This is a genomic window from Micromonospora sp. RV43 (assembly GCF_001029515.1).
Taxonomy (GTDB): Bacteria; Actinomycetota; Actinomycetes; order Mycobacteriales; family Micromonosporaceae; genus Micromonospora; species Micromonospora aurantiaca.
On the sequence record NZ_LEKG01000037.1, the window covers coordinates 1 to 45,503 of the forward strand.

The 45,503-nt window shown below is 73.1% G+C and carries 41 protein-coding genes; 13 read left to right on the forward strand and 28 right to left on the reverse strand.

The window, feature by feature from the left end:
• The first annotated feature begins 34 nt into the window (after positions 1-34).
• Together ABD52_RS12015 and ABD52_RS12020 are read left to right on the forward strand one after the other, a co-directional pair.
• Positions 35-1,336, forward strand: a complete 1,302-nt coding sequence (locus tag ABD52_RS12015; protein WP_235437446.1) for a hypothetical protein — start codon at positions 35-37, stop codon at positions 1,334-1,336.
• Positions 1,337-1,370: 34 nt separating this feature from the next.
• Positions 1,371-2,255: a hypothetical protein gene (locus ABD52_RS12020; protein WP_047891847.1), complete on the forward strand. Its 885-nt coding sequence runs from the start codon at positions 1,371-1,373 to the stop codon at positions 2,253-2,255.
• A gap of 24 nt (positions 2,256-2,279) precedes the next feature.
• Here the strand turns inward: ABD52_RS12020 and ABD52_RS12025 are convergent, their stop codons facing one another.
• From ABD52_RS12025 to ABD52_RS12065, 9 genes are all read right to left on the reverse strand, one after another.
• Positions 2,280-3,455, reverse strand: coding sequence for a cellulose binding domain-containing protein (locus tag ABD52_RS12025; protein ID WP_047891848.1), 1,176 nt, complete (start codon positions 3,453-3,455; stop codon positions 2,280-2,282).
• A gap of 87 nt (positions 3,456-3,542) precedes the next feature.
• Positions 3,543-4,115 (reverse strand): GNAT family N-acetyltransferase, encoded by a 573-nt coding sequence (locus ABD52_RS12030; protein ID WP_013284524.1) that lies wholly within the window; start codon positions 4,113-4,115, stop codon positions 3,543-3,545.
• A gap of 49 nt (positions 4,116-4,164) precedes the next feature.
• Positions 4,165-4,590: an alternative ribosome rescue aminoacyl-tRNA hydrolase ArfB gene (arfB, locus tag ABD52_RS12035; RefSeq protein WP_013284523.1), complete on the reverse strand. Its 426-nt coding sequence runs from the start codon at positions 4,588-4,590 to the stop codon at positions 4,165-4,167.
• 9 nt (positions 4,591-4,599) lie between these two features.
• Complete coding sequence (locus ABD52_RS12040; protein WP_013284522.1) at positions 4,600-4,896, reverse strand: hypothetical protein; 297 nt, start codon at positions 4,894-4,896, stop codon at positions 4,600-4,602.
• A 174-nt stretch (positions 4,897-5,070) separates the two neighbouring features.
• Complete coding sequence (locus ABD52_RS12045; RefSeq protein WP_047891849.1) at positions 5,071-5,931, reverse strand: S1C family serine protease; 861 nt, start codon at positions 5,929-5,931, stop codon at positions 5,071-5,073.
• Between the two features lie 39 nt (positions 5,932-5,970).
• Entirely contained in the window at positions 5,971-6,930 is a 960-nt protein-coding gene (locus tag ABD52_RS12050; RefSeq protein ID WP_013284520.1) for a VWA domain-containing protein, read from the reverse strand.
• Entirely contained in the window at positions 6,927-7,943 is a 1,017-nt protein-coding gene (locus ABD52_RS12055; protein WP_047891850.1) for a DUF58 domain-containing protein, read from the reverse strand. Before ABD52_RS12055 ends, ABD52_RS12050 begins: the two co-directional genes overlap by 4 nt.
• Positions 7,940-8,989 (reverse strand): MoxR family ATPase, encoded by a 1,050-nt coding sequence (locus tag ABD52_RS12060; RefSeq protein WP_013284518.1) that lies wholly within the window; start codon positions 8,987-8,989, stop codon positions 7,940-7,942. The genes ABD52_RS12055 and ABD52_RS12060 overlap by 4 nt, the downstream gene beginning before the upstream one ends.
• 192 nt (positions 8,990-9,181) lie before the next feature.
• A complete protein-coding gene (locus ABD52_RS12065) occupies positions 9,182-9,703 on the reverse strand; it encodes a hypothetical protein (RefSeq protein ID WP_013284517.1) in 522 nt (173 codons plus the stop codon).
• 289 nt (positions 9,704-9,992) lie between these two features.
• Between ABD52_RS12065 and ABD52_RS12070 the strand changes: the two genes are divergently transcribed.
• Positions 9,993-10,976, forward strand: coding sequence for an endonuclease/exonuclease/phosphatase family protein (locus tag ABD52_RS12070; RefSeq protein WP_047891864.1), 984 nt, complete (start codon positions 9,993-9,995; stop codon positions 10,974-10,976).
• Position 10,977: 1 nt separating this feature from the next.
• On the opposite strand, the gene cimA is transcribed toward ABD52_RS12070, so the two are convergent.
• The gene (gene cimA / locus ABD52_RS12075; RefSeq protein WP_013284515.1) at positions 10,978-12,576 is read right to left on the reverse strand and encodes a citramalate synthase; all 1,599 of its coding nucleotides are present in this window, start codon (positions 12,574-12,576) and stop codon (positions 10,978-10,980) included.
• Positions 12,577-12,891: 315 nt separating this feature from the next.
• Between cimA and ABD52_RS12080 the strand changes: the two genes are divergently transcribed.
• The 4 genes from ABD52_RS12080 (at position 12,892) to ABD52_RS12095 (ending at position 15,435) form a co-directional block, all read left to right on the forward strand.
• Entirely contained in the window at positions 12,892-13,452 is a 561-nt protein-coding gene (locus ABD52_RS12080) for a peroxiredoxin (protein ID WP_013474324.1), read from the forward strand.
• Between the two features lie 2 nt (positions 13,453-13,454).
• Positions 13,455-13,985 (forward strand): carboxymuconolactone decarboxylase family protein, encoded by a 531-nt coding sequence (locus ABD52_RS12085; protein ID WP_013284513.1) that lies wholly within the window; start codon positions 13,455-13,457, stop codon positions 13,983-13,985.
• Between the two features lie 193 nt (positions 13,986-14,178).
• Positions 14,179-14,643 (forward strand): hypothetical protein, encoded by a 465-nt coding sequence (locus ABD52_RS12090; protein WP_013284512.1) that lies wholly within the window; start codon positions 14,179-14,181, stop codon positions 14,641-14,643.
• A 51-nt stretch (positions 14,644-14,694) separates the two neighbouring features.
• Positions 14,695-15,435 (forward strand): tyrosine-protein phosphatase, encoded by a 741-nt coding sequence (locus tag ABD52_RS12095; protein ID WP_047891851.1) that lies wholly within the window; start codon positions 14,695-14,697, stop codon positions 15,433-15,435.
• A gap of 52 nt (positions 15,436-15,487) precedes the next feature.
• Here the strand turns inward: ABD52_RS12095 and ABD52_RS12100 are convergent, their stop codons facing one another.
• The gene (locus tag ABD52_RS12100) at positions 15,488-16,582 is read right to left on the reverse strand and encodes a branched-chain amino acid aminotransferase (RefSeq protein WP_047891852.1); all 1,095 of its coding nucleotides are present in this window, start codon (positions 16,580-16,582) and stop codon (positions 15,488-15,490) included.
• 188 nt (positions 16,583-16,770) lie between these two features.
• Complete coding sequence (locus ABD52_RS12105; protein WP_013284509.1) at positions 16,771-17,802, reverse strand: 3-isopropylmalate dehydrogenase; 1,032 nt, start codon at positions 17,800-17,802, stop codon at positions 16,771-16,773.
• 218 nt (positions 17,803-18,020) lie between these two features.
• Between ABD52_RS12105 and ABD52_RS12110 the strand changes: the two genes are divergently transcribed.
• The gene (locus ABD52_RS12110; protein ID WP_047891853.1) at positions 18,021-18,893 is read left to right on the forward strand and encodes an FAD:protein FMN transferase; all 873 of its coding nucleotides are present in this window, start codon (positions 18,021-18,023) and stop codon (positions 18,891-18,893) included.
• A gap of 324 nt (positions 18,894-19,217) precedes the next feature.
• Complete coding sequence (locus ABD52_RS12115) at positions 19,218-19,571, forward strand: hypothetical protein (RefSeq protein ID WP_030270079.1); 354 nt, start codon at positions 19,218-19,220, stop codon at positions 19,569-19,571.
• Between the two features lie 60 nt (positions 19,572-19,631).
• Here the strand turns inward: ABD52_RS12115 and serA are convergent, their stop codons facing one another.
• From serA to ABD52_RS12140, 6 genes are all read right to left on the reverse strand, one after another.
• Positions 19,632-21,230 carry a phosphoglycerate dehydrogenase gene (serA, locus tag ABD52_RS12120; protein WP_013284506.1) on the reverse strand — a complete coding sequence of 533 codons (1,599 nt, stop codon included), beginning with the start codon at positions 21,228-21,230 and terminating at the stop codon, positions 19,632-19,634.
• A gap of 318 nt (positions 21,231-21,548) precedes the next feature.
• A complete protein-coding gene (ilvC, locus tag ABD52_RS12125) occupies positions 21,549-22,562 on the reverse strand; it encodes a ketol-acid reductoisomerase (RefSeq protein ID WP_047891854.1) in 1,014 nt (337 codons plus the stop codon).
• 58 nt (positions 22,563-22,620) lie between these two features.
• Positions 22,621-23,136, reverse strand: coding sequence for an acetolactate synthase small subunit (gene ilvN, locus ABD52_RS12130; protein WP_013284504.1), 516 nt, complete (start codon positions 23,134-23,136; stop codon positions 22,621-22,623).
• On the reverse strand, positions 23,133-23,255 hold the full coding sequence (locus ABD52_RS41405) for a hypothetical protein (protein ID WP_013284503.1): 123 nt from the start codon (positions 23,253-23,255) through the stop codon (positions 23,133-23,135). Before ABD52_RS41405 ends, ilvN begins: the two co-directional genes overlap by 4 nt.
• A gap of 2 nt (positions 23,256-23,257) precedes the next feature.
• Positions 23,258-25,153 (reverse strand): acetolactate synthase large subunit, encoded by a 1,896-nt coding sequence (locus ABD52_RS12135; RefSeq protein WP_047891855.1) that lies wholly within the window; start codon positions 25,151-25,153, stop codon positions 23,258-23,260.
• Between the two features lie 180 nt (positions 25,154-25,333).
• Positions 25,334-27,769, reverse strand: coding sequence for a bifunctional diguanylate cyclase/phosphodiesterase (locus ABD52_RS12140; protein ID WP_047891856.1), 2,436 nt, complete (start codon positions 27,767-27,769; stop codon positions 25,334-25,336).
• Positions 27,770-27,879: 110 nt separating this feature from the next.
• Between ABD52_RS12140 and ilvD the strand changes: the two genes are divergently transcribed.
• Together ilvD and ABD52_RS12150 are read left to right on the forward strand one after the other, a co-directional pair.
• A complete protein-coding gene (gene ilvD, locus ABD52_RS12145) occupies positions 27,880-29,727 on the forward strand; it encodes a dihydroxy-acid dehydratase (protein WP_082171278.1) in 1,848 nt (615 codons plus the stop codon).
• An 82-nt stretch (positions 29,728-29,809) separates the two neighbouring features.
• Positions 29,810-30,532: a hypothetical protein gene (locus tag ABD52_RS12150; RefSeq protein WP_235437445.1), complete on the forward strand. Its 723-nt coding sequence runs from the start codon at positions 29,810-29,812 to the stop codon at positions 30,530-30,532.
• A 77-nt stretch (positions 30,533-30,609) separates the two neighbouring features.
• Here the strand turns inward: ABD52_RS12150 and ABD52_RS40175 are convergent, their stop codons facing one another.
• The 3 genes from ABD52_RS40175 to ABD52_RS12160 all read right to left on the reverse strand — a co-directional run bounded on the left by ABD52_RS40175 (position 30,610) and on the right by ABD52_RS12160 (position 33,187).
• Complete coding sequence (locus ABD52_RS40175) at positions 30,610-30,783, reverse strand: hypothetical protein (protein WP_170215129.1); 174 nt, start codon at positions 30,781-30,783, stop codon at positions 30,610-30,612.
• A 91-nt stretch (positions 30,784-30,874) separates the two neighbouring features.
• The gene (locus ABD52_RS12155) at positions 30,875-32,269 is read right to left on the reverse strand and encodes a hypothetical protein (protein ID WP_047891858.1); all 1,395 of its coding nucleotides are present in this window, start codon (positions 32,267-32,269) and stop codon (positions 30,875-30,877) included.
• Between the two features lie 219 nt (positions 32,270-32,488).
• Positions 32,489-33,187: a TetR/AcrR family transcriptional regulator C-terminal domain-containing protein gene (locus ABD52_RS12160; RefSeq protein WP_082171279.1), complete on the reverse strand. Its 699-nt coding sequence runs from the start codon at positions 33,185-33,187 to the stop codon at positions 32,489-32,491.
• Between the two features lie 86 nt (positions 33,188-33,273).
• On the opposite strand from ABD52_RS12160, the gene ABD52_RS12165 reads away from it, so the two are divergent.
• Positions 33,274-33,948: a DUF4386 domain-containing protein gene (locus ABD52_RS12165; RefSeq protein WP_047891860.1), complete on the forward strand. Its 675-nt coding sequence runs from the start codon at positions 33,274-33,276 to the stop codon at positions 33,946-33,948.
• Here the strand turns inward: ABD52_RS12165 and ABD52_RS12170 are convergent.
• From ABD52_RS12170 to ABD52_RS12195, 6 genes are all read right to left on the reverse strand, one after another.
• Complete coding sequence (locus ABD52_RS12170) at positions 33,945-35,636, reverse strand: SulP family inorganic anion transporter (protein WP_047891861.1); 1,692 nt, start codon at positions 35,634-35,636, stop codon at positions 33,945-33,947. The genes ABD52_RS12165 and ABD52_RS12170 overlap by 4 nt on opposite strands.
• On the reverse strand, positions 35,633-35,971 hold the full coding sequence (locus tag ABD52_RS12175; RefSeq protein ID WP_013284484.1) for a helix-turn-helix transcriptional regulator: 339 nt from the start codon (positions 35,969-35,971) through the stop codon (positions 35,633-35,635). The genes ABD52_RS12170 and ABD52_RS12175 overlap by 4 nt, the downstream gene beginning before the upstream one ends.
• A 78-nt stretch (positions 35,972-36,049) precedes the next feature.
• The gene (locus ABD52_RS12180) at positions 36,050-38,497 is read right to left on the reverse strand and encodes a glycoside hydrolase family 2 protein (RefSeq protein ID WP_047891862.1); all 2,448 of its coding nucleotides are present in this window, start codon (positions 38,495-38,497) and stop codon (positions 36,050-36,052) included.
• The gene (locus ABD52_RS12185) at positions 38,494-39,354 is read right to left on the reverse strand and encodes a carbohydrate ABC transporter permease (RefSeq protein ID WP_013474313.1); all 861 of its coding nucleotides are present in this window, start codon (positions 39,352-39,354) and stop codon (positions 38,494-38,496) included. Before ABD52_RS12185 ends, ABD52_RS12180 begins: the two co-directional genes overlap by 4 nt.
• A complete protein-coding gene (locus ABD52_RS12190) occupies positions 39,351-40,364 on the reverse strand; it encodes a carbohydrate ABC transporter permease (protein ID WP_013284481.1) in 1,014 nt (337 codons plus the stop codon). The genes ABD52_RS12185 and ABD52_RS12190 overlap by 4 nt, the downstream gene beginning before the upstream one ends.
• 70 nt (positions 40,365-40,434) lie before the next feature.
• Positions 40,435-41,718: an ABC transporter substrate-binding protein gene (locus ABD52_RS12195; protein ID WP_013284480.1), complete on the reverse strand. Its 1,284-nt coding sequence runs from the start codon at positions 41,716-41,718 to the stop codon at positions 40,435-40,437.
• A gap of 350 nt (positions 41,719-42,068) precedes the next feature.
• Here ABD52_RS12195 and ABD52_RS12200 point away from each other — a divergent pair, with 350 nt between their 5' ends.
• Complete coding sequence (locus tag ABD52_RS12200; RefSeq protein WP_013284479.1) at positions 42,069-43,094, forward strand: LacI family DNA-binding transcriptional regulator; 1,026 nt, start codon at positions 42,069-42,071, stop codon at positions 43,092-43,094.
• An 11-nt stretch (positions 43,095-43,105) separates the two neighbouring features.
• Here the strand turns inward: ABD52_RS12200 and ABD52_RS12205 are convergent, their stop codons facing one another.
• Complete coding sequence (locus tag ABD52_RS12205) at positions 43,106-45,430, reverse strand: EAL domain-containing protein (protein WP_047891863.1); 2,325 nt, start codon at positions 45,428-45,430, stop codon at positions 43,106-43,108.
• Positions 45,431-45,503: the final 73 nt, after the last annotated feature.

A 45,503-nucleotide genomic window follows, 5' to 3' on the forward strand; every position in this document is an offset into this window, starting at 1 on the left:
CACCGAGCGGCCCGGACCGGGGACCGACAGCGCGGTGTGCAGCGTGGTGGTGGGCGCGGCGGGCACCCCGGCGCCGGGTTACCGGATCGAGGTCCGCAACGCCGGCACGGCACCCGTCGACACCATGGTCCGGCAGGAACTGCCGAACGGGTCGCGGGCCACCACGGTGACCGGCGGTGGGCGGACCAGCCGTCCGGCCGGGATGAGCGCCGGTGAGGTGACCTGGCGGCTGCGGCTGCCGGCGAAGAGCACCACCACGCTGCACACCGCGCTGTCGGTCCCCGGTCCGGGCCGCTCGGTGACGGCACCCACCTGCGTCTACGGCTCGGACGGCACGCGCCCGTTCGACTGCGCCACGGCGACCTGGGTGGGCGCCGCGACGGCCCCGGCGGCGCAGGTCACCGCCGCCCCGGCCTGGCGGCGGCCGCCGGTGCTGCTCGCCGCGTTCACGGCGCTGCTGGTGGTCACCGCCGGTGTGGTGTGGTGGGCGGTGTGGCGCCGCCGCCGGCGCACCGCGGCGGGAAGCGCCGCACCCGGCGGCATGGCCCGCGGCGGGACGGGCGCCCCCGGAGGCGGGGCGACGCCCACCGGTACGCCCGCGGGCGGCACCATGCACACCGGCGCCCCCGGAAGCGGTATGCCCGGCGGAGCCGGACCGGGCCAGAGCGGACCGGGCCACGGCACGCCGGTACAAGGCGGACCGGGCCAAGGCGGGCCGGTCCCAAGCGCGACCGGTGGGCCGGCCGAGCGCGGCACGGTCTACCCGCGTACGGCCGTGCCGTCGCCCGCGAGCCGCCGCCGAAGGCCGCCGGTCTGGCTCGTGGTCGGCGTGGCGGCGGCCGTGCTGGCCGGTGTGGTGGGCACGGCGGCCTGGTCGGCCACGCAGCGGGTGGCCGCGATGGACACCACGAAGCAGCCGACGAGCGGCGCGTGGGTGGGCAGCAGCGTCACCGGCGCGCTGGGCCAGCCGCTGCGCGAGACCGCGTTCGAGTTCACCGTCTACCGGCTGAGCTGCGGCGCCGACGTCCTGCCACCGGCGCCCGGCGGCGGCCGGCCGTGCCTGGCCACGGTCGGGGTGCGCAACCTCACGACCGAGGACCAGACCTGGCACGGGCAGTTGCAGCGGGCGTACCTGCCCAGCGGCAACTGGGTGGCAGCCGACGAGGACGCGACCCGGGTGGCGAACCTCGGCCGGGACGTCTTCTCCCAGCCGGTGGCCGCCGGGCGGCGGGTGCTGCTGCCGCTGGTGTTCACCATGCGCGGCGACGAGCCGCCGAAACGGCTGGAGCTGCGCAGCGGCGTCTTCTCGGCGGGCGTGCGGGTGGACGTGGCGTGATCCGGGCACGGGCGGCGGTCGTACCCTGGGGTGTGTGACCGCCGCCCTCGCCCCCGCGCTCGACCTGGCCGACTGGCAGGCGCGCCGGCACGCCCACGAGGCGCGGGTGGACGCCTGGCTGACGCCGCACCTGGCCCGCCGCCGCACCGGGGTGAAGCACCCGGTCGAGGACTTCCTGTTCACGTACTACTCGCACCGCCCGGCGCAGTTGCGCCGCTGGCACCCGGGTGCGGGCGTGGTGCTGCGCGACGCCGACCCGGCCGGTTTCGGCCCGGACTACACGGCGGCCTCCGCCGGGCTCACTCTCGACACCGATCGGGTACACGCGCGGCGCGCCGAGTCGATCGCCTGGATCCGTACGCTGCTCGCCGCCACCGCCGGACGCCCCGCGCAGTTCGGGTGCTTCGGCATGCACGAGTGGGCGATGGTCTACCGGCAGACCCAGGATCAGGTACGGCACAACGCCTGGCCGCTGCGGCTGAGCCCGGCGGCCACGGCGGCTGTGGTCGAGGAGCGCGGCGTGCGGTGCAGCCACTTCGACGCGTTCCGGTTCTTCACCGCTCCGGCCCGGCCGCTGAACGTGCTCCAGCCGACCCGGGAGGGTCAGCACGCGCTGGAGCAGCCGGGCTGCCTGCACGCCAACATGGATCTCTACAAGTGGGCGTACAAGCTGTCGCCGCTGGTGCCGTCCGAGCTGGTGGCGGACTGCTTCGCGCTGGCCCGGGAGATCCGGGCGCTGGACATGCGGGCCAGCCCGTACGACCTGGCCGACCTGGGCTACCCGCCGGTGCGGGTGGAGACGCCGGAGGGCCGGGCCGAGTACGCCACCGCCCAGCGCGGGTTCGCCGAGCGGGCCGCCGGGCTGCGCGCCCGGCTGCTGGCCGCGCTGGACCGGGCCGTGCCGGCCGACCACCGCTGAGCGCGGGGCCGGCCGGCGCGGGGATCAGTTCGCGGCGCAGGTCACTGCCGGTGCCGGGCTCGGGACGGCACCGTCGGCCAGGAAACCGAACGTGGTCTGGGCGGCAGGGGCCAGGGCGCCGTTCCAGCTCGCGTTCCGGGCGGTCACTGTGGTTCCGCTCTGTGTCACGTCCGCGCTCCACGCCTGGCTGATCCGCTGGCCGGCGGAGAGCGGGAAGCGCACGGTCCAGCCGGCGATCGGCGCGGCGCCGCCGTTGCGGACCGTCACCTCCCCCTGGAAGCCGCCCGGCCACTGACCGGCGACCCGCCAGGTGGCGGTGCAGCCGCCGGCCGTGGGTGTCGGGCTGGCCGTGGGCGACGGGCTGGCCGTGGGCGACGGGCTGGCCGTGGGCGACGGGCTGGCCGTGGGCGACGGGCTGGTCGTGGGCGACGGCGTGGGGCTGACGGTCGGGGACGTGGTCGGGCCGGGCGTGGTGCGGCCCAGCGCGGCGACCAGCGCCGGGTACCACCTGTCGGACATCTTCTGGTCGCCTGCGGCGTTCGGGTGCACGCCGTCGTGCGTGTCGGTGGCGGTGCTGAACCCGGTCCACTGGTCGACCACCACGATCGGCGACGCGGCTGTGGTCTTCCCGGCCGCCCAGCCGTCGATCAGCGAGTTGAGCGCCACCGTCCGCTGGCCGCACTCGGGACAGCTCGCCGGGTTCATCGGGATGATCTTCGCGACCAGCACGGTCATGGCCGGGTTGGCGGCCCGCATCTGGTCCACCAGCTTCGAGTACGCGGCCAGGATCGTGGCGGGCGCGATGTTGCTCCACACGTCGTTGGTGCCGAAGTGCATGAGCACGACGTCCGGGCGGGTGGCGGACAGCCAGCCGGGCAGCAGGTTCTGGTTGGCCACGTTCGTCGCGAGGTAGCCGCCGTGCCCCTCGTTGTCGCCGTCGTACGGCACACCGCAGCCCTGCGGCCCGAGCGTGCCGACGAAGTCGACGTCGGTGTGGCCGGTGGACTGGAGGCGGTTCCAGAGCAGCGCCCGCCAGCAGCCGGGCGACCCGGTGATGGAGTCGCCCAGCGGCATGACGCGGACCGGGGTGGCCGCCGCGGCGGCCGGGGGTGTGGTGGCGGTGAGGGCGAGGCCGAGGGCGAGGACCGGTAGCAGCGCGGCGAGCGCGGTCAGCGCGGCGCGCAGGGGGTTACGGGACATGCGGAAGGGACTCCTGTCACTGTGACGTGGTGGTCGGTGACGGCCCTGAAGCTCCCGTACGCATTGAAGCGCTTCGACGCCTCCGACTCAACCCTCCGGGTGCCCCCGATGCCGGTTCCACTCCGGGGCGAGGATCGACATGACAGTGGCGTCCACCCAGTCGTCGCCGTCGCGCAGCACCTGCCGCAGCGTCCCCTCGGCGACGAAGCCCACCTTCTCGTAGGCGCGCCGGGCACGCGGGTTGAACGCGAACACCTCCAGGCCGATGCGGTGCAGGCCAAGTTGCTCGAAGCCGTACCCGACGATCAGCCGGACCGCCTCGGTGCCGAGGCCGCGGTCGCGGCCGCCGGGGCCGATCAGCGTGCGGAAGTTGCAGCTCGCGTTGGCCCGGTCCCACTCGTTGAGGACCACCTCGCCGACGCAGGTGCCGCTCGCCCGGTCCACCACCGCGAGGTCGAGCCGGTCGTCCTGGCTGTTGCGGGTGCCGTACCAGGCCCGCAGGCGGGACGGCTCGAACGCCTCGCCGGCCGGGCTGCCGGTCAGCCGGGCCACCTCCGGGTCGGCCAGGATCTCGGCGAGCGCCGGCAGGTCGTCGTCGTGGAACGGGCGCAGCACCACCCGCTCGCCGGTGAGCGTGGGCTTGACGGAGAAGTCGATCACGTGGCGGAATTCTCCGGGCGGCGCGCTCGGCGGCTCAACAGGTTTTCGGTCAGTCGCCGTCCACCCGGCGGTCGCGTTTGCGCTGCGACTGACGCTTCTTCTCGGCCAGGCGACGCTCCTTGGCGCCACGGGAGGGGCGGGTCGGCCGGCGCGTCTTCGGCGGCGGGGCGACGGCCTCGCGCAGCAGCGCGGCCATCCGCTCGCGGGCCGCCTCCCGGTTGGCCAGCTGGGCGCGGTGCTCGCTGGCGGTGACCGTCAGCACGCCACCGACCAGGCGGCCGGCGAGCCGGGCCAGCGCCCGTTCCCGCAGCGTCTCCGGCACGCTCGGCGAGCCGCCCAGGTCGAAGCTCAGCTCCACCCGGGAGTCGGTGGTGTTGACTCCCTGGCCGCCGGGCCCGGACGAGCGGGAGAACCGTTCCCGCAGCTCGGCGGCGGGCACCGTGAGCCGATCGGTGACCCGCAGTCCGTCGTCCACTCCCCGAGGCTAGCGCCCCGCGCGGTGACTCGGGGTGGGGGTGGCGCTCGGCGTGGGACCGGCCCGTTCCTCGCCGCCGCCGGACGCCGCGTACGCGGCCGCGCCGACGAGCAGCAGGGCGATCACCGCGAGCTTGACGACGACGCCCCGGATCGCGAGCCAGGCGTTGCGCCGGGCACCGGGGACGCTGGTCCGGATCGTCTGATAGTCGGTCCAGCCACGTTTCGCACGCGCGTAGGACGCGCCGACACCGGCGCCGATGATCAGGCCCACCACGAGGAGGGCCGCAATGACAGCTTGCTCCACCTCCGCCAGTATTCATACTCAGCGTAATATTTCTATGGCCCAATGATCCCACGCCGGATATCCGACACTTCGCACCGATCTTGCGACGCTTGTGCAGGTCAGCGCCGGGAGGGGCGGCAGGGCAACCCCGCGCGGGCGGCAGGCCGGGCCCGCGCGGGTGGCCGCGCAGACGACTCAGCCGCCCCGGCCGATGATGGTGTCGGCGGTCTGCTGGACCTGGTCGATCGGGATGGCGAAGCCGATACCGATGGAGCCGTTGCCGTCGATGGTGGCGATCGCCGTGTTCACGCCGACCACCTCACCGCGCGCGTTCACCAGCGGACCGCCGGAGTTGCCCGGGTTGATGGAGGCGTCGGTCTGCACCGCCGTGTGCCGGCCGTTGCCGATCCGTACCTGCCGGTTGAGCGCGCTGACGATGCCCGCGGTGACCGTCCCGGCGAGCCCGAGCGGCGACCCGACCGCGAGCACCGGCTCCCCCACTCTCGTCGAGTTCGCCTTTGCCAGCGGCAACGGCGGCAACCCGGCCGATGCGGGCACCTTCAGCACGGCCAGGTCGCTGGCCGGTTCCCGGCCCACCACCTCGGCCGGGAAGCGCCGCCCGTCCGACGTCTCCACAGTCACCGCGCCGGAACCGCCCCGGGCCAGGATGTGGTCGTTGGTGACGATGTGCTGCTCGTTGTCGATGGCGAACCCGGAGCCGGACGCGGACGCGCCGGAGCGGCCCCCGACCATCACCGACACCACCCCGGGCACCGTCTTGCCGGCGGCGGTGATCAGCTCCGCCGGCACCGGCGCGGCGGACGCCGCTGCCGGTCCCGGCGCGCCCCGGTCGGCCGCCCAGGTGCCGGCCGCCGCGCCGGAGACGGTGGAGAGCGCCACCACCGCCGCCACGCTCAGCAGCCGGTGCCGCAGGCTACGCCGCCCGGCCTCCGGCCCGCCCCCGGGTACGTCCCGGTAGCGGCGCCCGTCCGGGTCCAGCTCCGGCGAGACGAACCACGGTCCGCGTGGCTCGCCGAGTCCGGTCTGCACTGCCATGCCTGGCTCCTCACATGTCGTGCGGTAGTGGTGTGCGGGTCAGGGCAGCCGGGAGAACCACCGCAGCGAGCCGGCCGCGGCGCCCATCGCCAGGACCAGCCCGAGGCCGATGAAGCGGGCCGAGATGTCCTGCCGCTCGGTGCGGTAGCCGACCGAGGTGCCGATGTCCTCGTAGACGTCCTTCAGCTCGGCGGTGGTGGACGCCTCGTGGAAGCCCCCGCCGGTCTGCTCGGCGACCGCCCGCAGCGTCTGGCCGTCCACCGGCACCTGGATCGCCCGGCCACCCCTGTCGACCGAGCCGCCGGGCGTGCCGAAGGAGATGGTGTGCACCGGCACCTTCGCGGCGACCGCCTGGTCGGCGGCCTCCATCGGGTCCATGCCGGAGGTGTTCGCGCCGTCGGAGAGGATGATGATCCGGGCCGGCGGCGGATCCTTGGCGGCGGTGGCGTCCAGGCTCTTGACCGCGCCGAGCGAGGTGCTGATCGCCTCGCCGATGGCGGTGCCCTGCACGCCGGTGATGCCCTCGGCCAGCCGCCCGATCCCGTCGTGCAGCGCCTCCCGGTCGGTGCTCGGCGGCACCAGCACCGCCGCGCTGCCGGCGAACGCGACGAGGCCGACGTTGAACTCGTCCGGCAGCCCGTCGACGAACCGCCGGCCCGCCTCCTTGGCCGCGGTCAGCCGGTCCGGGTCCACGTCACCGGCGAGCATCGAGGTGGAGACGTCCACCGCGACCATCACCGTGGCCCGCTCCCGGGGCACCCGCACCTCCGCCTCGGGCCGGGCGAACCCGACCACGAGCAGCGCCAGCATGGCGAGGAACAGGCCGGCCGGGACGTGCCGCCGCCAGGCCGGCCGGCGCGGGGCGACCCGGTCGAGCAGGCGCAGGTTGGTGAAGCGCACCGCGTACCGGCTCTGCCGCCGTTGCAGCACCAGGTAGCCGGCGACCAGCGCGACGACGGCGAGCAGCAGCCAGAGGCGGGCGGGTGACTGCCAGGTCATGCGACACCTCCGCGGGCCGCGGCCGGCACGGTGGCCAGCCGGCGCTGCTCGTGCACGTACCGGACGACGTCCGCGCACCAGTCCCGGTCGGTGCGCAGCGCCAGGTGGGTCGCGCCGGCCCGGCGCAGCGTGCGGCGTACCTGGTCGCGCTGCTCGGCGGCGGCACGCGCGTACCGCTCGCGCAGGCCCGGGTCACCGGTCCACACCTCGCGGTGCCGGCCGCTCTCCGGGTCGACGAGCGTGACCAGGCCGACGTCCGGCAGTTCCAGCTCGCGCGGGTCGGTCACCTCGACGGCGAGCACCTGGTGCCGTACCGCGAGGCGGCGCAGCGCGGCGGCCCACGGCGGCGGCGCCGCGTCCGGGTCGTCGGGCAGCTCGTCGAGGAAGTCGGAGACGATCACCACGAGCCCGCGCCGGGTGGCGACGCGCTGAAGGCCGTCCAGCCCGTCGGCCAGGCCCGGCGCCGCGTCCGTCCGGCCCGCGCCGGCCGCGCCCGCGCCGCCGGAGTCCGGCAGGTCGCCGGTACGCGGAGCGCCGAGCAGCGCGCGGAGCAGCCCGAGCAGATGGGTACGCCCGCTGCGGGCCGGGAACCGGCGCAACCCGCGTGGGCTGAGCACCTGGGCGCCGAGCCGGTTGCCGACTCCGGCGGTGAGGAAGCCGATCGCCGCCACTGCGGCCACCGCCAGTTCCCGTTTGTCCAGCGTGGACGTCCCGTACTCCATGCTGGGGCTGGCGTCGACGAGCAGCCAGGTGGTCAGTTCCCGGTCCGCGTCGACCTCCCGGACGTGCGGGACGGTGGTCCGGGCGGTGACCGCCCAGTCCATCCGGCGTACCTCGTCCTCGCCGGGGCGGTACTCGCGGCTGCCTGCCGCCTCGCTGCCCGGTCCGGGGAGCAGGCCGCGGTACCGGCCGTGCAGCAGCCCGTCGAGCCGCCGGGTCACCGTCAGCTCCAGCCGGCGCAGCCGCTGGTCCGGGGCGAGATCGGCGAGCCCGGGTCCGGCCTCGCCGGTCATGCCGCCGCCAGGTCGTTCACCGTCTCGGTGGGCCCGTTCACCAGCCGGGGCGGCGGCACCGCCTCGATCACGCGGCGCACCACGTCCTCGCCGGAGATCCCGTCGGCGATCGCGTCGAAGGAGAGCACGAGCCGGTGCGCCAGCACGTCCACCGCGAGTTCCCGGATGTCCTCGGGGAGCACGTAGTCCCGGCCGTGGATGAGCGCCTGGGCGCGGGCGGCGGCCACCAGGCCGAGCGTGGCCCGGGGGCTGGCCCCGTACGCCAGCAGGGGCGCGACGTCGGGCAGGCCGAAGCGCTCCGGGTCGCGGGTGGCGAGGATGAGGCGGACCACGTACTCGGCGAGCGCGTGGTGGACGAAGACGTCGGTGGCGCGGCGCTGGAGTTCGCGCAGCCGGACCGGGTCGAGCACGGTACGCGCGGTGGGCCGGTCGGTGCTCATCCGGTAGAGGATGGCCAGCTCGTCGGCGTCGCTCGGGTAGTCGACCACCACCTTCATCAGGAAGCGGTCGCGCTGCGCCTCCGGGAGCTGGTAGACACCCTCGGACTCGATCGGGTTCTGGGTGGCCAGGACCAGGAACGGGTCCGGCACCGGCCAGCTCCGGCCGGCGATGGAGACCTGCCGCTCGGCCATCGCCTCGAGCAGCGCCGACTGCACCTTGGCCGGGGCCCGGTTGATCTCGTCGGCGAGCACCAGGTTCGCCATGATCGGCCCCAGCTCCACGTCGAACTGTTCGGTGGAGGCGCGGTAGATGCGCGTGCCGACGATGTCGGAGGGGACCAGGTCGGGGGTGAACTGGATCCGGGAGAACGTGCCACCGACCACTGTGGCGAGTGTCTGCGCCGCCAGCGTCTTGGCCACCCCCGGTACGCCCTCCAGCAGGCAGTGCCCGTCGGCGATCAGGGCGGTGAGCAGGCGGTCGACGAGCCGATCCTGCCCGACGATCACGCGTTTGACCTCGACGAGGGTCTGTTCCAGCTCGACGCCGCTCGCGTCGGCGTCGACCGGGCTGAGCACGCTGGCCGGGGTGTCCGAGATGTCCGTCACGGTGCTTGCTTCCCGGGCCGGACCGGCGACAAACGTCGGATTATCGGCCCCTGGGCGGTGGTCGGCGGGCCGGACCGGCAGCTTCTCCCCAGCCGGGCGGGAACGACACGAAGCGGCGCGGCACCGGCCGGAGGGGCACGGAACACGACACCGGCCCCCGCCGGAGCGGGGGCCGGTGCGGGGCCGGACGGATCAGTTGGCGATGACCAGGTGGAACGGCCGGTCCGAGGCGCTGCCGGAGGAGCTGCGCGTCTGCACGAAGACGGCGTTCGGGGTGAGCGTGCGGGGCGCGACCGACACCTCACCGGCCGGCGGCACGTTCGCCGTGTCGTTCGTGCCGATGGTCGCCACGTACGCCTTGGCGGACACGTTGTAGTCCAGCAGCACCTGGTACTGCCCCGGCGACACCCCGATGCCCGGGGTGAACCGGAACGAGGACACCACGTTGCCGGAGTGCTGCAACAGCGTGCCGTTGGCCGCCACGACGGCCCAGGCGACCTGGCCGGCGGCCGGCGGGGCCAGGGTGGCCCGCATCGCGGTCCGGGCGGCCTGCCGCTCGACGGCGGTCACCGGCGGCTGCGCCGTGGAGTGCCGCGGGCCGGGCTGCGGCTTCGCCTCCGGCTGGGCGGCAGCGGCGATCCCGCCACCGGCCAGGCTGAGCGACAGCGCGGCAAGCGCCACCACCGTCGCCTTCCGCTTGAAGAATGTGGCCATGAGTTCTCCCTTTGTAGACCGTGGTGATACGGCGACTGCGCGCGTCAAATTGCGGATCATCGGGTATCCGCTCGGGAGCGCACCGCTCGTGAGCTGGCCTTACTACAGAGAGTCGCGACGTCTCAACCAGGTGGAACCTAGCACCGGAAAATGTGGGCGGTCAATAGCGTTATTGCGTGTCCGACCGATCGGCAAAGATGGCCGCAAAATTGCGAGGAACAATTCACGAAATTGTTTCGGAGGGCATCGCGCCGACCCGGCTCCGGGTAGCCTCACCGTCGTGATCACCATGCCGCGACCAGCCCGGGCCGGCACCCGGGGCGGCCGCCTGGCCACCGCCGCATGCTGGCTCGCCGTCGCACCGGTCGCCGCGTGGGCGCTGGTACGCCTGACCGGGCTGGAACACGGTCCGCTGGTGCAGGCGGTCGCGTTCACGCCGTACGCCGCCGCCGTGGCCCCGGTCGTGGCGGTGGCGGCACTCGCCCTGCGGCGCCGCACCCCGGCGGTGGTCGCGGTCCTGGCCGCGCTGGCGCTGATCGGCGCGGTGGCGCCCCGTGCGGTCCCCGGCGACCGGCCCGCCGCCGACGGGCCGACGCTGCGGCTGCTCACCGCCAACCTGCGCCTCGGCTCGGCCGACCCGGCGGCGCTCGTGGACCTGGTCCGGACTCGGCGGGTCGACGTCCTCACGGTGCAGGAGCTCACCCCGCCGCTGGCTGCCGAGCTGGACCGGCTCGGCCTGGCCGAGCTGTTGCCGCACCGGTCGCTGACCCCCGAGGTCGGCTCGACCGGCTCCGGCGTGTACGCCCGGCACCCGCTGCGCGACACCGGTCACCGGCGCAACAAGGGCTTCTTCTTCACCCAGGCGTACGCCACGGTGACGCTGCCCGGGGCGCCACCGGTGCGGGTGGAGTCGGCGCACCCGGCCGCGCCGTACGCCCCGCACGTGGTGCCGGACTGGTGGACCGACCAGCGCGCCCAGCCGCCTGCCACCCCGGACGGCGGGCTGAGCGTGCTGGCCGGCGATTTCAACGCCACGCTCGACCACGCGGCGCTGCGGGACCTGATCGCCACCGGCTACACCGACGCGGCGGACGCGGCCGGGGCGGGGTTCGGCGGCACCTGGGGCCCGTACGACGGCGACCCGATCCCGCCGGTCACCATCGACCACGTACTCGTCGACAGGCGCATCGCGGTGCGCGCCGCCCGCACCTACCCGGTGCCGGGCAGCGACCACCGCGCGCTGCTGGCCGAGCTGCGTCTGCCGGCCGGGTGAGTCAGGCCGCGCTCCCGCCCGGCACCCGGGCCCGGTCCAGGCCGTAGGTGAGCGCGTCGACCAGGGCGTGCCAGCTCGCCTCGACCACGTTCGGGTGCACGCCCACTGTGGTCCAGTCGCGGCCGGCGCCGGCCGTCTCCACGAGTACGCGCGTGACAGCGCCGGTGCCGTGGCTGCCCTCCAGGATGCGCACCTTGTAGTCGGCCAGCTCGAACTCGCGCAGCTCCGGGTAGTGCCGGGCCAGGCCGACCCGCAGCGCCTCGTCCAGCGCGTTGACCGGGCCGTTGCCCTCGGCGGTGGCGATCACCCGCTCGCCGCGTACCCGGATCTTCACCGTCGCCTCGGAGACCACCGCGCCGTCCTCGCGGTGCTCGACGATCACCCGGTACGACTCCAGCGCGAACGGCCGGGCCGGCGCGGCATCCGGCAGCTCGGAGCGGACCAGCAGCTCGAACGAGGCGTCGGCGGCCTCGAACGACCAGCCGTCGGCCTCCAGCTCCTTGACCCGCCCGGTGACCCGGGACAGGGCGTCCGGATGGCCGGCCAGGTCCAGACCGAGCTCGCGGCTCTTGAGCTCGATGCTGGCCCGGCCGGCCATCTCGGTCACCAGGATCCGCATGTCGTTGCCCACCACAGCGGGTTCCACGTGGTTGTAGAGCAACGGGTCGACCTTGATCGCGCTCGCGTGCAGCCCCGCCTTGTGAGCGAAGGCGGCGGCCCCGACGTAGGCCTGGTGGGTGTCGGGGGCGATGTTGGCGATCTCGGAGATGGCGTGCGAGACCCGCACCATCTGTTCCAGGCAGCCCTCCGGTAGGACGGGCATGCCCAGCTTGAGCTGGAGGTTCGCGACGATCGCGAAGATGTCGGCGTTGCCGGGGCGCTCGCCGTACCCGTTGGCGGTGCCCTGCACGTGCCGGACGCCCGCCTCGACAGCGGCGATGGTGTTGGCGACAGCGCAGGCGGTGTCGTTCTGCGCGTGCATGCCGAGCCGTTCCGGCGCGATGCCGGTCCGCGCCACCAGTTGCTCGACCACGGCGGTGACCTGGGAGGGCAGCATGCCTCCGTTGGTGTCGCAGAGCACGAACCGCTCGGCGCCGGCGGCCAGCGCGGTCTCCGCCACGGCGGCGGTGTAGCCCGGGTCGAACCGGAACCCGTCGAAGCAGTGCTCCCCGTCGACGAAGACGCGCCGCCCCTGCGCCACCAGGTACGACACGGTGTCGCGGATCATGGCGAGGTTCTCCTCGGCGGTGGTGCGCAGCGCGCGCTCCACGTGCCGCAGGTCCGCCTTGGCGACCAGGGCCACGGCCGGGGTCCGGGCGTCGAGCAGGCCGCGCACCTGCGGGTCGTCCTCGACCGCGAGGCCGGCCTTGCGGGTGGCCCCGAAGGCGACCAGGATCGCGTGCCGCAGCTCCAGCTCGGTGCGGGCGCGGCGGAAGAACTCGGTGTCCTTCGGCACCGCGCCCGGCCAGCCGCCCTCGATGAAGCCGACTCCGAGGTCGTCCAGCAGGCGGGCCACCGCCAGCTTGTCGACCACCGAGTACGTGAGCCCTTCGCGCTGCGCGCCGTCGCGCAGCGTCGTGTCGTACACCTGGAACGTCATCGGAGTCCTCTTCTCGTGCCCTGGGGAGCAAACAAAAAGACCCCCCGCGGATGCGGGAGGTCTGCGCGCTCGGCGGGGGAAGGGCCGGCGCGCTAGCTGCTAATGATCAGGACGAAGCTGGTCACGACCCGTACTCTGCCACCCCGGCCCCGGCTTTGGGAGGCGAAACCCATATTCCGGGACGATCGCGCGTGCGGTGATCGTCTTCACACCCGGCCACCGCCCGCCACGAGCACAAACGGGACTACGGAAGAATCTTGAACTGATCCAGTTACTGGCCCGGCCACCCCGCCCGGCCACGTTCAAGGAGGACCCGTGCTCACTGTCGGTGACCACTTCCCCGAGTACGAACTCACCGCCTGCGTGTCGCTCGACGCCGACAAGGCGTTCGAGACGATCAACCACAAGTCCCACGAGGGCCAGTGGCGCGTCGTGTTCTTCTGGCCGAAGGACTTCACCTTCGTCTGCCCCACCGAGATCGCCGAGTTCGGTCGCCTCAACGGCGAGTTCGCCGACCGCGACGCCCAGGTGCTCGGCGTCTCCGTCGACAACGAGTTCGTCCACTACGCCTGGCGCAAGGACCACCCGGACCTGCGCGAGCTGCCCTTCCCGATGCTCAGCGACATCAAGCGTGAGCTGACCTCCGCCTGCGGCGTGCTCGGCGCCGACGGTGTCGCGCAGCGGGCCACCTTCATCGTGGACCCGAACAACGAGATCCAGTTCGTCATGGTGACCGCCGGTTCGGTCGGCCGCAACGTCTCCGAGGTGCTGCGGGTGCTCGACGCCCTTCAGACCGACGAGCTGTGCCCGTGCAACTGGAACTCCGGCGGCGCGACGCTCGACGCCAAGGCGCTCCTCGCCGGCGCCGGGGCCTGACCATGGGCCTGGACGCGATCAAGGCGGGCCTGCCCGAGTACGCCAAGGACATCCGGCTCAACCTCGGCTCCACCATCACCACCTCGACGCTGAAGCCGGAGCAGGCGTGGGGCACCGCCCTGGCCTGCGCGGTGGCGGCCCGCAACCCGGTGGTGCTGCGGGAGATCGCCGCCGAGGCGGCCGGTCACCTCACGCCCGAGGCGGTCGAGGCGGCCAAGGGCGCGGCGGCGGTCATGGCGATGAACAACGTCTACTACCGGGCCAAGCACCTGATCGGCGACGAGCAGTACGCGTCGCTGCCGGCCCGGCTGCGAATGCAGATCATCGCCCGCCCCGGTGTGGAGAAGACCGACTTCGAGCTGTGGTGCCTCGCCGTCTCGGCGATCACCGGCTGCGGCGTCTGCCTGGAGTCGCACGAGAAGACGCTGCGCGCGGCCGGGTTCAGCCGTGAGCAGGTGCACGAGGGGCTGCGGATCGCCGCCGTCGTACACGCCGCCGCGGTGACCCTGGACGCGGAGGCCGCACTGGCCTGATCGACCGGCCCGCACGTGCCCGACCGGCACCGCACGGGCCGACGACCCGAGGGGCCGGCGTCACCACCGTGGCGCCGGCCCCTCGGCGTCGGCGGGCCGGCCGCCGGCGGGTTGGTGCCCGGACAGGGTGGGTAACCCTCCCGACTGACGACGGCGCCGCGACGGCCGCGGCCCTGGGGACGGGAGGCGGCACATGGACGGACTGGACCCGCGCGCCACGCACGGCGGCACCGAGCCGATCCTCGACGACGGCCGGGGCACGGTCGCCGGGGGCGCCCCGGCGGGCGCCTTCGACCCGTGGCGCTACCGCGACGAGGCGGGTGTGGCGAGCGCCGACCTGACCGGCTACAAGGTCGAGGCCACCGACGGCGCCATCGGCAAGATCGACCGGGCGAGCCACGAGGTGGACGACAGCTACCTGGTCGTGGACACCGGGCCGTGGATCTTCGGCAAGAAGGTGATGCTCCCGGCCGGGACCGTGAACCACGTCGACCACGACGCCCGCACCGTGCACGTCGACCGGGAGAAGGACCAGATCAAGGCCGCCCCGGAGTACGACGAGTCCAGCCACGCCGAACCGGGCTACCGGGACCGGCTGGGCGGCTACTACGGCGAGAACCACTCGGCGCTGCCGCCGGACGTGCCGCCGCGCGCCTGACATCCCGGCGACGGCCGGCGGGGACGGACGAACGCCCCGCCGGCCGTTACCGTGTCGGATGTGGACGCCCCGCAGAGCCCCTTCCCCGCCCTGTTCAACTTCCGCGACGTCGGCGGATACGCCGCTCGGGACGGGCGCACGGTCCGCCGCGGCCGGCTCTACCGCTCCGACTCGCTGCACCGCATCGACGAGACCGACCGGAGCGCGTTCACCGCGCTCGGCATCCGTACCGTCATCGACCTGCGCCGGCCGTCCGAGGTGGAACGCGACGGGCGGGTGCCCGACTACGACGGGCTGACCTACCGGCACATCCACCCCGAGCACGCCGACTGGGGTGCGAACCGGTTCGACGCCTCCGGCGTCAGCCTGGCCCGCTACCTGGCCGACCGGTACGCCGACCTGGCGCGTACCGGAACCGCCGGGCTCGCCGAGGCGGTCGGGCTGATCGCGGACAGCGCCAACGCCCCGGTGGTGGTGCACTGCGTCGCCGGCAAGGACCGCACCGGCATCGTCTGCGCGCTCACGCTGGCAGTGCTCGGGGTGCCCGACGAGGACGTGGTAGCCGACTACGCGCTCAGCACCGCCGCGTCGCAGCGCTTCACCGCCTGGGTCCGGGCCACGCTGCCGGACGCGGAGGAACCGCCGCCGCCGTTCCTGGAATCGCCGGCCGAGGCGATGGAGCTGTTCCTCGCCGAACTGCGCACCGGCTACGGGTCCGTCGAGGGCTACCTGACCCACGCCGGCGTCACCGGGGCGCAGGTGGAGTCCCTCCGCACCCATCTCCTGGACTGACACTGCCTCGCGGTGATCGAGGAGCGAACCCCTCGATCACCGCGAAGCGCCGTCAGAGGACCCGGGTGACCCAGCCGTACGGGTCGGCGGCACGCCCGCGCTGGATGTCGACGAGCTTCTGCCGCAGCGCCATCGTGGCCCGGCCCGGCTCGCCGCCGCCGATGAGGAACTCGCCGTCGGGGAAGCGCACGCCGCCGATCGGGGTGATCACGGCGGCGGTGCCGCAGGCGAAGACCTCGCGCAGCCGCCCGCTCGCCGCGTCGGCCCGCCAGTCGTCGAAGGCGACCGGCGCCTCCCGCACCTCGTGCCCGGCCTCGGCGGCCAGCCTGAGGATCGCGTCGCGGGTGATGCCCGGCAGGATCGTGCCGCCCAGCGGCGGGGTGACGATACTGCCGTCGTCGTAGACGAAGAAGACGTTCATGCCGCCCAGCTCGTCGACGTACCGCCGCTCGACCGCGTCCAGGAACACCACCTGGTCGCAGCCCGCCTCGATCGCCTCGGCCTGGGCCGCCAGCGAGGCGGCGTAGTTGCCGCCGCACTTGGCCGCGCCGGTGCCGCCGGGCGCGGCCCGGGTGTAGTCCGGCGAGACCCACACCGTCACCGGCTTCACGCCACCGGCGAAGTACGCGCCGGCCGGCGAGGCGATCACGCAGTAGAGGTATTCGTTGGCCGGGCGCACACCGAGGAAGACCTCGCTGGCGAACATGAACGGACGCAGGTAGAGGCTGGCGTCCTCGTGCTCCGGAATCCACGCCTGGTCGACCTCGACCAGCCGGCGCAGCGACTCCACGAACGTCGCCTCCGGCAGCTCCGGCATGGCCAGCCGGCGCGCCGACGCGGCGAACCGGGCCGCGTTGGCCTCGGGACGGAACATCGTCACCGCGTCACCCGTGCGGTACGCCTTCAGCCCTTCGAAGATCTCCTGCGCGTAGTGCAGCACCGCCGCGGCCGGGTCCATCGGGATCGGCGCGCGCGCCTCCAGGCGGGCGTCGTACCAGCCCTTGCCCTCGGCGTAGCGGATGGTGACCATGTGATCGGTGAAGACCCGGCCGAAGCCCGGGTTCGCCAGCAGGGCGGCCCGGTCGGCGGCGGATACCGGCGCGGGATTCGGACGGATCTCGAAATCGAGCATGTCACCACCGCTCATCGCGCTGACCTCCCTGCGGGTTCACGGCATGCGGGATCGCACGCCGACGTCACTGGTGCCAGAAACTTACCCCGAACGGTCGTTCAGCGGATAGCTCCGCCCCGGCGGATGCGACGCGCCGGACGGTCGGGTGGGCCCGGTGACGGGTCTGGCGGCCCGGTACCGGGCCGCCAGCAGGGTCGGCCCGGTCAGGCTACGGCGTACGCGGCGAGCCGGTCGCCGACCTCCTCGGTGCGCAGCGGCGTCCCCGGCGTACGCCCGGCCAGCTCGGTGCCGACCGCGGCGGTGACCCGGGCGGCGGCGTCGGCGTGGCCGAGCTGGTCCAGCAGCAGCGCGGCGGACAGCACCGCGGCGACCGGGTCGGCGACGCCCTGGCCGGCGATGTCCGGCGCCGAGCCGTGCACCGGCTCGAACATCGACGGGTAGCGCCCCTCGGGATTGATGCAGCCGCTGGCCGCGAGCCCGATGCCACCGGTCACGGCGGCGGCGATGTCGGTGAGGATGTCGCCGAACAGGTTGTCGGTGACCACCACGTCGTACCGGGACGGGTTCGTCACCAGGAACATCGCTGCGGCGTCGATGTGCTGGTATTCCGTGGTCACGTCCGGGTGCTCGGCGGCCACCGCGGCGAAGGCGCGCGCCCAGAGCGACCCGGCGTGGGTGAGCACGTTCGTCTTGTGCACGAGCGTGACCTTGCGCCGCTCCCGGCGGCCGGCGCGGGCGAACGCGTCGCGGATCACCCGCTCGACGCCGTGCCGGGTGTTCAGGCTCTCCTCGGTGGCCACCTCGGCCGGGGTGTCCCGGTGCAGCGCGCCGCCGGCGCCCGCGTACAGCCCCTCGGTGCCCTCGCGGACCACCACGAGGTCGACCTCGCCGGGCTTGACCGCCGCGAGCGGACCGGCCACGCCGGGCCAGAGCCGGGACGGGCGCAGGTTGACGTACTGGTCGAAGGCGAACCGGAGCTTCAGCAACAGACCGCGCTCCAGCACACCCGGCGGCACGGTCGGGTCGCCCACCGCGCCCAGCAGGATGGCGTCGTGACCGGCCAGCTCGTCGAGGACGGAGTCGGGCAGCACCTCGCCGGTGCGGTGATAGCGCGCCGCGCCCAGGTCGTACTCGGTGGCCTCGATCCCGGGCACCACCGCGTCGAGGACCTTGCGGGCCTGCGCGACCACCTCGGGTCCGATGCCGTCGCCGGCCACCACCGCGATGTGTGCCACCTGGCGCTCCTCGTCTCGTCGTTAGGCGCAACCGTACGTCGCCGTCCCGGCCCCCGGTACGAATCTTCCATCATCCGGGACGGCGAATCACAGGAGGCTCCCAGCCGACATTCATGGTGCGGTCATCTCCACTGCTTAGGGTCGAGTTCGCGGGTCGACGGGGGCCCGGAATCCGGCACCGCCGCGACGTAGCGGCGACCACCGAGGGGGCAGGTGTCATGCGGATCGAGCACCGGCGGGCCCACTGGGCGGACGAGCAGCCACGTACCCGCTGGGTCGACCAGTCCGCGTTCCGCCCGACCCGCCCGGACCTGCACCTGGGCGCCACGAACCACCGCGTCGAGCGGTCCGGTGCCTCCGCGTCCGGCCGGATCAGCGTCCGCCACACCGTCACCACCTCGACCGCCGACTACACCATGCTCCTCAACGCGCCGGAGTGGTTCGGCCACCGGGCGGTCAGCGAGGCGCTGCGCGACGCCGTCGCCGAGCTGCGCGCCGTCGACCTCACCTACGGCCCGAACCGGCCGGACAGCCTCGTCTCCCGGCTGCGCCGCGACGAGATCAGTCCCGACTCGTACCCCCCGCTGGCCGACCTGATCGACCTCTGCGCCGCGATGCGGGCGGCGACCGACGGCTGGTTCGACGCCTGGGCCGTGCCGGGCGGCTTCGACCCGGGCGGCCTGCTCGGCGGCTGGGCGGTGGAGCGGGCCGCGGCGCGGTTGCGCGCCGCCGGCATCCACGACTACGCCGTGCTCAGCGGCGCCGACCTGACGGTACGCGGACACGCCGCCCACGGCGGCCCGTGGCGTGTCGCCGTGCACCACCCCACCGACACCCGCCGGACACCTGTCGTGCTGGAGATGACGACGGGCGCGGTCGGCACCTCGGGCGTCACCGGCCGGCGCGGGCACGTCATCGACCCGCACACCGGCGAGCCGACCGACCGGCTCGTGGCCGCCACCGTGCTCGGCCCGAACCTCGCAGTCGCCGACGCCTACGCCACCGCCCTGTACGCCGCCGGACCGGCCGGGCTGGCCTGGTTCCGTCACGACACGGACTACCGCCCGCTGTTCGCGCACCACCGGCGCTGAGTCGCCGTCGGCCCGCACGACACCGGCCGGGAGCGCGATCGGCCCCCACGGTCTCGGCAACGACCGTGAGGGCCGGTCAGCGACGAGTGCGCGTGGCTCGCGCAATCGAGGGGTGCGGGCCGAGGGGCCGGGCGCCCGACCGCGCCACCCGAAGACGGGCCGGGGATCGACTCAGCGGAAACCGCATCGGTACGCTAGCGAATCGACGCAACTCGACGCAAGAGTCTCCACAGCGGACGCCGGGTGAATGATGTCGGCAATCAGCGGTGAACGCACGGTGGGGCAGAGGTGACGGGCCGGGCCCGGGATGGCACGCTGTCCGCCGTGAGTTTCGATCTGAGCGTGTGGGCCCTGCCGAACGGGGCGACACCGGAGCAGGTGCGGGCGGCCGTGCAGCAGTGCCGCGAGGGCCGCCACGGCGAGCAGCACCCCGACCCGCGACTCGTCGCCTTCTACCGGGCGATCACGGCGAGCTATCCGGACCGCCCGGCCCGGCCCGGTACGCCGTGGGAGGCGCCGCTGCACACGGCGGCCGACCACATCGAGATGAACCTGAACCCGGCCTGCCCCGATCAGGTCCTGCTGGACGTCGAGCGGCTGGCCGGCGAGCACGACCTGATGCTCTTCGACGCGCAGGACGGCTCGGTCTACCCGCCACCGGCCCGCGTCCGTTCCTGACCCACCGGGACGACGAAGGGCCCGGCCGATCCGGCCGGGCCCCGATGTGTCCTGTCCGGACTACACGTCGCGCAGGTCGGCCGCGCTGGCCGCGACCGCGCCGATCGAGTCGGCGGCGGAGGTGAGCAGGTCGGCGCCGAGCGCCTGGTCGACGGTCAGCGTCATCAGCGTCTCGCCACCGGCCTCGCGGCGGGCCACCTGCATGGCCGCGATGTTGACGCCGGCCTCGCCGAGCAGCGTGCCGACGGTGCCGACCACGCCGGGCCGGTCCGCGTAGCGCAGGAAGACCAGGATGCCCTCCGCGCCGATCTCCACGTCGAAACCGTCCACCTCGGTCAGCTTGAACACGTCGCGGGTGCCGGTGTGCGCCACGGTGCCGGAGACGCGGACGGTACGCCCGTCCGGCAGCGCCCCGCGCACGGTCACCAGGTTCGGGTGGTCGACGGTCTCGCCCGGCGTGGCCAGCGTGACCTCGACGCCCCGCTCGGCGGCCAGATGCGGCGCGTTGACGTAGGTGACCTGCTCCTCCACCACGGAGCTGAACAGCCCCTTGGTCGCGGCGAGCTTGAGCACCGACACGTCGTGGGCGGCGATCTCGCCGCGCACCTCGACGGTGACGCTGGCGGCCACCCCGCCGGCCAGGGCGGTGAACGCCCGGCCCAGCCGCTCGGCCAGCGGCAGCAGCGGGCGGACGTCCTCGGCGACCACGCCGCCGGCCTGCACGTTCACCGCGTCCGGGACGAACTCGCCCTGGAGCGCGAGCTTGACGCTCTTGGCCACCGCGAGACCGGCCTTGTCCTGCGCCTCGTTGGTGGAGGCGCCCAGGTGTGGGGTGGCCACCACGTTGTCGAAGGCGAACAGCGGCGAGGAGGTGCACGGCTCCTTGGCGTACACGTCGACACCGGCGCCGGCGACCCGGCCCTCCGCGATCGCGTCGGCGAGCGCCTGCTCGTCGACCAGGCCGCCGCGGGCGGCGTTGACGATCCGGACGCCCGGCTTGACGATCGCCAGTTCCTTCTCGCCGATCAGACCGACCGTCTCCGGCGTCTTGGGCAGGTGGATCGAGATGAAGTCGCTCTCCCGCAGCAGCTCCTCCAGCCCGACCAGGCGGACGCCGAGCTGCGCGGCGCGGGCCGGCTGGATGTACGGGTCGTACGCGATCAGCCGGGTGCCGAACGCGGCGATGCGAGACGCGAAGAGCACGCCGATGCGGCCGAGGCCGACCACGCCCACGGTCTTGCCCTGGATCTCGACGCCGGTGTACTTGGACCGCTTCCACTCCCCCGCCTTGAGCGCGGCACTGGCGCTGGCGGTGTTGCGGGCGACCGCGAGCAGCAGCGCGACGGCCTGCTCGGCGGCGGAGACGATGTTCGAGGTGGGCGCGTTGACGACCATGACGCCCCGGGCGGTGGCGGCCGGCACCTCGACGTTGTCCAGGCCGACGCCGGCCCGGGCGACCACCTTCAGCCGCGGCGCGGCGGCGATCGCCTCGGCGTCGATCTGGGTGGCGCTGCGTACGATCACCGCGTCGGCCTCGGAGAGGGCGGAGAGCAGAGCGGGGCGGTCGGTGCCGTCCACGTGGCGCACGTCGAAGTCGTGCGCGAGCACCTCGATGGCGGCGGGGGCGAGTTCTTCGGCGATCAGTACGACAGGATTCATCGGTCCTCGTAGACGCTCGGTAATGGTTCGGCCTGGGGCGCCGGGACGCCGCGCTGCGCCCTGCGCCGATCCGTGCCACGGCCGTCGGGTGCGCTCGGGCACCACACCAAGGAATGGTAGGTGCCTGCCCGCTCTCCGGGTCGCGGACTACGGGGTGAGCGCCCTCACACAGGTCCGTCGCACGCCTGTCATCCCCCGTTCACCCGGGGGCGGTGCGGGACGAGGCGTTACTCACCGTGTCCCAGCACGTGAACGAACGGCGGCCCGCGGCCGGACGCCGGGGAGAGCGTCGGGCCGCGGGCCGCACGAGGGAGAAGCTCAGGCGGTCTCGGTGATCGGCCGGTCGACCCAGCTCATCATGGCGCGCAGCTTCTGCCCGGTCTCCTCGATCGGGTGCGCCGCGCCCTCGGCCCGCCACTTGGCGAAGTTCGGCCGGCCGGCCTCGTCCTCGGCCACCCACTCGCGGGCGAACTCGCCGGACTGGATCTCACCGAGGATCTTGCGCATCTCGTCCTTGACCCGCGAGTCGATGACGCGCGGGCCACGGGACAGGTCGCCGTACTCGGCGGTGTCGGAGATGCTGTAGCGCATCCGGGCGATGCCGCCCTCGTACATCAGGTCGACGATCAGCTTCAGCTCGTGCAGGCACTCGAAGTAGGCCACCTCGGGCGCGTAGCCGGCCTCGGTGAGCACCTCGAAACCGGTCTGCACCAGCGCCGCCGCGCCACCGCACAGCACCGCCTGCTCGCCGAACAGGTCGGTCTCGGTCTCCTCGGTGAACGTGGTCCGGATCGCGCCGGCCCGGGTGCCGCCGATCGCCTTGGCGTACGCCAGGGCCAGGCCGAACGCGTTGCCGCTGGCGTCCTGCTCGACCGCGACCAGGCAGGGCACGCCCTTGCCGTCGACGTACTGGCGGCGGACCAGGTGACCGGGGCCCTTCGGGGCGACCATCGCCACGTCCACGTCGGCCGGGGGCTTGATCAGGCCGTACCGGATGTTGAAGCCGTGGCCGAAGAACAGCGCCTTGCCCGCGGCCAGATTCGGCGCGATGGCGTCGGCGTAGAGACCACGCTGGGCGGTGTCCGGCGCCAGGATCATGATCACGTCGGCCTCGGCCGCCGCCTCGGCGGGCGTGAGCACCCGCAGGCCCTGCTCCTCGGCCTTCGGCCGGCTCTTCGAGCCGGCGGGCAGGCCGATCACCACGTCGACGCCGGAGTCGCGCAGCGACAGCGCGTGCGCGTGGCCCTGGCTGCCGTACCCGATCACGGCGACCTTGCGGCCCTGGATCAGGCCCAGGTCGGCGTCGTCGTCGTAGAACACCTCAACGCTCATTGACTTCCCTTTCGTACGGCGGTGCCCGTCGGCCCGTCGAAAAACTTGTGGGTACGGATCAGGCGGCGCGCAGGGCCGGGCCGGCGGTGATGGCCCGCGAACCCCGCCCGATCGCCACGGTGCCGGACTGGACCATCTCCTTGATGCCGAACGGCTCCAGGTCGCGCAGCAGCGCGTCGAGCTTGTCCGGCGTGCCGGTGGCCTCGATGGTCAGCGTGTCCGGCGCGACGTCGACCACCCGGGCGCGGAACAGGCCGACCGTCTCCAGCACCTGGGCGCGGGCCGCGCGGTCCGCGCGGACCTTGACCAGCAGCAGCTCCCGCGCCACCGACACCTGCGGATCCAGCTCCACGATCTTGAGTACGTTGACCAGCTTGTTGAGCTGCTTGGTCACCTGCTCCAGCGGCGAGGACTCGGCGTTGACCACGATGGTGATGCGCGAGACGTCCGGGTTCTCGGTCTCGCCCACGGCGAGGCTGTCGATGTTGAACCCGCGCCGGGAGAACAGCCCGGAGACCCGGGCCAGGACACCCGGCTTGTTCTCCACCAGCACGGACAGCGTGTGCATAGTCATAGCTGTGCCTTCCTCGTCATGCCCTCATGGCCCTCGCTGCGCTCGGTGCATTCGGTCATGACCGGCACCTTCCTCGTCATGCCCTCATGGCCCTCGCTGCGCTCGGTGCATTCGGTCATGACTACAACTCGTCCTCGTCGAACGCGGGGCGCACACCCCTGGCGAACATGATCTCGTCGTTGCTGGTGCCGGCGGCGACCATCGGCCAGACCATCGCGTCCTTGCCGACCACGAAGTCGATGACCACCGGCGCGTCGTTGATCGCCATGGCCGCCTCGATGGTCTTGTCCACGTCGGCGGCGTTCTCGCAGCGCAGCCCGACGCAGCCGAGCGCCTCGGCGAGCTTGACGAAGTCCGGGATGCGGTGCTTGTGCGTGCCCAGCTCGGTGTTGGAGTAGCGCTCCCCGTAGAACAGGGTCTGCCACTGCCGCACCATGCCGAGGTTGCCGTTGTTGATCACGGCGACCTTGATCGGGATGCCCTCCAGCGCGCAGGTGGCCAGCTCCTGGTTGGTCATCTGGAAGCAGCCGTCACCGTCGACCGCCCACACAGTGGTGTCCGGCTTGCCGACCTTCGCGCCCATCGCAGCCGGGACGGCGTAGCCCATGGTGCCCAGGCCGCCGGAGTTGAGCCAGGTGTGCGGCTTCTCGTACGAGATGAACTGGCTGGCCCACATCTGGTGCTGGCCGACGCCCGCCACGTAGACCGCGTCCGGGCCGGCGATCTCGCCCAGCCGCTTGATCACGTACTGCGGGGAGAGCGTGCCGTCGGCCGGCTCCTCGAAGCCCAGCGGGTACCGCTCGCGCAGGTCGTCGAGCTGGGCCCACCAGTCGGTCAGGTCGGCCGGCGGGTGCGCGGCCTGCTCGGCGGTGACGGCGGCGATCAGCTCGTCGATCACGTGCCGCGCGTCACCCACGATCGGGACGTCGGCGTGCCGGTTCTTGCCGATCTCGGCCGGGTCGATGTCGGCGTGCACCACAGTCGCGTCCGGCGCGAACGAGTCCAGCTTGCCGGTCACCCGGTCGTCGAAGCGGGCGCCCAGCGCCACGATCAGGTCGGCCTTCTGGAGGCCGTAGACCGCGGCGACGGTGCCGTGCATGCCGGGCATGCCCAGGTGCTGGCGGTGCGAGTCGGGGAACGCGCCCAGCGCCATCAGCGTGGTGACCACCGGGATGCCGGTCTGCTCGGCCAGCTTGCGCAGCCCCTCGGTGGCGCCGGCCTTGAGCACGCCGCCGCCGACGTAGAGGACCGGGCGGCGGGCGGCGGTCATCAGCCGGGCCGCCTCGCGGATCTGCTTGCCGTGCGGGTGCAGCGTCGGCCGGTAGCCGGGCAGGTCGAGCGTGGGCGGCCAGGAGAACGTCGCCGGCGCCTGGAGCACGTCCTTCGGGATGTCGACGAGCACCGGGCCGGGCCGGCCGGTCGCGGCCAGGTGGAACGCCTCGGCCAGCACGCGGGGGATCTCGTCGGCGGTCTGCACCAGGAAGTTGTGCTTGGTGATGGGCAGCGTGATGCCCTGGATGTCCGCCTCCTGGAAGGCGTCGGTGCCGATCGACGGCCGGGCCACCTGCCCGGTGATCGCCACCATCGGGACCGAGTCCATGTACGCGTCCGCGATCGGCGTCACCAGGTTCGTCGCGCCCGGGCCGGAGGTGGCGATGCAGACGCCGACCCGGCCGGTGGCCTGCGCGTAGCCGGTGGCCGCGTGCCCGGCGCCCTGCTCGTGGCGGACCAGGATGTGCCGGACCGTGGAGTCGTAGAGCGGGTCGTAGGCGGGCAGGATCGCGCCGCCCGGAATGCCGAAGACCACGTCGACGCCGAGCGCCTCCAGCGACCGCACGAGCGAACCGGCGCCCGAGACCTCCGCGGTGGCGGGCTCCCGTACGGGCGTCTCGGTGGTGGCGGCCGCCGGGACGGTACGGCCGGGGCGGGCGGCGGGGTCGGAGTCACCGGCCGCGCCGGTGCCGGAGCGGGCACGGCGGGCGGAGTGGGCGAGGGTCTCTGGCGTGGGTCTCGTCATGGCGGTTCAAGCCTTCGGAAGTGAGTGGGTGACGCGCTTCTCAGGATGGGACGGGGAGGTCCCGGCGATGGTCCGACGGCAACAAAAAAGCCCACGTGCAGGATGCACGGGGCCAGCGCACTCTCGGTGGGAGAGTGCGCTCAGGTAAGTACTCGCGGCGACCGGTTCGACGACATGCGGCTAAGCCTGACGCATCTCACGCGATGAGTCAACTGATCCCACATTTTGGTTCACGGACGTGGGCGTGTCGGTCGCCGCGACCCCCTCCGCGCCCGGCGCCACCTGCGAAGATCCCTCCATCGAGGGACGCGGGGCGGGCGGGTTGTTGCGCAGCCGGGGCAGCAGCGGCGACGGGGCGCGCGCCGGCGCGGGCGGCGGCACCGGCGGCATCGCGGTGTGCCGGTTGCCGGGCGCCGTGGCCGCCTCCAGCATCGCCTCCAGGTGCTCGGCCGGTACGCCCCAGCCGAACAGCGCGCCCTGGCCGAACCGGCACCCGGCGGCCACCACCGCGGCCAGCTCGGTCGGGTTGGTGACGCCCTCGGCGATCACCTCCAGCCCCAGCTGGTGCCCCAGGCGCATGACGATGTCGACCATCGGGGCGAACGCCGGACCGTCCCGCCCGACCGGCCGGACCGGCTCATGCTCGGCGACCAGACTGTGGTCGATCTTCAGGATGTCGATCGGCAGCCGCCGGAGCTGGCCGAGCGACGAGTAACCGGCGCCGAAGTCGTCGAGTGCGATCCGGACGCCGGTCAGCCGCAGCGCGGTGAGCCGCCGGATCAGCTCGTCCAGGTCGGTGGCGACCGCGTGCTCGGTCACCTCCAGCACCAGCCGCTGCGGCGGCACGTGGTGCGCGCGCAGCGCGTCGGCGACCTGGACCACGTACTCGGGGGCGTGCAGCTCGCGCGGCGACACGTTCACCGACACCCAGACGTCGTGCCCGTCGGCCAGCCAGCGGGAGAGCTGGTAGCAGGCCTGGTGCAGCACCCACGCGCCGAGCTTGGCGATCATCCCGCACTCCTCGGCGAGCGGGATGAACTCGTCCGGCCGGACGTTGCCCAGCTCCGGGTGCCGCCAGCGCAGCAGCGCCTCCGCGCCGACCGGCCGCACCGACGGCAGCGAGGCCACCGGCTGGAAGACCAGCCGCAGCTCGTCGCGCTCGATCGCGCCGCGCAGCTCGTGCTCCATCCGGGTACGCCGGCTCAGCAACTGGTCGTAGGTGGCGTCGTAGCGCTCGATCCGGTTCTTGCCCCGCTGCTTGGCGTAGCGCAGCGCCAGGTCGGCGTTGCGCAGCAGCAGCTCGACGTCCTGCTCACCGTGCCCGGCGGCCACGCCGATGCTCACCGACAGGAAGACCGGCCCGTCCCCCTGCTCGTACGGGCGGCCGAGCACCCCGAGCAGGCGGTCCGCGACCGGGCCGGGGTCGGCCGACCCGTGCATCAGCACCGCGAACTCGTCACCACCGAGCCGGGCGGCCAGGTCGCCCGGGCGCAGGTTGCCCCGCAGCCGTCGCCCCACCTCGATCAGCACCGCGTCGCCGACGTCGTGCCCGCGCATGTCGTTGACGTTCTTGAAGCCGTCGAGGTCGAGCCCGAGCAGCACGCACGGCACGCCCGCCTCGGCACTGCGGTGCAGGGCACGCAGCAGCCCGCGCCGGTTCGCCAGCCCGGTCAGCGGGTCGGTGTGCGCCAGCTCGCGGAAGTGCGCCTCCCGCTCGGCCAGCCGGATGGCGTAACCGCGGACGTCGTTGAGGGCGAGGTACTGCCGGGTCACCAGGGCGAACCCCTCGACCGTGCCGGCCACGATGGCGTACCCGTCGAACCCGCCGCCCTGCACCAGGTGGTAGATCGCGGAGGCGGCCATGGCGAACATCGGCACGAAGGCGTACTCGCCGTCGCGGCGGATGAAGTCGACGTCGAGCTGCGTCAGATCGGCCCGGCGCCCGGCCACGGCGGTGGCCAGCAGACCGGCGGCGGTCAGCACCGCGCCGGTGAGCACCATGCCCGGGCCGGCCTGGCAGAGCCCGGCGGACACGGCCAGCCCGCCCGCCGTCACCGCTATCGCGCCGGCGGCGAGCAGCGTGAGCCATCCGCGCGGCGGCGCGACCCGCAGCACGACGATCACTGTGAGCCCCGTGGTGAGCGCCGCGCTCACGGTGGCCAGCACGATCGGCAGGCAGGCGACGGGTGTGGCGTCGCCGAGCAGCCGGGTCGGCTCGCTGAACGCCACCCAGCCGACGAACCAGAGCGCGCTGCCCATGATCAGGCCGTCGAGCAGCAGCCGGGCGGTGGCGGCCCGGGTCGCGGCCGCGCCGGGCAGCCGCAGGACGGCGGCGCCGAGGCCGAGCGCGGCGAGCGTCGTACCGGCGGCGACGAGGACCGCCCACCCGGTCCGCTGGCCCTGCCGGTGCGCCCAGTGGTCACCGGCGGCCAGCAGACCGCCGAGGCCGACCAGGAGGCTGAACAGGGCGGCGCAGGCGGCGACCGCGAGCAGCAGGTGAGCCGGCCGGCGGGGGCCGGTGCGGCGCCGCACCGACGCAACGAGCAGCACGGCGGCACCGGCCGCGGCGATCCCGCTCAACACCGCGACGGTGACCATCCCCGGGGACGACTGCACGCGTCAACTCTGCCGGATGAGCGCCTCCCGTGGGGGACCGGGTGTGCAACTGTTGGGACACAGGGTGCGCGCGGCGGAGTCGCCGCGCGGATGGTGTCAGACTGGTTGTCATGCCTGAGCTGCGGTCGAGGACCTCCACCCATGGTCGGACGATGGCCGGCGCCCGGGCCCTCTGGCGGGCCACCGGGATGACCGACGACGACTTCGGCAAGCCGATCGTCGCCATCGCGAACAGTTTCACCCAGTTCGTACCCGGTCACGTCCACCTCAAGGACCTCGGTGGCCTGGTCGCCGACGCGGTGGCCGAGGCCGGCGGCGTCGGCCGGGAGTTCAACACGATCGCCGTGGACGACGGCATCGCCATGGGCCACGGCGGCATGCTCTACTCGCTGCCCAGCCGGGAGCTGATCGCCGACGCGGTGGAGTACATGGTCAACGCGCACTGCGCGGACGCCCTGGTCTGCATCTCCAACTGCGACAAGATCACCCCGGGCATGCTGCTGGCCGCGCTGCGGCTCAACATCCCGACCGTCTTCGTCTCCGGCGGCCCGATGGAGGCCGGCAAGACGGTGGCGATCGAGGGCGTGGTGCACTCCAAGATCGACCTGATCGACGCCATGATCGCCTCCTCGAACGAGGCGGTAACCGACGACCAGCTCGGCGAGATCGAGCGCTCCGCGTGCCCGACCTGCGGCTCCTGCTCCGGCATGTTCACCGCCAACTCGATGAACTGCCTCACCGAGGCGATCGGCCTGGCCCTGCCGGGCAACGGGTCGACGCTCGCCACCCACGCCGCGCGGCGGTCGCTGTTCGTCGAGGCCGGGCGCACCGTCGTCGAGATCGCCAAGCAGTGGTACGAGAACGACGACGCCTCGGTGCTGCCGCGCTCGATCGCCGGCCGGGAGGCGTTCGAGAACGCGATCGCCCTCGACGTGGCGATGGGCGGCTCCACGAACACCGTGCTGCACCTGCTCGCCGCCGCCCGCGAGGCGGAGCTGGACTTCGGCGTGGCCGACATCGACGCGATCTCCCGCCGGGTGCCGTGCCTGGCCAAGGTCGCCCCGAACTCCCCGAACTACCACATGGAGGACGTGCACCGCGCCGGCGGCATCCCGGCCATCCTCGGTGAGCTGGACCGCGCCGGGCTGCTGCACCGCGACGTGCGGTCGGTGCACTCCCCCAGCCTCGACAAGTGGCTGGCCGACTGGGACGTGCGCGGCGGCACGGCCCGGCCGGAGGCGGTCGAGCTGTTCCACGCCGCGCCGGGCGGAGTGCGCACCACCGAGCCGTTCTCCACCACCAACCGCTGGTCGTCGCTGGACACCGACGCGGCCGGCGGCTGCATCAGGGACCGGGAGAACGCGTACAGCGCGGACGGCGGCCTGGCCATCCTGCACGGCAACCTCGCGCCGGCCGGCTGCGTGGTGAAGACCGCCGGTGTGCCCGAGGAGTGCCTGACGTTCCGCGGCCCGGCCAAGGTCTACGAGTCGCAGGACGACGCGGTGACCGCGATCCTCGCCAAGGAGATCGTCGCCGGGGACGTGGTGGTGATCCGCTACGAGGGCCCGAAGGGTGGCCCCGGCATGCAGGAGATGCTCTACCCCACCTCGTTCCTCAAGGGCCGTGGGCTGGGCCGCTCCTGCGCGCTGCTGACCGACGGCCGGTTCTCCGGCGGCACCTCCGGTCTGTCCATCGGGCACGTCTCCCCGGAGGCGGCCTCGGGCGGGCTGATCGCGCTGGTCCGCGACGGCGACGAGATCGTCATCGACATCCCGGGCCGGTCGATCGAGCTGAACGTGCCCGGCGACGAGCTGGAGGCGCGGCGGGTGGCCGAGGAGAAGCGGGACCGTCCGTACACCCCGGTCGACAGGCAGCGTCCGGTGTCGGCGGCGCTGCGCGCGTACGCGTCGATGGCGACCTCGGCCAGCGACGGCGCCTACCGTCGCGTCCCGGAGTGACGTAAGGAAGGGCCCCTTCTTAACGCCTCCGGTAGAGGAGGGGGCCCTTCTTAACGCCCGCGCGCCGGTAACCTCCGGCGGCGTGGAGACGACGGTGAGCTACGCGCGACTGGTCCGGCCGGCGATCGACCGGGTGTACGTGGGCGCCCGGTGGGGAGCCCGTGCCCGGATGGAGGCGTTCTACGCCGAGCGCGGCTGCACACTCGGCGCGGAGAACAGCTTCTTCTCCGGCGTGCTGGCCCGGCCGATGCCCGCCGAGGCGCTGGCCGACGGCCTGATCTACACCTCCGGAAGCATGAACGAGGAGCTGGAGCAGGGCGTCGTGGTCCGGGACGCCGACGGCGCCTGGCACCTCACCGACCTCGGCCGCGAGCTCACGCTGTTCGCCCAGCGGGCCACCGGTGAGGCAGCCGAAAAACTGTGGTCGATGCTGCCCGGTGTGCTGCCCGGTCTGCGCATCGTGCCCCGCCTCGCCGACCTGGTCGGCCGGGTGCTGACGCACGCGCAGGCCACCGGCGGGCCGGTGTTCCGGGCGATGTCCCCGCCGTACGAGCCGGAGGGTGCCTCCCCGGCGCTGCTGCTGGTCACCCGGCTGGGCTCGCTGCGCCACCACCGCGCCGACGCGCACCGGGCCGCGTGGCGGGCCGCCGGGCTGACCGCCGAGGGGATCCGGGCGCTGCCGGACGGCCCGGAGCGCGCGGCGATCGAGGCGGACACCGACCGCCGCGACGAGCCGGCGTACGCGGTGCTCACCGAGGCCGAGCGGTGGGAACTGCTGGCCGGCCTCGCCGCCCTCCCCAGCTGACGGCCCGCGGCCTGCGCCGCCATCGGGTGGAACGTCATGGGTGTCTCCGGACCCGTTTGACACCCATGACGTTCCACTCACTGCTGGGTGGGGTCCTCCTCGGCCGGTGCGGTGCCGTCGATGGGCAGGCCGAACTCCGCCGGTGAGTTCTCGTCGGTGCCGTCCAGGTCCGCGTGCGGGTCCTCCGGGGTGACGTCGTCGGGGTCGGCGCCTCCGGCGTGCAGCTCGGACAGTTCAACCGGATCAGTCATGCCGTCCTGGTACCCGCCGGGCGCCGCCCGAACCCGCCCGTCCGTCAGGGCTGGACGAAACGCTCCCCCCGCTACGGGCGGAACGGCGGGGTCACTCGCCGGGGCGGTCCGAGGAACCAGAGCCGCCGGGCGTTCCCTCGGTGTCGAACTCGGGGCTGTCCTGGGAGGAGATCGCGGTGGAGACGAGGCTGGAAGCGACCGGCTGAACGGGGATCACGTCCTCCGACGTACGCAACCGGGGCGGCGCGGGCATCCACGGCTTGAGGTTCTGGATGATCTGCTCGTAGAAGTCGTCGACGGCGTGCAGCACGGAGTCGATAAAGGCGCCCCGACCACCGCCACGCTTGGTTCCCGCAGCCGTGCTCTGGGCGATACGGAATGCTCGCAGCTCGCGCGAGGGGTCGGTGATGAGCGTCGTGGGCTCGGCGCGTACCTGGCGGAGGAGATCGGTGGCGCCACCTCCTCGGGCGTGCATGGCGAATGCCTCGATCCGGACCGTGTCCGGCGCGTCCTTCAGTTGACGGACCAGCCAGTTCACCCGGGTGGTCGGCCGGCCCGACCGGGGAGCGTCGACATCGACGTGGCAGACGATCTGCCCGGCCCGCAGATCGGCCGTCACGTGCAGGTGCCCGACCGCGCCCGGAATCCGGATGCTGCCGCTCAGGGTGCCGGCGCTGGCGAGTTGGTTGGCGAGCGACTGGGTGCGCGCCGCCGGATCGGCGAGGTCGCGGCGGCTCAGCGCGGGAGTCACGTCGGTGCCCAACTGTCGGCCGAGCCGGAGGCACGCGTAACGGATCAAGGCGTCGAAGCGCCCGGCGACCTGCGCCGCGGCACTGTCGCCGGCCCGCAATGTCCCGGCCGACACCCCGTCCCGCACCTGCACCCAGGCCGGCCCCATGTCGCTGAACTCGAGAGCGCCCGAACGCGGGTGTTCGAGGTATCGGATCAGCTCGCCCAGAACCCATGCCTGATCCGGGTCTGCGACGCCGCGGTATTCCTTCTGGATCACGGCCTGGGTCAGGATCTCCGTCCAGGGCAGGTGATACAGGGCGACCTTGCGCAGTTTCCGGCGATCGACTGTCGTCGGATGCTGACCCGGAACGGGAGCGATCTCGTTCGAGATCGTGATGAGGGCATCGAATCCCTGCTCCCGCGCGATGTCCAGGTAGGCCTCCAACTGCTCGGATCGCAGCGGGTTACTGCCGGTCTTCACCTCCACGAGCGCGGTCCACTGGCGTTGCCCCCTCGTGACGCGGATGAGGCCGTCCGGAAAGAGTTGCTGGTTTCCGATTTTGAACGGAACCTCGATGAAGGTCTGCACGACTCCGGCCGGCGCGCCGAAGGACTGGGTCAGGACACGCCCGAACTCCCGGACCGCGCTCATCACCGCCAGCAGGGCGGAGGTCGCCCGGCGTTCCTGCTCCTCGGCGCCGTTGATACCCGAAGTAGGAATCAGACGTGCCGCGAGCCAGGTTTCCTCAGACATAAGTGACTCCTCGTGAATGCGGTGGTACGAGAAGTTACTCGCGAGCCCGGTCGAAAAGCGGCGCGACCATTGGCGCGTACGAACGAAAAGAGTTGGCCGGTCGGATGTCGAGCGATCCATCCCGGCCGAAAGCGAATGCCGGACGGATACGCGGTCTCATCAGTTCGGCTTTCGTCGGCTTCTCAGTCCGATACCTGACTGCGAATGGCACGGGCCGGGTCAAGGGCTCGGGCGGTGTCGCTCCAGGCCGTCGAAGAGCAGGTCGAGGGTGAACTCGAACTCGGTCTGAGAATCGCACCACCCGAGCGTCGGATCTGCCACGTCGTGCGTCTCGGCGGCGACCATCGCGGCCAGGTGCGGCAACCGCTCGGCCAGCGCCACCATCTCGGCCTCCGCCGCGTCGGCCTCCCCGCCCGCGTCCGGCCGGAACACCTCCTGCGCGAAGCCGAGCGCCAGGCTGCCGAAGGCGTGCAGCGCCCGGTGGGCGATCCGGTACGAGAAGCCGCCCTCGACGAGCGTGGCGAGGATGCCGTCGTAGTAGGCGTACACCCCGGCGGGGACGGTCGGGCGGGAGCTGAGCAGCGCCGGGGCCCACGGGTGCCGCAGCATGACCGCACGCGCGGCGAGGAAGCGCAGCCGCAGCCGGGTACGCCAGTCACCGCCGGGCGCGTCGGCCTCGGCCCGTTCGGCGGCTGCGGTGATCTCGGCGGCGACGGCGTCCACGAGGCCGTCGAGCAGTCCGGCCTTGCCGGGCAGGTGGTGGTAGAGCGACATGGCCTCGACGCCGAGTTCGGCGGCGAGCCGGCGCATCGTGAGCGCCGCCATCCCCTCGGCGTCGACCAGGGCGATCGCGCTGGCCAGGGCCCGCTCGCGGCTGAGCGGCTCCCGAGGCTTCCTCGCTCCCATGCGGCTTCCCATCTCCCTTGACCTTACAACGTATGGTTGGCCTTACGACGTAAGGCGACCCCCGCCGCGGCACGTCGATCACCCCCGAAGGAGCCGCCATGCACCAGCTGATCCGTACCGCCCGGGTGACCGGGCTGTTCTACCTCGGGCTCGCCGTCACCGGCGCCCTGGGGTTCCTCACCGTCCGTCGCATGCTCTTCGACGCCGACGACGCGGGCACGACGCTCGCCAACCTGGTGGCCCACGAGCCGCTGGCCCGCCTCGGCATCGCCCTCGAACTACTGGTCGTCCTCACCCAGACGCTCACCGCGGTCTGGTTCCACCGCCTGTTCCGTACTGTCGACGGCACCGCCGCGGGCAGCATCGCCGCCTTCGGGCTCGTCAACGCCGTCGCGATCCTCGGCAGCGCCGCCGTCCTCGCGACGGCCTTGCAGGTCGCGACCGGCGGGCCGGGCGACGCCGGCACCGTCCAGCTGCTCTACCTGGTCAGCGGGAACCTGTGGGAGGTGGGCGGGCTCTTCTTCGGCCTCTGGCTGGTGCCGATGGGCTGGTGCGTGCTCCGGTCGGGCTGGCTGCCCCGGCCGCTGGGCTGGGTCCTCGTCGCCGGTGGTGTCGGCTACGTGCTCATGACGTTCGTCGCGTACCTCGCCCCCGGCGCCGGCGCCGCCGGCGACCTGCTGGTGATCCCCGCCACTGTGGGCGAGGTCTGGATCCTCGGCTACCTGATCATCTTCGGCGTGCGCAGGCGGGCACTCGAAGGGACCGAAGCCTAGGCCGGGCTCGCGGCGAGGGCGACACCCCGGGCGTACCGGATGGCGGCCGGGGTGTCCGCGAACACCAGGCCCTCGCGGCGCAGCTCGTCGGCGACGCCGAGCGTGCTGAGCACCTGGTCGTGGCCCGGGGTGATGCCGGAGAGCAGCACCGTGATCCCCCGGCCGCGCAGCCGGGCGATGGCGTCGCCGAGCACCTGGGCACCGGTCGCATCGATGGTGGAGACGCGGGACATGCGCAGGATCACCACCCGCACGTCGGCCACCTCGGCCAGTTCCAGCAGGAACGTGTGCGCGGCGGCGAAGAACAGCGGCCCGTCCAGCCGGTACGCCACGATGTGCTCGGCGAGCAGCGCGTGTTCCTCGTCGCTGTGCTCGCCGGTGTCCAGCGGCACCTGTTCCAGCTTGGCGCTGCGGGCCACCGCGCGCAGCGCCAGGACGACCGCGACCGCGAGCCCGACGACCACTGCTGTCACCAGGTCCCAGATCACCGTGACGGCGAACGTCAGCACCAGCACCACCGCGTCGGCGCGGGTGGCCCGCATCAGCGCGAGCAGGGAGGCCGCCTCCACCATCCGTACCGTGGTGGCGAGCAGCACCCCGGCCAGGGCGGCCAGCGGGATACGGCCGACCAGCGGGGCGGCGGCGAGCACGATCGCGGCGAGGGCCACCGCGTGGGTGAGCGCCGCGAGCTTGGAGGACGCCCCGGCGCGGACGTTCACCGCCGTACGGGCGATGGCGGCGGTCGCCGGGATGCCGCCGAAGACCGGGGAGGCGAGGTTGGCCAGGCCCTGGCCGAACAGTTCCCGGTCCGGGTCGTGCCGCTCGCCGACCGTCATGCCGTCCGCCACAGTGGCGGAGAGCAGGCTCTCCAGGGCGGCGAGCGCGGCCACGGCGAGGGCGCTCGGCAGCAGTACGCCCAGCGCGTCGAGGTCCACGAAGTCCAGCGACGGCGCGGGCAACCCTTGCGGCAGCTCGCCGATCCGGGCCAGGTCGATCGGGGCCAGCTCGGCGAGCAGCGTCGCGGCGGCCACCCCGACCAGGGAGAACGGCACGGCGGGCCGCCATCGGCCGCCGAGCAGCATCAGTGCCGCCACGCCGAGCGCCACAGCGATCGCGGCGGGCCGGGGGTGCGCGGCGAACCGGGCGACCGCGTCGGCGGCCACCGCCCACACCTTCTCGCCGTGCGCGGCGGTGACGCCGAGCGCGGCCGGCACCTGTTGCAGCGCGATGACCACGGCGATGCCGGCGGTGAAGCCCTCGATCACCGGGGCCGGCAGGTAGCGGACGTACCGGCCGAGGCGGGCCACTGCGAGCGCGATCAGGATCAGCCCGGCCAGCGCGCCGACCATCAGCACGCCACCGGCGCCGAACTGCTGCACCACGGGCACCAGCACGACCGTCATGGCCCCGGTGGGACCGGAGACCTGGAGGTTGGAGCCGCCGAAGACCGCCGCGACGGCCCCGGCGACGACGGCGGTGACCAGGCCGGCCTGCGCCCCGAGCCCGGAGGTGACGCCGAAGGCGAGCGCCAGGGGCAGCGCCACCACGGCGACGGTGAGCCCGGCGAGCAGGTCGCGCCGGGGTGAGCGGCGCGCGTTCTGCCAGTCGGCCCGGCCGGGCAGCAGCCCGGCGAACAGCCGGCCCGCCCGGCGTACGGCGTCACCGGCGCGAAGGGCAGCCGCGCTCACCGGTCCGTCCCGGAGGCCCGCAGTTCGTCCAGCAGGGCATCCCGGTCGGTGAGGACCGCGCCGAGGATGCGCCGTCCGGCGGCGAGCAGGTCGGCCACGTCGGGGGTGCTGAGCGCGTACATGACCAGCGGGCCGTCCCGGTACGAGGTGACCATGCCGGCGCGGCGCAGCACGGCGAGCTGCTGGGAGAGGTTCGACGCCTCCACGTCGATGGCGGCGAGCAGGTCGCGGACCGGCTTCGGCCCGTCCTGGAGCAGTTCGAGCACCCGGATGCGCACGGGGTGCCCGAGGGTGCGGAACAGCTCCGCCTTGGCCTGGTACAGCGGCACCGACATGACTCACCTCTCCGACGACTCTGAAGACTTTAGCACTTGCAGAAATCTTCAAATCGATGGAGATGCGGGTATGGCCCCTCAGACGAGGTCGTTGACGCAGCGCAGCACCGGGCGGCGGGTGAGCGCGTCGGCGTCGAGCGGGCCGGGCGCGTGCACGGTGAACGTCGCGCTCTCCCCCGGCAGCAGCGTCACCAGCGCCCGGTCCACCTGCGCGGCCGGATCGAGGCGATCAGGGAACAGCGTCAGGTCGCGCAGCACGGTCCGGGCGGTCACCCGGACCCGCCGGCCGCCGTCGACCGGCTCGACAGTCGCGTCCCACTGCGCCGCCGGCCACCGCACGTCGCGGTCCTCGGCGAAGAACCACAGCGCGCGCTCCGCGGTGTCCCCGGCGTCCGCGACGAGCAGTTCCGCGCGGCCGTCGTCCGGCCGCGTTAGCTCCGCCGGCAGCGCCAGCACCACCGAGGAGTACGCGGGGACGTCGAGGTCGACCGAGGTCTTCGCCCTCGGCTCCCCGGTGAGCGCCAGCCGGGTGACGGTGGCCGGCCCGCTCCACGCCCGATCGGTCTCGTTCACCGCCACCAGCGCCAGCCCGCCGTCGCGCGGCTGCACCGTCAGCAGCCGGTCGGCGTAGGCGCGGCGCAGCGCGTACCAGAGGGGTTTGCGGCGGCCGTCGCCGTCGATCGCCGACCAGGACGTGACCGGCCAGCAGTCGTTCAGCTGCCACACGACGGTGCCGGTGCAGACCGGCCGGTGCGAGCGGAAGTGCTCCACGCCGAGCTGGATGGCGCGGGCCTGGTTGAGCTGGGTGAGGTAGTGCCAGTCGTCGAAGTCGGCGGGCGGCGGCAGGTGGGCGTCGAGCCCGCGCCGGAGCTTGCCGTCCCCGTCCGCCGCCTTCTGGTGGTGTGCCATGCCCGGTGAGTCGTGCGTGAGCGGGTCGTCGGAGAGTGCCCGGCGCAGCGTCGCGTACGCGGGCGGCGCCTGGTAGCCGAACTCGGCCACGAAGCGTGGAACGTAGTCCCGGTAGCGCGTGTAGTCGTCGGTGTTCCACACGTCCCAGATGTGCGTGGTGCCGTGCGCCGGGTCGTTGGGGTGGACGTCCTCGCTGCCGGACCAGGGGCTCCCCGGCCAGTACGGGACGGTCGGGTCCAGCTCCCCGACGATCGCGGGCAGCAGGTCCAGGTAGTAGCCGCGTCCCCAGGTGCGTCCGGCCAGGGGCTCCTGCCAGTCCCAGTCGTGCCAGCCCCAGATGTTCTCGTTGTTGCCGGTCCAGAGCACCAGCGACGGGTGCCCGGCGAGGCGTGTCACCTGCTCCCGCGCCTCCGCCTCGACCTCGGTGCGGAACGGCTCCTCCTCCGGATACGCGGCGCAGGCGAACAGGAAGTCCTGCTGCACCAGCAACCCCGTCTCGTCGGCGAGGTCGTAGAAGTCGTCCGACTCGTACCGGCCGCCGCCCCAGACGCGCAGCAGGTTGACGTTCGCGCCGGCCGCCTGGCCGAACCGCTCCGCGAGGCGCTCCCGGGTGACCCGGTTGGGGAACGCGTCGTCGGGGATCCAGTTGACGCCCTTGACGAACACCGGCACGTCATTGACGTGCAGCGTGAACGGGGTGCCGTGGGGGTCGGGCGTGGTGTCCAGCCGGACCGAACGGAACCCGATCCGGCGGGCGGCGGCGTCCAGCTCCCGGCCGTCGGCGCCGTGCAGGGTGACGTCGAGGTCGTACCGGGGCTGGTCGCCGTACCCGATCGGCCACCACAGCGCGGGGTCCGCGACGGTGAGCGTCACGACGGCGGTCCGCTCCCCCGCCGGTACGGCGACGTCGGCGGTGACCCCGGCGACGGCGGCGCGGACGGTCAGCGGCTCGTCGCCGGCCCGCTCGACCTGCACGTGCAGCTCGACCCGGCCGACGTCGTCGGCCACCGTGACAATCGGCCGGACCGACGCGAGCCGGGCGGTGGACCAGGCGTGCAGGCCGATGTCGCGCCAGATGCCGGCGGTGACGAGCGTCGGCCCCCAGTCCCAGCCGAAGTTGCATGCGGTCTTGCGGATGAAGTGGAACGGCTCCGGGTACGCGTTGGGCCGGTCACCGAGCCGGTCCCGGTGCGCCTCGGCGTACCGGTACGGGGAGTCGAAGCGTACGGCGAGGGTGTTGCCGTCCGGGCGCAGCAGCGCGCGGACGTCGAAGCGGTACGAGCGGTGCTGGTTCTCGGTGCGGCCGACCTCGACGCCGTTGAGCGTGACGGTGGCGACCGTGTCGAGGCCGGCGCAGACCAGGTCGACCCGCTCGTCGTCACCGGGCTGCCCGGCGAACGTGGTCTCGTAGACCCAGTCGGTGCGGCCGATCCAGGTGAGGCGGTTCTCGTTGTCGTCCAGGTACGGGTCGGGGATGAGGCCGGCCGCGAGCAGGTCGGTGTGGACGCAACCGGGGACCGTCGCCGGCACCGCCGTCCCGGCGATCTCCGGCGGCACCGCCGGCCCGGGCTCGGCCCGTAGCGTCCACCCCTCGTGCAGCAGCGTTCGACGGCTCACGACTTCACCGCGCCTTCCATGATTCCGCGGACGATCTGACGTCCACCGATGAACAGCATGACCAGCAGGGGAACGGTGGCGATGAACGCGCCCGCGAGCACCCGCCGGTAGATCACGTAGTTGCCGCTGGCCAGGTCGGAGACCGCCACCATCGACGTCGGGTAGTCGGTGCCGCTGAGCGTGATCAGCGGCCACTGGAAGTCGTTCCAGGTGGCCACGAACGTGAGCAGGCCGAGCACCGCCAGGGCCGGGCGGATGGCCGGGAGCACGATGGTCGCGTACACCCGCATGGTCGTGGCGCCGTCGACCCGGGCCGACTCGATCAGCTCGTCCGGGACGGTGTTCACGATGAACTGCCGCATGTAGAACACGCCGAACGCGGTGACCAGGCCGGGCGCGATGACGGCGAGCAGCGTGCCGTTCCAGCCGAGCTCGCCCATCACGATGTAGAGCGCGACGATGCCGAGCTGGTTGGGCACGGTGAGGGTGAGCACCACGAACAACATCAGCGCGCGGCTGCCCTTGAAGCGCAGCTTGGCGAAGGCGAAGCCGGCCAGCGAGCAGAAGAACAGCACCGAGGCGGTCACCACCACCGAGACGATGACGCTGTTGACCAGTGATGCGGCGAAGTAGACGTCCTGGAGGGAGAAGACCTCGTCGACGTTGGTGAGGAAGCGGTCGCCGGGGATCACCGCCGGTGGCAGCTTCGCCAGCGCCTCGTCGTCGCTGGTGGCGATGACGAACATCCAGTAGAGCGGGAACGCGGCGAACAGCATGCTCACCGCGAGGAGCAGGTAGGTCCAGAGCCCGGCCGGGGTGTCCTGTGGCGCCCGGGCCACCACGCGTCGCGTCGTCACCGGCGGCCTCCGGAGAGTCGGTTGGTCAGGAGGTAGTTGACGCCTGCGACGACCAGGATGATCAGGAACAGCGCCCAGGACATCGCGGCGGCGTACCCGAGGTTGAGGTCCTTCCAGCCGACCTTGTAGATGAGCTGGGCGATGGTCTGCCACTCGCCGTCCGGCCCGCCGGTCGCGGCCTGGGCGTTCGGGTCGAACAGCATCGGCTCGGTGAACAGCTGCAACCCGCCGATGGTGGACAGGATGACCGTGAACAGGACCACCGGCTGGATCATCGGGACGGTGATCCGCCAGAGCTGCTTCCACGGCCCGGCGCCGTCGATCGCCGCGGCCTCGTAGACGTCGCGCGGGATGGACTGCATGGCGGCCAGATAGAGCAGCGCGTTGTAGCCGATCCACTTCCAATTGACCATGGTGGCGATGGCGATCCAGGCGTGCAGCTTGTCCGCCCGCCAGTCGATCGGGTCGTCCGGGCCGCCGATGCCGAGCAGGCCGAGCGCCCAGTTCGCCATGCCGAAGTCGCGGGAGAAGAAGACGCTGAACACCATCGTCGAGGCCACGATCGGTGTCACGTACGGCAGCAGCACGCCCACCCGCCACCACGTCTGCGCCCGCAGCTTGCGGTTGAGCAGCGACGCGACGAGCAGCGCGAGCAGCAGTTGCGGCACGGTGGAGAGCAGGAAGATGCCGAACGTGTTGTAGAGGGCGTTCCAGAAGTCCTCGTCGGCGAACAGGCGGCTGAAGTTCTCGGCGCCGGCCCAGTACGGCAGCGTCGGGTCGTCCAGCCGGTAGTTGCGCAGCGACACGACCGCGTTGAACAGCAGCGGGAACAGCCCGAACACGAGGAAGAGCAGGAAGAACGGCGCGATCATCAGGTACGGCATGTACCGCATGTCGAAGCGGTACAGCCGGTCGCGCCAGGTCATCCGCCGGTCGCCGGCGCCGGTACGGCCGCGCTTGCGCGCGGGTGGGCGGCCGGGCGGCGCGGGCGCGGCACGGGTGCTGGACATCGGTTCACTCCAGGGCCGGGAGATCGGACGGTGACGGGGCGGACCGGGCCGCCCCGTCACCGCTGACACGTCAGGACTTGGCGGCCTTCTCGGCCTCCTTGACCGCCTCGGACCAGGCGGCGTCGGACTTGAGCGACTTGTTCTCCACCCGCCGGATCACGTTCTCCACCGCCACCCGGGTCGGGCCGTTCTTCCGGCCCAGGTACTGCGGGGTGAGACCCTGCGCCATCTTCGGGAAGATCTGGCCGACCGGGGCGTCGTTGAAGAACGGGTTCTTGAAGTCGGCGATCGCCGGGTCGGTGTAGAGCGCCGGCTGCGACGGCAGGTTGCCGACCTTCTTGAAGATCTCGATCTGCTGCTCCGGCGCGACCAGCCAGGTCAGCAGCTTGTACGCCTCGTCGACGTTCTTGCCCTGCTTCGGCAGCGTCAGGAAGGAGCCACCCCAGTTGCCGCCGCCACCCGGTACCGCGGCGATGTCCCACTTGCCCTCGGTGCCCGGCGCGGTGTCCTTGATGTGGCCGAGCATCCAGGCCGGGCAGGCGAGCACCGCGAACGCGCCGCTGGTGAAGCCCTTGTCCCAGTCGGCCTGGAAGCTGACCAGGTTGGCCGACAGCCCGGCGCCCACGGCCTTGACCGTGTAGTCGAACGCCACCTTCGGGCCCTGCTCCATCCGGAGCTGGTCCTGCTCGTCGTAGAAGCCGACCGGCTGCTGGCCGAGGATCGGGTTGAACAGGTTGGTGCCCGCGTCGATGAACTTCTTCTTCGTCGTGGCGGTGTACTGCTGGCCGACCTCGATGAACTTGTCCCACGTGGGCCAGAGCGCTGACACCTGGTCGCGTTCGGTGGGCAGGCCGGCGGCCTTGAACAGGTCGGTGCGGTAGCACATGGCCAGTCCGCCGACGTCGGTGCCGAGGCCGATCTGCGTCTTGCCGTCGGCCGACAGCGACTGCTTCCACTTCCAGGGCAGGTACTTGCTCTCGTACGAGCCGGCGCCCTTGTCGAGCAGGTTGACGAACTTGTCGGACTGGCTGCGGAACTGGACCATGAAGCCCTCGTCGATCGCCGCGATGTCCGGCGCCCCGTTGCCGGCGACGAGCTTCTTCTGCAGGTCCTCGTGCTGGGCGTTGTACTCGCCCGAGTTGAGCTGGATCTTGACGTTCGGGTGTTCGGCCTCGTACTTGGCCTTCAGATCCTGGAGCCCGAAGTCGCCCCAGAAGTTGATTTTCAGCGTGACCTGACCACCGGCCGAGTCCGAGCCGCCGGTGGTGCTCCTGCCGCTACAGGCGGCGATCATGACCAGGCTGACGGCACCGACGGCGGCCACGCGCGCCAGGTGCGTCCAGGACCGTTTCATGTCATCCTCCGCGCCGAATGGGAACGCTCCCGATATCGAGGAACGTTGACTGAACCGGATAAGTGAGGCCACCGTACGGTTCACCTTCAGGGCTGTCAACGGGCGGTTACCGATGTGCCCGTCCGGTAACCTCGCCGCCGCTCACGACTGCCGTTCACGGCCGTCCAGGGCGGGTGCCGGGCGATCGGCGCTCTAAGCTGAACCGCACAAGCGACGGCCGCCGGAACCCGTCCACCGCCACCCGCCGGTGGCACCCGGGACCGGCGCGGCGTGCAGTAGCGTCACCAGACGCCGGTGACCCGGCGACCGAGAACGCCCGCGAGGGCCGGACACAGTGGAGGAACGCTTCGGTGAAGCGGCCGACCATCGCCGACGTCGCCCGGCGCGCCGGGGTCTCCAAGGGCGCGGTGTCGTACGCGCTCAACGGCCAGCCCGGTGTCTCCGAGGCGACCCGGCAGCGGATCCTCGCCATCGCCGCCGAGATCGGCTTCCGTCCGAGCAGCGCCGCCCGCGCACTGTCCGGCGCCACCGCCAAGGCGGTCGGGCTGGCGCTGTGCCGCCCCGCCCGGATACTCGGCATCGAGCCGTTCTTCATGGAGCTGATCAGCGGCGTCGAGGCCGAACTGTCGGCCCGCTCGTACGCGCTCACGCTCCAGGTGGTCAGCGACCAGGAGGCCGAGATCGCTGTCTACCGGCGGTGGTGGGCCGAACGCCGGGTGGACGGTGTGCTCGTCTGCGACCTGCGCACCGACGACCGGCGGGTGCCGGCACTGGAGGAACTGCAACTGCCGGCGGTGGTGATCGGCGGCCCCGGGCACACCGGCGGCCTGGCGAGCGTCTGGGCCGACGACGCGGCGGCCCTCGTCGAGACGGTGGAGTACCTGGTCGCGCTCGGCCACCGGCGCATCGCCCGGGTCGGCGGGTTGCCCACGCTGCTGCACACCGAGATCCGCACCGAGGCGTTCACCGGCGTGTGCCGGCGGCTCGGGCTGGACGAGGCGACCACCGTCTGGTCCGACTACACCGGTGAGGAGGGCGCGCGCGCAACCCGCCGGCTGCTCAGCTCCGCCGGCCGCCCCACCGCGGTGATCTACGACAACGACGTGATGGCGATCGCCGGGCTCTCGGTGGCCCAGGAGATGGGCCTCACCGTGCCCGGTGACCTGTCCATCGTGGCCTGGGACGACTCGCCGCTCTGCCGGCTGGTGCACCCGCCGCTCACCGCGCTGGGCCGGGACATCCCGGCGTACGGCGCGCACGCCGCCCGGCAGCTCCTTGCCGTGATCGCGGGCGAGCCGGCAGCCGTCGTGCAGGACGAGACGGCGCACCTGACGCCGCGCGGCAGCACCGCCCCACCTCGTACGACGACCCGCTGAACCGGTTCAGCTCATCGGGCGGTGGACGGATACTCCTCGAACCACGCCTCGACCCGCTCGGCGGTCGCCGGCCGGGCCAGCGCGAAGCCCTGGCCGTACCGGCAGCCGGCCCGCCGCGCACCGGCCACCTGCCCCTCCGACTCCAGCTCCTCGACCACCAGCTCCACGCCGAGCCGGTCGGCCAGGTTCGCCACCACGTCGATCAGCGGGCGCTGACCGTCCCCACCCGGGCCGACCAGGTGCGGACCCACCTTGAGCAGGTCGATCGGCAGCCGGCGGAGCTGCGCGAGCGAGGCGTGCTCGGCCCGGAAGTCGTCGAGCGCGATCCGTACACCGATCGACCGCAGGCCGGCCAGCCGGGCCACCACTGTGGACAGCTCCAGTCCCACCACCGGCTCGGCCACCTCCACCACCAGCCGTTCCGGTGCCACGTCGTACGCGGCCAGCGCGGTCGCGGTACGCGCCACGAAGTCCGGCGCGGCCAGCTCGCGCGGCGTCACGTTCACCGCCATCCACAGCTCGCGGCCGCCCTCCGACCACGCGGCGAGCTGGCGGCAGGCCCGGTCCAGCACCCACCGCCCGATCTCGCCGGTCAGGTCCAGGTCGGCCGCCACCGGCAGCAGCTCCGCCGGGAGCACTGTGCCCAGCGCCGGGCTGCGCCAGCGCAGCAACGCCTCCGTACCCACCGGCATCCGGTCGGCGAGCGCCACCACCGGCTGGTAGACTAGGTCCAGCTCACCGCGCGCCACCGCGCCGGGCAGCTCCCGCTCCAGATCCAGGCGGCGGACCAGCTGCTCCTCCAGGTAGGCGTCGTACCACTCGACCCGGTCCCGGCCGAGCTGCACCGCCCGGCGGCGGGCCAGGTCCGCCTGGCGCAGCACGTCCTCCGGATCGCCGCCGCTGGTCTCGGCCAGCCCGACGCTCACCCCGAGCCGGGCGACGCCTCCGGGCCGGGGGTACGGCTCGGCCAGCGCCGCCAGCAGCCGCAGGCCGAGCGCGTACGCGAGCACCGGCCCGAGATCGGTGAGGACGGCGTACTCGGTGTCGCCGAGCCGGGCCACCAGATCGTGCGTCTCGGAGCTTGCCCGCAGCCGACGCGCGGCCTCGCTGAGCACCGGCCCCTCCGGCACTGCGCCACCCACCCCGTGCAGGTCGACGACGAGCAGCCCGCCGCCACTGCGTTCCGCCATCGCCCGGACCAGATCCGCGCGGGTCAGCGGCACGGGCTCCACCGGCCGGGAGTCCGGTCCGAGCCGGCGCCGCAACCACGCCTCGCGGGCCGCGAGCCGTTGCACCCGGCGGCGCTGGTCGGCGGCGGCGAGCAGCTCACCCACCATGATCGGCGGAATGACGGCCAGGCCCAGGGCCATCGCGGCGGTACTGAACTCCCCCGCCGTACCCAGGTGGATCCCGGCGGCCAGCGCGGCGATCCCGGCCGGCGCGGTGAGGCGGGGCCAGGCGGCCGGCGCCGCGTCCCGGCCCGGCCGCTCACCGCCCGAGGTACGCCGGGCGCCTGCGGCCGTGAGCAGCGCCCCGGCCACCAGGGGTGCCGCGACGAGCGGCAGCGCCCGGTCCGGCGCGCCGTAAGCCAGCAGCACCACCAGTAGCGTCAGCCCGCCGAGCGTCAGGGCGGCCCCGGCGTGGCAGCGCGCGGCGCCCGGCCGGCGGCGGCGTTCGGCGACGGCCGCCACCGCGAGCACGGCGAGCACCACCGCGCCGCCCGCCGCCACCATTCCGGCCACGGCCGGGACCGGGCCGCCCGGCAGCAGCATCCAGCCCGCGAAGACCAGGCTGACGCCGAGCGCCAGCACGTCGACGGTACGGCGCACCAGTTCCGGGCCGGACAGCCGCGATCGGCCGGGCAGGCGCAGCAGGGCCGTCACGTGCAGCGCCCCGGTGAGGCACAGCCCGGCCAGCGCGATCGGCAGCCGGTGGGCGGCGTCGCTCAGCGGCAGCACCGCGACGGTGAGCCCGGCGACCAGGACGGCGCTGTCCAGGATGGCGGCGACCCGGCGGGACAGCGCAGCCCGGCGAGCCCGTCGACCGGTCCTCGGGCCGAGCGCCGTCGCGCCGTGCGTCACGGCGAGGTCCGGCGCTTCGCCCGTCGGTTCGGGACGGCCGGTCGGCGCGCGGTGGCCGTTCGGCGCGGGACGGTCGGGCGGCGCGGGACGGTCGGGCGGTGCGGGACGGTCGGGCGGTGTGGCGGCTCCGGCCAGCCAGGCGAGCCGGACGCAGGCGAGGGCGAAGCCTCCGGCGACGGCGAGCGCGGCGGCTGCGGGGCCGGGCAGGGCACCGGCGACGCCGGCGAGGAGGAAGGCCGTGCCGACGAGTGACACGGCGACATCGGGCAGGACTGATCGCCGACGGGGAACGGCGGGAGGGGGGACGGGCACGGCGGTCGCCTTCGTG

Excerpts from the sequence above, each read along its gene's own strand:
- ABD52_RS40175 (WP_170215129.1), bottom strand. The coding sequence starts at position 30,783 with ATGACTGATCCGGTTGAACTGTCCGAGCTGCACGCCGGAGGCGCCGAC.
- ABD52_RS12195 (WP_013284480.1), bottom strand. The coding sequence starts at position 41,718 with ATGAAACGGTCCTGGACGCACCTGGCGCGCGTGGCCGCCGTCGGTGCC.
- ABD52_RS12110 (WP_047891853.1), top strand. The coding sequence starts at position 18,021 with ATGCGGATCGAGCACCGGCGGGCCCACTGGGCGGACGAGCAGCCACGT.
- ABD52_RS12025 (WP_047891848.1), bottom strand. The coding sequence starts at position 3,455 with ATGTCCCGTAACCCCCTGCGCGCCGCGCTGACCGCGCTCGCCGCGCTG.
- ABD52_RS12070 (WP_047891864.1), top strand. The coding sequence starts at position 9,993 with ATGCCGCGACCAGCCCGGGCCGGCACCCGGGGCGGCCGCCTGGCCACC.
- ABD52_RS12045 (WP_047891849.1), bottom strand. The coding sequence starts at position 5,931 with ATGGCAGTGCAGACCGGACTCGGCGAGCCACGCGGACCGTGGTTCGTC.
- ABD52_RS12100 (WP_047891852.1), bottom strand. The coding sequence starts at position 16,582 with ATGAGCGGTGGTGACATGCTCGATTTCGAGATCCGTCCGAATCCCGCG.
- ABD52_RS12190 (WP_013284481.1), bottom strand. The coding sequence starts at position 40,364 with ATGTCCAGCACCCGTGCCGCGCCCGCGCCGCCCGGCCGCCCACCCGCG.
- ABD52_RS41405 (WP_013284503.1), bottom strand. The coding sequence starts at position 23,255 with ATGACCGAATGCACCGAGCGCAGCGAGGGCCATGAGGGCATGACGAGG.
- ABD52_RS12085 (WP_013284513.1), top strand. The coding sequence starts at position 13,455 with ATGGGCCTGGACGCGATCAAGGCGGGCCTGCCCGAGTACGCCAAGGAC.
- ilvC (WP_047891854.1), bottom strand. The coding sequence starts at position 22,562 with ATGAGCGTTGAGGTGTTCTACGACGACGACGCCGACCTGGGCCTGATC.
- ABD52_RS12175 (WP_013284484.1), bottom strand. The coding sequence starts at position 35,971 with ATGTCGGTGCCGCTGTACCAGGCCAAGGCGGAGCTGTTCCGCACCCTC.
- ABD52_RS12135 (WP_047891855.1), bottom strand. The coding sequence starts at position 25,153 with ATGACGAGACCCACGCCAGAGACCCTCGCCCACTCCGCCCGCCGTGCC.
- ilvN (WP_013284504.1), bottom strand. The coding sequence starts at position 23,136 with ATGACTATGCACACGCTGTCCGTGCTGGTGGAGAACAAGCCGGGTGTC.
- ABD52_RS12160 (WP_082171279.1), bottom strand. The coding sequence starts at position 33,187 with ATGGGAAGCCGCATGGGAGCGAGGAAGCCTCGGGAGCCGCTCAGCCGC.
- ABD52_RS12065 (WP_013284517.1), bottom strand. The coding sequence starts at position 9,703 with ATGGCCACATTCTTCAAGCGGAAGGCGACGGTGGTGGCGCTTGCCGCG.
- ABD52_RS12165 (WP_047891860.1), top strand. The coding sequence starts at position 33,274 with ATGCACCAGCTGATCCGTACCGCCCGGGTGACCGGGCTGTTCTACCTC.
- ABD52_RS12055 (WP_047891850.1), bottom strand. The coding sequence starts at position 7,943 with ATGACCGGCGAGGCCGGACCCGGGCTCGCCGATCTCGCCCCGGACCAG.
- ABD52_RS12050 (WP_013284520.1), bottom strand. The coding sequence starts at position 6,930 with ATGACCTGGCAGTCACCCGCCCGCCTCTGGCTGCTGCTCGCCGTCGTC.
- ABD52_RS12155 (WP_047891858.1), bottom strand. The coding sequence starts at position 32,269 with ATGTCTGAGGAAACCTGGCTCGCGGCACGTCTGATTCCTACTTCGGGT.
- cimA (WP_013284515.1), bottom strand. The coding sequence starts at position 12,576 with ATGACGTTCCAGGTGTACGACACGACGCTGCGCGACGGCGCGCAGCGC.
- ABD52_RS12090 (WP_013284512.1), top strand. The coding sequence starts at position 14,179 with ATGGACGGACTGGACCCGCGCGCCACGCACGGCGGCACCGAGCCGATC.
- ilvD (WP_082171278.1), top strand. The coding sequence starts at position 27,880 with ATGCCTGAGCTGCGGTCGAGGACCTCCACCCATGGTCGGACGATGGCC.
- serA (WP_013284506.1), bottom strand. The coding sequence starts at position 21,230 with ATGAATCCTGTCGTACTGATCGCCGAAGAACTCGCCCCCGCCGCCATC.